Genomic DNA, 57,671 nt, shown 5'->3' on the forward strand with positions numbered 1-57,671 from the left:
AGCGCAGACGCCGGCGCTCCTGCTGCGGAAGAACATCCTCTCGCGCGTGCAGGACTGGACGGCCGCATGAGCGCTGACGCTGGGCGTCTGCTCACTCGGGACGAGATCCTGTCGCTGCTCGAGGAGGTCGCGGACCGGCTCGACGCCCGAGGCGTCGGTGTCGATGCGTACATCATTGGCGGGCTCGCCATGGCGGTGCAGCTCGACGCACGACGCGTCACGGCGGACGTCGATGGGCTGTTCCAACCATGGGAGGAAGTTCGGGCCGTCGCCGAAGACCTTGCCGCCGAGCGGGGTCTTCCAGCGGACTGGCTGAACCGACGTGCGTGGTCGTTCATGGCTTTCGACGTCGATGGCGATCACGAGGCCACTGAGGTCCAGATCGGCAAGATGCGGGTCCGAGTCGCATCTCCTCGCGTGCTCCTGGCGATGAAGATCGCCGCCGGGCGCCGTAAGGACACGGACGACATCACCGCTCTCATCCGGCACCTCGAGATCCACGACCCACAGCAGGTCGTCGACATCGCGTTCGACATCTTCGGCGACGAGTCCATGACCTTGACCGATTCCCGGGAGAGCATCTTCTGGCAGGCGTCGGAGGCGATACGGCAAGCCTGGGATGCTCCGGTGACAGCGAGACCAGAAAGCACCTCCGGGCCCGCGCGCCGTCCTCTAGACAGCCCTGCCGCCACCGGGGGACAGTTCACGAGCCGGGATCATGGCGAACCCGAGACCAGCCTGTAGGAGCGCGGCCCCGCCCGTCATCGCCTCGCCTGCTCCCCGCGCCCAAAGCGCTGAGACGAACGCATGACGACCACCCCGAACACTCCGGCCATCGAGTACCGCGTCGGCCTCACCAACGGCGCCTTGGCCCGCGCGTGGGTTCCAGAGGGCAGCTCCGAAGTCCCAGCTCGCTCGATCTTCGCAACCGCCCGGCACGCCTGTGCACGGTCGCAGCGGCGGCGGGTGACCGTCCCTATCGTCGACGTGGTGGATGCGATCCAGAGCCTGAATGGGTGGGAAGCCCGTGTCCATCGAGGGCCGCTTCCGGTGGCGATGCTGCCGGGCGGCGGAGTGTTAGTGCTCGCCAGCCTGCGGCGCGTCCTCGACAACGTCCAGCACTCCGGTGAGACCTCGACGTCGTCCTCATTCGTTTCGACGAGTGGGAGGACGTTCCCGGCCCCACGGCAACGCTTCCGCTCATCGAAGACGTCGAGCTCGAGACTGCCGCCTGAGCCGCGCGCATCGAGGGTATGAGCATCGGCGATGAGCGGCGCCCGCGCGGCCACGCCTCCCGTCCCGGCCGTTTCTCCACGAAGCCGCAATCGGACCAAGAAGGCTCCCTCGCAGAGCAGTCGCGGCCTGCCCCAGACCGGTCCTTCGTCGTCGGGGCAGGATGAGGAGGTGGAGCCCGCGGGAACGACGTTCCGGACCGAAACGACGACGTTCACCGACGGGTAAAGGGGCCTCTGGCACATCGACCCGTGTTCTCGAAGCGTGGGAGCCCGGTGACTGCGACGAAGATCGGCGACACGGTGGATGTCAGTCGATCATGAGCACGAGCGTGACGCCGCCACGTACATGACCGGCATGACCATCTTCAATCCGTCGCTGCATCCGCGCAACCACGCCTCCCACTCCGGCCGTTTCAGCGAGAAGCCGCAGTCCGCCCCTGAGACGTCCCTCACCACGTCGCCCGCGCGGCCTGTCCTGTCCGAGAGGGAGTACCGACTCGTTTGGTCCGATGGGACACCCGTTGGAGTCCCGGTCGATGCGCACGCCACCGTCGAGGAACGCCTCGAACAGCAGCGCACCCTCGACGCGTCCAGCACCGGCCGCACCCGCATGCAGCTGCGCGCCGTTTCCGTCCCCGAGGACGTCGATGTGGACGAACTCACACTCAGCCTCTCGAGTGCGGAAACCCAGACCTACCGGAACGGGAAACCGTGGCTGTGGATGTCTGCCGGGTCCGGAGACGAGCCGGTCGACATGCTCAGGAAGTTGATCGCCCGCGACTCCCGCCCGAGCGACACCATCCGCGTCCAGGTGAAACGCACCGGCACCTGGGAGGACACGACCGCGACCACCCCGGGCGAGGTGAAGAACGCATGACCGGATTCGACGAGTATCAGCACCCGCGGCCACCCGTCGAACCCGGGCGCCTTCGCAGAGTAAGGACAACACCAGCCCGGAGACGAACCTCGCCGGTCCCACCCGTGCATTCGTCAGCGCCCCCAGGCCTGCCATCGCGCTCGCCAGGCGATCCAGACGGCCACCTACCAGGCTGGGTAGGGCGGAGCGATGCCGGGCGTGCTGAACGTGCTCGTAGACCGGTACTCAGGACGATCCCGACATGCTCGACCGGCTCGCTATGATCGACGCCGCGGACGTCGAGCACTGGTACAACATCCACGTCGGCCCGGCGCTGAAACAGATCGAGGACGACATCCGATGCCGATGCCGCTGACGCTCGACGGGCGCCGCGCAGATGAGGAACCATGACCGATGCCATCCTGGCGGCGCCGCCCGCTCCCTTCGGGCGTCCGTTGCTCGTGCTCGACCTCGACGTCGTCCTGAACCTTTTCGGGCCCTACACGGCCAGCACGACCGTCATCGTCTCGACCGACGGGCGCGAACTTCGCCGCCTGCACTTCACCCCGGCTGCCGCCCCGCTCCTTGACGCTCTGACCGTGGCCGGTCACATCGACAATGTCCGCTCCCGTAAGCACTCCCGTCTTGGGCTGCGCAGCTCTGTTGCGGCGACGCCGGGGCTGAGCGCGGCAATCGCGGACGGGACCGTCGCGGCGACGACGGAGACGCTCGTGCGCACCGCCGACGGTCGGAAGTTCGTCATCACCTTCCGGGAGGACGTCGTTGACTCTCTGCACGCCCTGGTCGCATCCGGCGCCGTTGAGTTCGGTTGGTTGACCACCTGGGGCCCGAACGTTCGGGCGGTCGTCGAGCAGGCCTTCAGCGGCCGTCTCGCAGGCGGGTACGTCCTCGCGAAGAAGCCCAAGAAACTCCGCGGCTACTGCAACCCCGACTGGAAACGTGACGCGCTCGAGAACCGCGTCGCCGAACTCGGTACCCGGTGGGTGTGGGCGGACGACGAGGAGGTCCCGCGCGCCCGCACTGACGGGTACCTCGACGACGACACCCTGGCCGGATTCCCTGGCCTGGCGTTCGGGACTGAAGAAAGCGCCGGACTGACGCCGGCGGACGTCGTCCGGGCGGCAGCGTTCCTGCCCGGTTGACGCGCACCGCCGCCTACATCCGCGGTATGAGTTCCTTCTCCGAATCCGACCACCCCCGAGGCCACGCCACCAACGCCGGCCGGTTCGCTACCAAGCCGCAGTCAGACCCGGAGTCGAACCTGCTCGCCACCCTGCAGGCAGCACAGGCCGCTACCGGCAACGCTCACGAGCACGAGACGCGCGTCGCCGCCCGCGCGATCGCCGCGTCGATCCTGGCCGAGTACCCGACCGCCGACCACCTCCGGATCACCCCGTTCCTGGAATCCGACGAAGGCTACTTCCCCGAAGACGTCTTCGACGCGGACGGGAAGGAACTCGGCGCAGCGCCGGACGAGGTTGCCGACATGCTCTACTCGATCCCGCAGCGCGTTCCCACGCTCGACTACGACCCGGCGACGAAGTCTTACCCGGCGGATCCCGCGTACGGATGGCTCACCGCGGCTGCCAGGGAGTTCGACAGCGGACGCATCTCGCTCCGGCACGAGGCGATCGCACCGCCCATCACACCGGCGGAGCGCATCGCGGCTGCCAAGGAGCGCGTGAAGGCAGCGCAGCAGGCTGCATTCGCGGCGAGGGTTCAGGCAGGCCTCGCGACGCGAGAGATGGTGACGCTGATGTACCAGGCGGCATACCCAGGCGGCACGCAGGTCCTCCTCGCGCAAGCATGGGACGACGACGACGGGCCGCAGGTCCTTGCTGTCATCGGTGAGGATGGGGTCCTCGCCGACTTTACCCAGGACAAGGACCTGCCTGGCGCCGACGTCCGTTACGACATGTCCGAGTACTCGGACCGGCTCGACGACGGCGACGCCTTCCGCCAGTACTTCACCGAGTTCGGCTACGGCGAGGAGCACAACGTGTTCGTGATCCCCCTCAGGTAGGGGAGGAAGGTGATTTTTGGCGCAATCGAGATAGGAGGCGTCGCGCCCATGCCCTCTCGGGCCTGAGGTGCTCCATTCTTTCCCGACCACCGCGGAATTAGTAGGATTACCGCGTTGACTGAAAGGATTATCGGGATGTCCAGTTCCCGTGGGAAGTACTCCCCGGAGTTCCGCGCCGAGGTCGTACGCGAAGTAATTGATAAGTCGCGACCTGTCGCCGATGTTGCCCGGGATCTCAGAATCGTCCTACAGACTCTCACGAATTGGGTGATAGCACATCGCCGCGCGGATAGCGAGAGCGAAGAAGAGTTGATGGAGGCTTATGCAAAACGGAATCACGCGCTTAACGAAGGTGCCTTTGACCTGGGGTTTTGTGACGCTCAAGCGAGTTTTGCATAAGCCTCATGGTACAAGGAGGCTTATGCAGAATTCCCTCGCACGCTCAGCGAACAAGCCTCTGACCGGGGCGTTTGTGAAGTCCTAGCCGAATTTTGCATAACCCTCAAGAAGGCCTATCCAAAACGCTTGACCGATGAGATGCTGATGCGCGTGGCATAACAGCGGGAATTCCAGTTCGGGCGGCGCTTGCAGGACCTTGATGGTGCGGCGCACCCGGATGCCGTGGTTGGTGTTGACCTCGGACGGGCCGGGCAGCTGCGCCCACGGTAGGTTCTTGCACACACGGTGCAGCCAGGGCTGGTTCTTCTTTCACCGTCAACAGGTAGTCTCCGCCGGCCGTGACGATGTGTGCTGCGGCATCGCGTTGGGTGTGCATCGCGTCCGCGGTGACGACAACACCCTCCAGGGTGAAGCGGTCCAGCAACTCGCGCAGCACCGGGATCTCCTTGCTTTCCGCGGGCGTCTGAACCTGCCCGAGCACCGTCTCTGAATCGTGATCCAGCGCGGCGACCAGGTGCGGCGCGGGCGAGGTGCGGGAGCGGGCACCGCGGACCGTTTTCCCATCGACGGCGATCCCCCGTCGCCCACCGATGATGCCGGTGCGTAGCCACAAGTAGGCGCCGATCACCTGATCGAGGATGTCCGCATCAATGCGCCGGATCGCGCGACGGATCGTGGCCTCTGATGGGCGCCGTCCGGCCGTGACGCCCAAGCCAATGAGGATGTCCGTCGATGCGTCGGCCGCCCATTCGCCGATCGCCACGAACGACCGCGACCCGGCCAGAACGGCCGCGATCCCGACCGCGAGGATCGCGTCCACCCGATACCGGATCCCGCGACGCCGACGCGGATCAGGGACCGTGGAGAGCAGATCCAGCAGACGCCGGGGTGTCAAGCCGACCGGTCCTGATTCGACGGGCGTGGGAAGCGTAAGCAGAGATGGCATGGGAGGTGTGGTGTCTCTCGCGGATGGTGAGCGTCAAAGAACTTCCATCCTCACCGCGAACACCACGCCTGCCCCGCTACCCCAGCACCGGCGCGTCACACCCGAAAATCCCTGGTCACGTCACCCACCAACGACTCTGACGGGGCTCGGTTCGCTAGCCTATCGCCTGCGTGTCACACCCAGAAACCCCCGGTCAGACCATATACGGACAACTTTGACCGGCCCCTGGCTACACACCCAACTGCGAAGAGCAACTTGGAGGACCGCGCGATGATGTAGGTTTACGTATCGTAGGACTTCTGCGGGTTCGGTCTCAAACTTGTTGGCATCGAGTGCATCGGCTGGATGTGCTGCTGATGATGTGGTGAATATTCGGCGAGCCGCGGATGGTCCTCTCGGACCTTGAAGCATGATAATCCCTTGTTGGCGGTAGCAGATTTTAGAAAAAATATTCCAAAGATACGGAGGCTAGAGTTCCATGCTGATTCGTTCTTTTGAACATGCTGCGCACCACCTGCAGGTCGTAGGGATCTCGACCTCTAATCTCCGGCGTAACAACTGGCGATCGTCAACTCTCATTCAAGCCGACCTGTCCGCGCCGCGGGGGTCGAAGTAATGGGGGAGCGTAAGCGGATTATCCTTGTGGGCAGCGGAGCTGCGGAGGCATACCGACGCTACTCGCTCGAAGCTATCGCCAAAGAATTCGACATTATCCTCCTTGAGGACACGCCAGTTACATGGCAGTGGCCATTCATTCTTGCTAATATCGTCACTGATTTTGCCCTAGCGGATGCGATCATCGCTGTGGACAAGCTTCGGGTTACCATGCCAATCGATGGTGTCCTGACATGGGATGAGCGCCGGGTGGAGCTCGTTGGCCAGCTTGCGAGATATCTTGGTCTACCGGGCACGAGTCCTGAGGTTATTGCAGTGTGCCGCGATAAATGGCAGAGCCGGATGGCGTTCGCCAAGTCGGGTACGCCGTCCGCGCAGTCGCGCCTTACGTCCTCACTTGGGGAGGCCGTCGCCGCTGCCGAGGTGTTCGGGTTCCCCGTCGTTGTGAAGCCCCGTTCGCTGGCTGGCAGCATTGGCGTCCGGCGCGTTGAAACTAAAGACGAATTGGTCGAAGCGTGGGACATGGCCGACAAGGCAACAATGGCGTCCGTCCGTGAGAATACTTGTGGAGTCCTGGTGGAGGAGTTCCTCGAGGGTGAGGAATACAGCGTCGAGTGTGTCACATTTCGCGGGAATACGACACCGATCGCTGTGACGATTAAACGAGTTGGGTTCCCGCCATATTTTGAGGAACTTGGGCATATCGTTTTCGCCCGTGATCTCGACCGAGAGTGGGGCAGTCGCCTCGCCGCTGTTGCGGTTGAAGCGATCCAGGCTGTCGGCATTACCGACGGAGTCTCGCATGTCGAGTTGAAGGCGGGAGAGGGCGGTCCCAAGATCATAGAGATCAATGCCCGCTTGGGGGGCGACCTCATCCCGCACCTCGTCAAGCTGGCGACAGGTGTCGACTTGTCGCTGGCTGCGGCCAACTGTGCAGTTGGTGAAGAGCCAAAGCTTGACCCTGTGTCTTCGGGGGCTGCAGGTGTCTACTTCTTTTACCCGCCCACAGCGGGCGAATTCACCGGACACTCCGTTGAAGAATGGGTGGGGGAGGACTGGGTTGAAAGATGCGTGTGGCTCCAATCCTATGGGGCGCAGATGGCTCTTCCGCCGGAGATGTTCATGGCCAGGCTAGGTTTCGCCGTCGTGTTCGCGGACGATTCTCGAGGTGTCGCGCAGCGATTCGAAACGATTGAGGAAAAAACTGTCATCACGATAGGTGGGGTGCGGACAGCGTGACGGACAGGGCGATTTTGGTGCTTTCTACGTTGCGATCTTCATTGGAGGAGGAGCTGGTGGGCAAAGGGGCCCACGTCATAGTGCTCGTACCCCGTGCCGTCGTCACTGCTAGAATGAGACAGGGCTTTGATGCCATCCCGATTGATCGGTGGGACGATTACACAGCTCTCGCCGACCTTGTCAGTGTCCTTGAAGCGCGAGGAGTTATCGGTATCGTCACTGAGGACGAGCGCTGTATCCGAGCGGCAGCCTTCCTCCGTGCGTGTCTTGGATTGGGTGGGCTGACCTTCGAAGATGCGATTGCCTTCACGGATAAGGCGATAATGAAGGAACGTCTTCGCGCATATCGGGTTCCTGTTGCCGATTGGCGTGTCGTGACCTCGCCTGCTGCTGTCCCCGATGTGGCCGAAGAGCTCGGTTGGCCGGTCATTGTTAAGCCTCGAGTGGGATTCAGCGCAATCAACACCTTTGTCATTAAGGACTATCAACACTTCGCTCGTGTCGACGAGGAGGGTGTCTTCTCCGCGTCTCCATCGATCGGAGTTCAACATCCGGCACTGACGGCCACCGATGGTCTGGGTCCCCTCGTCGATGCGCCCCGCGGGTTCCTCGTGGAGGAGTTCGTTGATATAGCCGCCGAGTTCCACTGCGAATTGATGGTGCGGGGTGGTGAGGAGATATATTGCCTCCCCTTCGTGTATCCAACCCCGTTGCTTAAGAATGCGGGGGTGACAGTCGGATCTGCACATATTCCCTTGGCGTCGGAAGACGCCGAGCAAGTGCGCGAGATCTCGCGCGTCAGTGCGTTCGCGCTTGGGTTGAGGGACGGCTTCGCCCACGCGGAAGTATTTCGTACTAGCGACGGACGATGGCTTCTCGGCGAGATTGGCGCGCGCCCGGGAGGCGCACAGGTCCCCGCGATCATGGATCATCAATACGGAATTGGCGTCACTCGGCTCTCCGCTGATCTTGCGCTGGGAGCCGACTTAGAGGTCACGGTTGAAGAGAAGGACGGATCGGTTGCGTGGATCACGATTCCAGCGCCAACAGGTGTGATTGTCTCAATGACTGATGAGCGAGATCTCCGTGCTCTGCCGGGTGTGATCGACGTGCACATGGAGCTTTGCGTAGGCGATTCCGCATCCGGTCCATTCGGTTCTCTGGCCTATGCCGGATATGTGTTCTGCGAAGCAGAGTCGACTGCTGAGGCGATCGCGCTGGCCCGATCAGCCGCTGACCGATGTCGCATCACCGTTGTCCACGAGGCGGTGACCTGACCGGGTGTTGTCGACGCAACTATGCACAGGGTCTCTCAAGCAAAGCAGATAGCCAACGAGGAGCAATAATATTGAGCTATGCACTTGCGAACAGTCAGATTCCAGCCGATGTCGCATTGAGCGGTCAAAGAGCGAATCTAGTTCGGGTTGCCACCGTCTCCGCCTCCAACATCGAACCTCGCGAGTGGGCGAGCATCATCGGCGTGCTGATGTGCGTCCACTCTGGCAGTGACACCGCGGCCGTGGATCTCGAAACGGCTGGCGGCGAGCACCCGCTGACCGTCACACTCGATATGTCAGAGCGACCGCGGCGACAGCCCCAGGAGCCTCGTTTCGACCACTCGATCTCGTCGTCGGCGTGCGTGACGGACAACCATGCGCTGGCGGGGGATGCCCATGTACTGGTCGTGCAGCTCCACGGTGGCATGGCCGTGCTCTGGCTCGACTCCAACTCGTTCTCTCGACCGGTGCGAGAACGTCTGGCTGTCCATGTGCAGCTTTTGGCGAGCAAGGATGTCGCAGTCGCCGCAATTGAGCTCCCGGTAGTCACGTCGCCGCGGTCGAGCGCGGCTGTACCCGGTGCGAGCCACGCGCGTGCGGAGCCGGAGTGGGGGGCCTGCATCATTCGTCGGCTTCTCGATGTCGTCAGGGCTTTTCCCGATACGGTGGCGCTGGCTTCTGAGGGACTGTCTCTCACGTATCGAGAACTCGCTGCGCGGGTGGGAGGCCTAGCCGAAGAGATCCGACGCACCGCTCCTGCTGGTGCGCAGCTTGCGATCATGGCCGAACATGGAATCGAACCGGTCGTGGGGATGCTCGCATGCCTCGCCGCCGGCATGTCGTATATACCGCTTGACCCGCGCATGCCCGACGGTCGGCTACGCCGGATCCTGGATCGGTGTCAGCCGGAGGCGGTCATGTATGGTGTCGATCTCGCAGAGCGAGCGCGCGTGCTCTCTCCAACGAGGAGGCTCATGGCACTGACGTCGCGTGTGGCGGACCTAGTTCCGCCACCTTCTTCGGCGGTCGCGGAGCCCGCTGCCTACGTGCTCTTCACCTCGGGTTCGACCGGAAACCCCAAGGGCGTGGCGCAGTCAGTTCCCGCGATCATGCAACACGCACGGAATTACCGCGACAGCATCGGTCTTGTCGCAGGAGAGGTTGTGCCTCTCCTGGCAGCTTTTTCTTTTGACGCAGCCGTCATGGACCTGTATGGGGGGTTGCTCTCCGGGGCGACATTGCACGTCGTTGATCCGATGCAACCCGCCGACTCCCTACGTGAGCTGTTGGAGGAGCGTCCGCCAGACGTCCTCCACGGTACTCCGACTCTTCTTCGGCATGTGCTGGACGGAGTGAACCAGCCGTGGACCGCGTTGGCGAAGGTTCGCGCGGTCGTCTTTGGCGGCGAAAGAGTTCTGACTGCTGATGTAGAGCGGGTCCGGCTCGCGCTGCCGGCCGCATATGTCATTAACGGTCTTGGCCCAAGCGAGTGCACCGTGGGCGTCCAACATGTCATCGTTCCTGACGAGCCCCTTGATGACCGCGACATCCCGATTGGCTCCGCCGCGCCAGGGGTGACGGTCGAGCTCGTGGATTCACACGGTAGACCCGCACAAATCACAGGCGAGCTGGTGTTTACTTCGGCGGCCGTGGCGTCTGGCTATCAGAACGAGCCCGAACTCTCCGCAAGGCGGTTCACGGCTCGGAACGACCGCCGAGCCTTCCGTACCGGCGACCGGGCATGGATACGACCAGACGGCAGTTTGATCTTCCTTGGTCGGACCGACCGGCAGATCAAGGTCAGAGGGCAACAAGTCGATCCGAACGAGATCGAGTCCGTACTCATGGAGCATCGGGATGTTGACCAAGCATGGGTAGGTATCGACGCGGACAATCATTGGACGGCGTACCTGACGTCGAATTCGGCAGCGACGCCCGACGGCGAGGAGATAAGGCGGTTCGCGAGGCGGTCACTACCCGCGATAGCCGTTCCGACGAGGATTGTGGTGGTCAGCGAGCTGCCAATTGGGTACACCGGAAAGATCGATCTCAACGCGCTGGGAGACCTCACAGCGGTGGCAGAGTCTGGAGTACTGGCCGCTGTCCCCACGCCAGACGGACCGCTGGATGATCCGGTGACAGCGCCTGATCGCGCTCCAATGACCTTTGGCCAGCTTTCCGTCGTTCGATCATTGAGAGGAAAGATCCGGACCGAACCCGCGAACGTGAGTCGCGTGGTGGACCTGCCAATTTCGGCTACTCTCGATCGCGTCGAGCAGGCTGTTCGCCAGCTCGTCGTTCGCCACGCATCACTCCGGACGACGTTCGAACTCACGGAAAGCAGCGGGCTGCGCCAGATGATAGCGGCCGAGGGCACAGTGCCATTGCGAGCCGTCGAGCTTCCCGAAGACACGCCTCCCGCTCGACGGGCCGTAGCCGCAACTCTCGAAGCCGAGACCTATGACATCGAGCGGGAACCAGGATGGCGTGCCGCGGTGATCACCAGCGGGGGTGCGGCGGTGGCAGTCGCGCTGTCACTCCACCACATTCTCGCCGACGCGTGGGCACTCTCCATTCTCGAACGCGAGCTGATCGGACTCGTGAGCGAACCCGACCGGGATCTCGGAAGAACGTCGATGACCCCAGCAGACCTCGCACGACGCCAGCGCGGCGACGGATGGCAGTCCCATCGCGCGATGTTCAACGACCATTGGGAACCGATATTCGATGATCCTCGCCGGTTTCCGTCGGCGGGGTTGACCGAGGCCGGGCCACGCACCGTGATCGGGATGACGCTGGATCTTGGCCGCGCGGAACTCGCGCACATTGCGCGGAGATGGAGTGTGTTCCCGTCGACGGTTCTCACCAGTCTGGCCATGGTCTCCTGGCCCTCGATTTCCAGCCGAGCTGAACCCTCATTGCTATCCGCGACAATCATGAGCGCGGGGCGTGTCGACGAAGATCTGCAGCACCTTGTCGCATCGCAGAACCAAGTGGTTCCTATCAGCGTCGATCGCCTTGACGCCGAACCTTTTGCGAAGATGGCGTGCCGGGTGCAGGAATCGCTCTTCGGCGCGATTATGGCGGGCGTCTACGACGTCGATGCGGTGTGTGCGCGCGCTGGTGTCGAGGAGATGGGGCATCTGCTCGACCACTGGGTCAACGTTCTCGAAGAGAACGGTGCTGAGGCCGATGCTGCAGAGGCCCCGCGGCATATGCACCACCACGAGAAGTTCACGATCGTGCATGCGTCGCATAAACCCTGGCCGTACTTTTACTATCGCATCAGGATTGCGCAGCGATTGCGCGTCGAACTGGTCGTTCCCCCGTCGTCGAACTCCGTCGGGGCGCTCCGGCAGGTCCTCCACGGCTGGGACGCCGCACTGGACATCCTTCGCCGTGACGACTCGTCCACTGTTGACGAGATCATCCAATGCTTTGCGCACACCCACGAAGGAGAGCTGTGACGATCCTAAACGGAAAAGAAAAAGTGCGCGAATTAAGGGAACCTCGTTCCCCTGGGATGCTGCTCATCCTCCAGGCTGCAAAAATCGCTCCCTGGCCGACGGCTGTCCTGGCGCTGTTGATGGGCATTGCGGCTCTGCTCCCTCTTTCCCTGGCAGTATTCAGTGGAAAACTGATCGGACTACTTGCAAACTCTGAAGGAACGGCGTTAGGGATTGGTCGTGGTCTGTTTTTGACGATCCTCACCATCGGATTCTTCTTCTTCTTACAGCAGGCGTTGACTCCACTGCTGCTAGGCACGGCTGAAATTCTGGGGCGCAAGGTCGACCGCGCTCTGCGAATCCGAGTACTCGATTCGTTGGCGGCACCTGAGACTATGGCTGGGATCGAAGCCGCCGATATTCGGAACCTGCTCGGTGGCATCAACGGGGGACTGGGGTCGGCAAAAATCGTCGACGCTCTTACTGGGCTCGTGAACATCACGGTGGTTCGATGGGGTGCATTGGCGGGACTTCTGCTCTTCATTCCCTACCGGTGGTGGGTTGCGCCGCTTGCGGCAGCCGCATACGTCGTCGCAATGTCTCTCGGGTCGAGGGTATATCAAATCGGTCTCAAATCTTCTGAAGGTGATCCTTCGTCCGGCGTCCGGTCCCGCTATCTGCAGGCGTTGGTCGCCACTCCGGCCGCGGCGAAAGATGTGAGGATTTTCGGGCTGACAGACTGGCTTCGAGCCACACGTAACATCGAATGGCTGCGGGGCATCAAGGAGGATCGATCGGCGCGATCGGGAGTACGTAGCGTGAGCGTGATCAGTGGTGTTCTTGTGTTCGTGGTGCAAGCATCTCTCCTGCTGATGCTCTACTCGGACTTCAGGGCGGGGCTGCTGTCCGAGGACACCTTCACGTCACTTCTCGTGGTGGTTGTCGGGCTGGGAACCGCGCTGAGCCTGAGCTCAGAGATGGTCAGTGTCTCGACGGGAGGAGCGAAGATCTGGGCTGTGCGTCAACTCGAGGCGTCGTTGAAAACCGGTGCTCCCCGGGCAGGCAAGGCCAACGAACCCTCGCAGGCCTCAGACCGACAGCGTCCCCGAAAGACGCCTTCGATCCTTTTCGAGGATGTCTGGTTCACCTATCCTGGATCGATGTGCCCTGTGCTTCGTGGCCTGTCATTCGAGATGGGAGCCGGGGTCTCCACAGCTTTAGTCGGCGTGAACGGTGCAGGAAAGAGCACCGTAGTGAAGCTGATGGCTGGCTTCTACCGGCCGGACAGCGGTCGTATTCTCATCGACGGCGTCGACGTCGCAGACATGGACCGCTCCGAGTGGCAACGACAGTGCGCCATTCTCTCCCAGACCTGGATCCGATGGGGCTTGTCAATCAGGGAGAACGTGCTGTGGGGTGCTCCGGGCGCGGCAGCCGACGAAGCAGTCCTTTCCGCCGTGTCGCTCGCCAGCGGCCTCGCGGACATCGTGGCTCACCTGCCCCAAGGCTGGGAGACGCCGCTGAGCCGGGGGTTCGGCGGTACCGATCTGTCCGGTGGGCAGTGGCAACGGGTGGCCTTGGCTCGGGCGCTGTATGCGCAAGCGAGTGGTGCGCGCCTGCTCATCATGGACGAGCCGACGTCAGCGCTTGATGTAGGGGGAGAGGCCGAGATCAACGCCAACCTCATGAATGCGGCCTCTGACGACACACTGCTGCTTGTCTCGCACCGATTCGCCGGCGTCCGCCAGGCAAAACACATCGTGGTGCTGGAGAACGGGCAGGTGACCGAGCAGGGGAAGCACAAGACGCTGATGGAGAGAGACGGCCTATACGCGCAGATGTTTCGTACCCAGGCTGAACGATACATCGACGATGGGCAGGCTCATGATAACTAACGGCACGCGAGGACCGCTCCGCGCGGCGGTGAGACTATCCTTCGAGGCTGACCGCACGGCAACTCTGATCTCTTTGATCTCTTTCGGGCTGCGTCCAGCGGCCGCGGTCATCTCGCTCGCTCTGAGCGCCGCAGTGGTGGACGCTGCTGTTGTCGGCGATCTGGGCCGTGCCTTCACCTCTCTCATCACGCTGGCGGTGATCGCCGCTGTCGTGGCCGGGACCACTCCGCTGTCCATGGCGATGTCGCAGCGAATGGTCGAAGCATCTAGCTCAACGGCCGATGATCGCCTGATGAGCGTGGTAGGCGGGTTCACCGGGCTGGAGATGCTCGACGACCCCGCGCTCCTCGACCGCATCTCGATTCTCCAGCAGAATCGGGTCTACCTGGCGATGGGCGCCGATGCCCTATCGCTGGTGCTGGGGACTGTCATCCGGGGCGGAGCGACCGCCGTCTTGCTTGCTTTCATCAACCCGCTCCTTCTTCTGGCGCCTCTGATCGCGATACCGTCCGTCTACTTCGCCAGCTATGCACAACGAAAGCGCGCCGATGCGCAACAGGCCACCGCAGCCTCGTCAAGGCTTTCCGAACACCTTTACGCCACCGCGACAGATCCGTCTGCTCTTGAGGAGATCCGCAGCTTCGGTCTGGCGGACACGGTCCGAGACCGACAGAATGACATCCAGCAACGCGTGGACTCTGACATCACCAGCGCCGTCGCGAAGGGTGCCGCCTTGAACATCGGTTCAGGTCTGATCTTCGCCGCGGGTTTCGTCTTCGTGCTGCTTGTTGTCGTTCGAGATCATCTGGCCGGCTCGACATCTTTCGGGGACATCCTGCTCACCCTGACATTGATCACCAGCCTCAATCTGCAGATCTCCTCGACGATCCGGTTCCTCCGATTCCTGCATCAAGCGCGAGACGTGTCAGCCCGTCTACTGGAACTCTTGGAAGTCCAGCGACAAGAAAACACCCGGTGGGCCGGGACAAACGAGCCACCGAAGTTGCTTCGATCCGGAATCGACCTGGCCGGCCTAACTTTTAGCTACCCTGAGAGCGACCGACACGCGCTACACGCTGTCAATGCGCATTTTCCTGCGGGGTCGGTCGTCGCACTGATTGGCGACAATGGGGCAGGAAAATCGACCTTGATCAAACTGCTGGCAGGTCTGTACCAGCCGACAGGTGGGCACATATTGATCGATGGGCAATCATTAACGGAGCAGCGCCCTGATCTCTGGCGCTCTCGCGTCACCGCATGCTTCCAGGATTTCGGACGTTACGAGTTCGAGGTCGGGCAGGATATCGCGTTAAGCGATCTTTCCCGTTCGAACGACGTGACGGCGCTCACCGCCGCCGCGCGGGAGGGTACTGCTCTCGACTTCATTGAACGGCTACCTGCTGGTCTGAGAACACGCCTTGGCAGGTCTTTCGATGATGGCGTTGAGCTCTCCGGTGGCCAGTGGCAGCGACTGGCCCTGGCCCGGGCCAGAATGCGCCGGGAGCCGCTTCTTATGGTATTGGACGAGCCTGCAGCGGCAATCGACCCCCTGGCGGAGGATGAGCTCCTTCGCGGCTACGTTGCCGCTGCCCGCCATAGCGCGAATAGGACCGGTGCGGTCACGCTTTTCTCATCGCATCGTCTCTCGACGGCGAAAGAGGCTGACGTCATCGTTGTGCTGCACGAGGGAAGCATTGCCGAAATAGGAACTCATCGAGAGCTGCTCTCCCTAGAGGGTGGTCGGTATGGCGATATGTTCAGAGCACAAGCGCTGGGATACCAGGATCGGGGTGTAGCGGATGAGTAATCCTGCACACAACAAGTACGGCGATGAGGACACGATCGTGCCGAGCCGGGATCCTATTGCTGTCGTGGGAGTCGGGTTGCGCCTACCGGCAGGGATCTCCGATCTCGCTCAGCTCTGGGATGCGCTTGCCGGGGAATTCGATGCAGTCAGAGACCTCCCCTCCGCGCCATGGTCTGCGTTGGCGGAGCGGACTGGGCTCGGGACGACCGCGGTAGCAGTGTCCGGAGCGTTCTTGGATGAGGTCATTGGATTCGATGCCAAGTTCTTTGGAATATCTCCACGGGAAGCTAGCAATATTGATCCGCAACACCGCCTTCTTCTGCAAACAGGTTGGGAGGCGCTTGAGAACGCCAATATTGCCGCCGACTCGCTGGCAGGAACCCCTACCGGTGTCTTCGTCGGAATTGGCGGATCCGACTACGGCGAACTCTCTGCCGGACCAGCGCGTGCCGACCTCTGGGATGCCTACACCTTGACCGGCGCCAACCGTGCGATGGCAGCCGGTCGGCTGTCCTACTTTCTGCGTGTGCACGGGCCGGCGATGTGCGTCGACACCACATGCTCATCGTCGCTCGTCGCTGTCCACTTGGCGATCCAGAGCCTCAGAGCGCGAGAGTGCGATGTCGCCCTCGCTTCGGGAGTGAACCTCGTACGCGCCCCCGGGAGCATCGAAGCGCGACGTCTCTCTGGAGCGTTGTCCCCTTCTGGCCGCTGTCGGGCATTCGACGCTGAAGCGGACGGATTCGTTCTCGGCGAGGGGGCGATCACGATCGTGCTCAAGCGCTACGAGGATGCGCGTCGCGACGGGGATCCTATTGTCGGTGTCATCAAGGGCAGCGCTGTCAACCAGGATGGGCCGAGCAGCGGACAGGCAGCACCTAACGGGTCTGCGCAACGAATGGTCATTCGTTCTGCGCTCGCCAACGCAGGAGTAGGTGCGCACGAAGTGGGATATGTCGAGGCCCACGGCACGGGTACGGTCCTCGGAGACCCGATCGAGCTGGAAGCCCTGGCATCTGTCTACGGACATGTCGAGAATCGGCGGCGTCCACTGCGAGTGGGCTCTGTGAAGACGAACTTTGGACATCTTGAAGCGGCCTCAGGGATACTGTCGCTCGTCAAGGCGCTTCTCATTGCCGACCGAGGCCAGATACCGGCAACCCTTCATCAAAAGCTTCCCAATCCTCGGGTCGTGTGGGACAGGAGCACACTGCTCGTTCAAGACCGACTCACCGCCTGGGACGGCATTGGTCCGATCCGGCTCGTCGGCGTCAGCGCTTTCGGGCTTAGCGGCACCAACTGTCACATCGTGGTGTCGAACGTCGACCGAGTCGCACGCGAAGACCCCTCTCCCGACGATGGACCGACGTTGCTCCTCGTGTCAGCCAAAGACGACGAAGCACTGCGTGATCTCGCCGAGGCCTATACCGAGGAGATCCGCACTGCGTCGATCCCGCTCCAGGATTTCAGCGTGAGCGCCGGAAGCGGCCGCTCACAGTTCCGCCATCGCTTGGCGATCGTTGCCGACAACCGCGCGGACATGGAGATCCAGCTCACCGACTTCGTCAGGGAACGTCCTGACGAGCCGACCTCGTGGGAAACGACGGGATTCCATGCCGGGAATGTCCCCGTAAGAAACACGACTAGGCCGGTGATGCTCGTGCTGCCGGATGGGCCGTCACTGCTGTTCGACGAGTTCGTGGCGGAGCTGAGCGCCCACATTCCAGCATTTTCCGAAGGCGTGCACCTAGTCGATGAGGCAGTACGAATGATCGATATCGCCGTCGACTCCAAGCATGCCGTCACGATACGTCGTTTCACAATGCAATTTGCGTTCGCGCGCATGTGGAGCAGCTGGGGGCTCAACCCGAGTGTCTGTGTTCTGTCGGAACGTGACCAGCCGGTGTTGGCGGTGCTTACGGGGCGCTATCCGTTGGCAGCAGGTCTTGCCTGGGCCCTGGGCGTGGGCCCAGCGCCCCAGGGCCCGCATCCGGAACATGGCCCGGAGATGATCCTGCTTCCTCCGTCGAACGATGATGCGTCAGCCTGCGACGCTGTCCGGTCATACCAGGCAGGGGAAGAATGTCTCGTCATCCAGATCGGCGGGTGGCGTTCAGTCCTTCTGGGCGACTCTTGCCTCGCCTACTGCCATCCGCGCGATGTTGCACCATCCACGGTGCTCAATCAGCTGGCCGGACTCTACGTCCGCGGCTATCGCGTCACCTGGAACGGCGTATTGCACGGTGCCCGTACCGCACCGCTCCCCAAACACCCGATGCGGCGGACGCCGCATCTTATGACCCTCCCAGCAGCCGATGATGGCGATTCGGGAACAGCAGAGATATCGATTCGAAAGGCAACTCCATTGGATGAGGTAACTGGCTACTTGCGTCGGCAGCTCGCGGATCTGCTCGATATGGAGGCAGACGAGATCGCGTCTAAGCAGCCTATGTTCGAACTGGGCGCCGATTCCATGGTGTACGCGGGTCTGCTCGAACGCATTGCCAGACAGTATGCAGTGAGGATCGAAGTCCGCCAACTGTTCGAAGAGCTGCACACGCTCGCGGACCTGGCCGATGCTGTCATCCGTGGCGCCCAGGCCGTCCCGGAGCGACCGGCTACCCCGCAAGCCGCGGCGCCGGAGTCTGATGACGCCCCGCGGCCGCCGGCGCCGAAGAGTGGTGGACCCGCCGCCCGCACGGTTCTCGACGACCGACAGCCGACCCTGCCCCCCGTCTCGGTGCGGCGGAGCGACCTCGAATCGTACTTCGACGACGTCGTGAGGCGTTACCAGCTGAAGACCGGAGCGTCCCGCGAATACGCCGAGCGGAATCAGGCGCATCTCGTCAACAATCGACGTTTCGTCGCCCCGTCCAACCGCTATGCAGCACAGCTGCGCTACCCACTCTGCGGTGTGCGCTCCGCAGGTTCGAAGCTGTGGGATGCCGACGGGAACGAGTATGTCGATCTCTCCATGGGATTCGGGGCGCACTTGCTGGGCCACAGCCCGGCACCGGTCGTCGCTGCGCTGGACAGTCAGCTGTCGACGGGGATCCAGCTTGGTAGTGCGAGCCAGCGTGCTGGCGAAGTGGCTCAGCTCCTGTCCGGTTTCACCGGCATGGACCGCAGCCTCTTCTGCGTTTCCGGCACCGAGGCCATGATGACCGCGATCCGCATCGCGCGGGCGGCGACGGGAAAATCAAAGGTGGTCTTCTTCAACCACGCCTATCACGGGCACTTCGACGGCACGTTAGTCACGCCCGACCTGGGTGACCCCAACTTCTCCGCATTGCCTATGGCTGCCGGAGTAACCCCTTCGCAGGTCCAGGACAGCTTGGTTCTCCCGATTGGCCGACAGCGATCCTTGGACGTCATTGACGCGTTGAGAGACGAGATCGCAGCGGTCGTCATCGAACCTGTCCAGAACGCGAGTCCGGGACAGCACCCCGTCGAATTTCTGAAGCAGCTGCGCGAACTGACCTCGCAGACAGGAATCGCGCTCGTCTTCGACGAGATCTTGACGGGGTTCCGGGCCGCGCCCGGCGGCTGTCAAGAAGTCTTTGGCATCCGCGCTGACATCGTTGCCTACGGGAAGTGCCTTGCTGCCGGACTGCCGATAGCTGCCGTGAGCGGTCGTCGCCAGTACATGGACCTCGTCGACGGCGGAAACTGGATCGGCAGTCCCAGCATCTCGGACACCGAGAAGATGACCTACACGGCAGGGACCTATGCCAACCATCCGCTTGCGCTATCCGCAGCGTCAGCCGTACTGCGTCATCTGAGAGATGCGGGCCCCGCGTTGCAGGAGAACCTCAATCGCCGAGCCGATGCCATGGTCAGCCGACTCAATGCATCGTTCGAAGAACTTAAGGTGCCCATCCGGGTACCGAATTTCGGATCGTTCTTCCGTTTCGTCGAGCGCAACAACTTCAGTTTTGTGAACCAATCGGTGGAAGCCGACGTTTTTAGGGTGAACCTGTCCCTCCACGGCGTTTACGTCGCCGAGACGGGGGCATCCTTCATCTCAACGGCCCATACCGATGATGACATCGATGCCATCGTCCGCGCGGCTACCGACGTAGCGAGTGAGATGAAGCAGGCGGGGTGCTGGAACGGTCAAGCGGATCTCGGTGGCGGGCGTCGATCGACGGCGCAATCCCCTGGTGCGACGGTCACGGTGACCGAAAGAACCGGCCAAAGCAGTCCGACGGCGCATCGCTTCAGTTCAGGCATCCCGTCACTGAGCCTGTCGTACTTCGGTGACAGTGAGCATCTCCGCCCGGATGAGCACCTGGAACTCCTGATGGAGGGGGCGGAGTACGCCGATACTGCTGGATTGGAGGCGCTATGGCTGCCTGAGCGCCACTTCCACGGCTTCGGCGGATTCTCCCCCAACCCAGCGGTGCTCGCTGCGGCCGTGGCCCAGCGGACGAGCCGTCTGCAACTGAGGGCGGGCAGTGTCGCTGCGCCGCTCCACCATCCCGCGCGCATCGCTGAGGAGTGGGCGATGGTCGACGCGATGTCCGGCGGAAGGGTCGGGCTCTCGTTCGCATCCGGGTGGAACGACCGTGACTTCGTATTCGCCCCCGGCGGGTTCGAGGACCGACACCGGACCGTCACACAGCACATGGATACGGTGCGGCGGCTGTGGAGGGGCGAGGAGATGAGCTTCTCGAACGGGTCGGCGGAATTCTCCCTGCGCACATATCCACGGCCGCTCAGACAAGAGCTTCCTGTGTGGATGACCGCGCTCAGTAACCCCCAAACTTTCACCGCGGCGGGACGCTCCGGTGCAGGCGTCCTGACAAACCTCGTGCGCCAGGACATAGACCAGCTCGCTGATAACATCGCTCTCTACCGGAGTGCCAGGTGCGACGCTGGACTGGATCCTGCGGCAGGCCGCATCACGGTCTTGGTGCATACCCTGCTCGGCCAGGATTCCTCTGAGATCAGGGCCGCAGCGAGGGGACCCTTGACGGAATATCTGCGCTCGGCGCTTGATCTCACAGGCCGGATGTCAAACGAGGCGCGACGGGCCGACGTCACGAGCCTGAACGGCAGCGACCGCGACTATCTCGTAACACGTGCGGCTGACTCACTTCTGGACACCAAGGCCCTCGTCGGCACCGTTGAGACGGTCGTGCCGCTTGTTCTCCGTCTTGGCGCTGCCGGCGTCGATGAGATCGCGTGTTTCGTTGACTTCGGTGCGCCTAGGGAAGCTGTGCGCGAGGGCTACGAACGGCTCGGCGAGTTGAATGAACGGCTCCGCCGCATGTCAGAAGCCGAGCCACGAAATTACGCGGACGCTATCCCATCCCGCGGCTCAGGCATCATGGCCGGGCCGTGTGCGCCTCCGCTCGGCATGCGCCGAAGCGAAGTAGATCTCCCGACGACAGCGAATCAACGCCTTGTGTGGGCGGCGTCACAGCTCAGTGACGAGGCATCCAACGCATACAACCTCCGCCGGGTGCTTCAGCTCATCGGGCAGGTTCACGTTCCGGCGCTAAGATCGGCTGTTCGGGAACTGGCCAACCGTCACGAATCTCTGCGGGGGGCCTATAGTGACGACGGCACTAAGGTGCGCATCGCGAATCCGCGGGACATCACGCTCGTTGTGCACGACCTGACCGGTAGCTCTGACATCGACGGGGAGGTCACCCGCTTCCTGCGGGCGGAGTCGACGGAGACGTTCGATCTGGCACAGGGTCCGCTCATCAGAGCCAGCCTCCTGAAGATCGCCAGCGACACACATCTTCTGGTCATGACGACCCACCACGTGGCAGTTGACGGCACGGCCGAGAACGTGCTTCTCAGAGAACTCGGCGCGCTCTATAACTATTTCCGCGGAGGGGCGGTCGGGCGTCCTATCCTGCCTGAGCCTCGCGCCCTGGGCGACTATCTCAACGGTGCCGGAAGTCGGCCGGCATCTCACGACGACCTTGAGTACTGGCGTTCCCAGCTGTCGGACCTTCCCGAGCCCTTCCGTCTTGAGGTCCCTCGCCGGGAAGACGGGCTGGTCGACCCTGCGGGCGGGCGCCGGTATTTCGACTTCCCTTCTCATATTCTGGATGCCGTCCGGCTTCGTGGCTCAGAATCGCGAGCTACGCCATTCATGGTGCTGCTGGCAGCATTCATGGCATTCCTCGGTCGCACCAGCGGGAATGATGACGTCATCGTCGGTGTGCCTGTGTCCAGGCGATCGCATCGGGCCGCAGATCCCAGCCTTGTGGCGTACTGTGCCAACACCCTGCCTATTCGACTGCGCACCGCGCGCCACGAGGACTTCTCCGCGGTACTTGCTGATGTACGTTCGACGCTGTTGGACGGTTTCGAGCACGAGCAGGCACCCTATGGCGATATCTTGAAAGCGATTCCGCGTCAGGGACCGTGGGGGCGCCCGTCGGCGGTGACGACAGTCTTCGGCTGGGACGAGGTGGCCACGCCAGCCTTTGATCATCTTCATGTCGGACATGTCGAGAGCGATACCACTGCGGTCAGATTTGATCTCGGCTTGAACGTGACGCGTTCCAGCGACCGATACCGGCTGGCGTGGGACTACAACGAGAGCCTGTTCAGCGAGAAAGACGTGCAGCGGCTTCAGAATGAGTTCCTTGACTTCCTCGTCTCCGTAACTTACGCCGACACAGATCAGGGAACAAAAGACCGTGAGGCCATCGTCGAGAGACGGTCGACGTTTGAGGCTATTAAAGATCGCATGGCGTCGAACAGCCACGACGACTCCCTTGCGCTGGATCGGACGCGGAGTCCGCTCGGGGGCCTCCCTCCCAAGATGGTGGTCAGGCGCTCCCTCGCCCTGGCTGCTCGCCTCGGACAGTACGGCGTCTCTGCCGGCGACAGGATCGCGATAGACGTCACACCGGGTCCAGACCTCTTCACCGCGTTCCTGGCAGCCGTACGCATCGGAGCTGTCGTGCACCTCCGGCCATGGACGGGACGAGTGTCGATCGTCCTCGACGACCGACTCGGGACGAGGGGCGACTCAACGGTGACGCGCGTCCCACTCAACGAGTGGAGCGTGGAAGGCGAAGGCCCCTCGGACCCGCCGTCGGTTGCTGGGGCAGTTCTCGCCCAGCCCGAGGGCGAGACTCTGAGCGGAGAGGAACTCATCGACCGGGTCGATCATCTGCTCCATGATTCGTCTTTTCGGACGCAGAGAATAGCAGTCGTTCTGCCGACGAGCATGGAGAGCGTCGACAATTGGGTGAGCTTCGTGGCCGCCGTGATTGCAGGTTGCCCCACGCAGTGGGAGGGCCTCTCCGTTCGTTCCGATGGAGAGCGCAGCGAGACCTCTATTATCCCGTCACCCGACGGTCGAGACGATGCTGAACCTGACATCCCGACGGGCCGAGCCGGAGACGTGCAGGTTCCTGGAGGTGCCGACGGGGTGAACGACATCGGTAAGGTTCTAGCGATCTGGCGGGAAGTCTTGCGCGACAGCAGTCTCACCGCCGATTCGAACTTCTTCGAGGCGGGCGGTGATTCGATGCAGGCCATCCAAGTTCTCGCGAGGATTCGGCGGACTTTCGGGATCCGTGTATCCGCGAGCCTCATGTTCCGGGCCCAGACCCCCAGGGCGTTCTCCCTTGGCCTGCGCGCCCGGTCCGCCGTGACCATCCCGAACGCGAGCCTTGAGGCAGGAGTCTGAACCATGCAGAATCACATGCTGCAGAACGGAATGGTGCCTCCGAGCGATGCCGTCGAGGCCGTGACGAGAGCAATTCGCCAGTCGGGCGTCGTGAGCGATTGGTTCGTACACGAGCCGATCGACCAGTCTTTGCGGAGAATGACCGCGTATGTGGTGCCGGCGAAGCCGGTGACGGCGGAGCAGATCGAACGGCTCATTGAAGAAAGGGCGCCTTCCGACCATCTGGTCACCGTGGTAAGGATGAGCACGCTGCCTCGGACGCCACATGGTGACATCGATGTCGCCGTCCTGCGGGACGTGCCGGTCCTCGACAGAGCGGTGCGGCGCCGCGCGACGAACATGCTCTACGGAACAGGGCTGAGGCGCGTGCAGGTGGGTGTCGGTGACCTGCCGCTCAAGGACCCGGTCGGGATCCTCGAGGCGTCAGCGGTGAGGCCCATCGTCAAGCTCTCCCAGCCCGGCCGCGTCGGCTGCAGAGCGCAGGCCATTACGCACGGACCGCTCCGGGACCAGACTGACACGGACCTGCTTCTGTCCTTGTCGCAGGTTCTGGACCGGGCCGCCGACGGCGGCGAGCACGGCATCCGTTTCATCAGCGGCTTCGGTGACAGCCGATGGGTGGCGTACGACCAGATACGCGACCGTGCCGCCCGCATAGCGGGCGGCCTCCGCGAGGCGGGGATAAAAGCGTCGCAGCCAGTGCTGATCCAATGCGGTGACCACGAGCAGTTCTTGCTCGCCTTCTGGGGCTGCCAGATGGTCGCAGCCGTTCCCGTGCCGTGCACGGCCCCATCTACCGGATTCACGGATGCCGTCAACGAGAGGCTGGAGGGCGTATGGCGGACACTCGAGCGTGCTCCCGTCATTACTGACGACGTCGGGAGGCTCCCGGAGGGCATACGTGCCACGGGTCTGATCATGAGCATGGACGACCTGGAGCAGAGCGCCCCGATCGAAGCTGTCGCGGTCTCCGGCACAGCGACCGCTCTGATGCTCTTGACCTCCGGGAGCACCGGTACCCCGAAACTCGTCACTCAGACACATCAGGCCGTACTCCACGCCGTGATCGGTATGCAGCAGGACAACGGCCTGGCCGAGGAGGATGTCTCCCTCAACTGGTTCCCCCTGGACCATGTCGTTGGACTCCTGATGTGCAACATCCGTGATACATGGACGCGCTGCGAGCAGATCCATGTATCAACCTCGTTAGTCCTCAGCGAGCCACTCGTCTGGGTGGACCTTCTCTCACAGCATTCGGTCACGATCACATGGGCGCCGAATTTTGCGTACTCCTTGGTGGCCTCACGCGAGGCGGAGTTTTTGGGTCGCGGATGGGACCTCTCTTCGCTGCGCGTAATCATCAATGGCGGTGAGATGGTGGTCGCTGAGCAGACGACACACTTCCTGCGGGTGCTGGCTCCATTCGGACTGCGCGGAACGGCGATGCAGCCCATGTGGGGGATGTCGGAGACCTGTTCCGGCGTGACCTATTCACACACACACGTCGCTCTTCCCGGTTCCACGGCAGAACTCGATACTGGGCCTGTTAGTGTCGGGCGGCCGATCTCCGGTCTATCGCTGCGAATCGTGGATGACGCCGGGCGCGTGGTCGCCGAGAGGGAAGAAGGCCATCTCGAAGTCGCCGGAGTTGTGGTGACGCGTGGCTACTTCAACAACGCTAAGGCCAACGCAGACTCCTTTACAGAAGACGGTTGGTTCCGCACGGGTGACCGGGCCTTCTTGGACGACGGCGCGCTGACGTTAGCGGGTCGGACGAAGGATGTGATCCTGATCAACGGAGTCAACACTCCGGCCACAGAGATCGAGACGATCGCCGACCGGGTCGGCGGCGTTCGTGCGAGCTTCACGAGTGCTGTCGCATACCGCTCCGCCGGTGCGGCAACTGACGAGCTCGTGATCTTCTTCAGCCCGGATGACGGCAAAGACTCGCGGAGGATCAGCCGCCTGATCAGCCAAAAAGTGAACCAGCACTTCGGCTTCGCTGTGAAGCAGGTTATCCCGGTCGCCCCGCACGAGATACCGAAGACCGCAATCGGGAAGATCCAGCGCAGCCAGCTCGCGGAGCGGTTGAGGGCTGGCGAGTTCAGGATGAACACGAATGACCGGGGCAGATCAGATCCGCCGGGGGTCTGGCTCAGCCGTCCGACGTGGCTGCCAGCTCACGCTGCCCCCTTCGGAAGCAGAGAGCGACGCCATTTTGATGTCATCGGCATGGAGCAGCCTGATTTCCACCGGCTCTCACTCCTGCTCGACCGCGAGGGCTACACCTCGTCCGCTGTGCGCTGGGGAGACGAGGCCGCACTCGATCCTGCATCGACCGATGTGGTCCTCGTGCTGAAGTCTGCGTTCGGCTATCTACCCGCTCGCATCGACGACCTGGTCGAAGAGCAAGCACGATGTATCGAAGAGATTGGTTCCATCGCACGCGCTCTTGAGCGCAGGCGGCATTCCGACGCTAAGGGGCTACGCCTGACCATCCTCACGACAGGAACAGTTGCGCTCCAAGATGGAAAAGCGTCCGATCCTGTCCACGCCGCCGTTCGCGGCTTTCTCCCGAACCTCGCAGCCGAGCACCCATGGTTGCGGGTGCGCTCGCTGGATGTCGAGCCAGGGCGGGCGGAGGACGGATGGGCCGAACTCCTGAACGAGGTGACTGATCAGCGGGTCGCGTATCGTCGCGGTCTCCGACAAGTACTGCGCTTCCGTGGTCTTGATTCGGTGAGTCCCGACGCTGCAGAGTCGATGCTAAAATCCGACGGCGCGTACGTCGTCGTCGGCGGTATGGGGGGCATCGGCATCATGCTGTGCCGTCACCTCCTGACGCACTACGGCGCACGCCTCCTCATCGTGGGACGCCGACCGCACAGCGAGGTCAACGTCTCAATGCAGGAGCTCCGTCGCGCGGGAGAAGTCCATTATGTGCAGGCCGACTTCGGCGATGAGAGCGCCCTGGAGCAAGAATTGACCGAGTACGAGGAGCTCTGGGGCCGCCGTTTCTCCGGCGCCTTCCACCTCGCGGGCCAGTTGGACAGCGTCCCCTTGAGGGAGTTCACCCGATCAGGCCTGCGCCAGGCGCTGTCTTCGAAAGTAGGCCCGGCAGAAGTCCTCGCCGATGTCATGACTGCCCGAGGCGCATTCGTCGTCGCGTTCTCTTCTGTCAACGCTCTGTTCGGCGGTATCGGTGTGGGCGCATACGGGGCTGCAAACGGCTACCTCGACGCCTGGCTCGATGCGATGAGCCGACGGGGTATACCTCACCATTCGATCCTCTGGTCTCAATGGTCAGGCCTCGGGATGAGCGCAGAGGGAACAGACGACGAACTGCTCGGTGCCCTCGGGTATCGGCCGATCAGCGTCTCGGAGGGGATGGCGGCACTGGAGACAATCCTGAGACATCCGAGTGGATGCAGTGTCGTCGGTCTCGTCCCTACCAACCCGTTCATCGCGGGGCTCGTCGCGCGAGATGCCGTTGCGTTGGATCGGCTGACGGCCACTGCGGAGGTTGCCGAGAATGCATCCTACGAAGGCCCTCATCTGGTGACGGACGAATACGGCACAAGCGCCGAGATCCAGGTCGCTCTCTCCGAGGCGGCCATCGACGAGAGAACTGTCGATCCAGATCTCCTGACAGCGGTCAGGGGGATATGGTCGGAAATCCTCGACGGCGTCGAGGTGACGGCCGAAATCGGGTTTTTCGATGTCGGCGCCGAGTCACTGCACCTGCCACGGGCCCAGCGCGTTGTGGAAGAGCGGCTCGGAGTGCGACTGGAGATCGTCGACTTCTTCCGCTATCCGACATCGGCCGCGCTGGCCGCACGTATCGCACGGGATGTTCCCCTCTCCGATAAGGAGGTTGCGCAGCAGCCTGGCCAGGTCAGGTCCGCGGAAGCGGTACCCACAGCAGACAAGCATGGGTACGAAAGCGCGGCGGCACGGATGCGTCGGCTTCGTTCAGTGAGACAGGAACGGAGAGTATGATTGACGTCGACCGGAAGGACGCAGTGCCTGATGGGTCGGGCGAGTTCGATATCGCGATAACGGGGATGTCTTTACGCTTTCCCGGCGCGCGGAGCCCCGAACAGTTTTGGCAGAACCTGAACTCAGGCGTCAGCTCCATCCAACGCTTCGAGGAACAAGAACTCCGCGACTCGGGTGTGAGCGCGAGCGAGATAAACGATCCGCGGTATGTGCCGGTCAGCGGATATTTGGATGGAGCCGGTGAATTTGACGCCGAACTGTTCAACATCCCGCGATCAGAGGCCCGCATCATCGACCCCCAGCATCGTCTCTTCCTGGAATGTGCGTGGGATGCGCTGGAGGATTCAGGGTACAATCCGCAACATCTCGATGGACGCCGCGTAGGCTGCTACGGCGGATCCGGGATGGCAATTTACTCGGGTTCACGGGTGAACTCATACTTCAGCGAGTATCTAGAGGGAGACTCCCTCGACACTCTCGCTCCTTTACAGGCGTTTGTCGCGACCCAGAACGACCACATGTGCATGAGAGTATCGCATCGTCTTGGGCTACGAGGTCCGAGCATCTCGGTGCAGACCGCATGTTCCACGGGGTTGGTCGCGGTGCATCTGGCAGCGCAATCCCTGCTCGTGGGAGAGACGGACATGGCTCTCGCCGGAGCTTCTGGCATTCACTTCCCTGTGAAGCGCGGCTATCTCTACGAAGAAGGCGGCATCTTGTCCCCCGACGGGGTTTGCCGCCCTTTCGACGCGCAGGCGTCCGGCACTGTTGGTGGCAGCGGCGCCGCCGTCGTCGTGCTCCGACGGCTCGAGGACGCCATCTCGGACGGCGATCCGATCTGGGCGGTCGTCAAGGGCAGCGCGGTAAACAACGACGGTGCTGCGAGAGCCGGCTATCTCGCCCCCAGCGTCGAAGGCCAGCGGGAGGTCATCCTCAGAGCCCAGAGCGTCGCCGGAGTGTCCCCTCAGGACATCGGCTTCGTGGAGGCCCACGGCACAGGAACATCCTTGGGCGACAGCATCGAACTCACCGCGCTCAGCGAGGTATTCGGCGCGAGCGCCCCCCGCTCGGTCTTCCTCGGATCCGTTAAATCAGGCATCGGTCATCTCGATACAGCAGCGGGAATGGCAGGGCTCATCAAAGCGGTTCTCGCAGTGCGTCATGGAATCGTTCCAGGCACGCTCAACTTTCGAGAACCGAACGGAATCCTCGGAAGGGATGACTCTCCGTTCAACGTTTCGGCTGCCTCAGTGATGTGGCCAGCTACCCGCGCCGTGCGCCTCGCGGGAATCAGCTCCTTCGGAGGCGGCGGGACAAACGCACACGTTATTGTGGGCCCGCCTCCCTCCCCACGAAAGCTCCACGAGTCTGGACCATACGCGATGGTGCTTTCGGGGCGAACTCCGGACGGCCTGAGGGAACAGGCATCGGCGTACGCCGATGCCGTCAGATCATCGGAAGATGGCGCGCTGACCGCGATATGTCACACCACACACGTCGGACGACCCCAATTTGCGCAGAGAGCTGTCGTCGTCGCCGTCGACCGCGACCAGCTAGGTGTTCGGCTTGCCGCGTTGGCGGAGGCGGTCTCCGGTGCGCCATCGGCCTCAGCCGAGGGTTGGGTCGGCTCCTCATCCGACCCTGCGGCGCCGGTGAGACCCGTTTTCCTCTTCAGCGGCCAGGGGTCCTCGATCGGCCCCGCGGCTGCGGCCCTTCGACAGTCTCCGATCTTTGCATCTGCCTTGGAGGAATGCCGTGAGGCATCGACCGGGGATGCCGACTGGTTCGACGCGTTGCTCGTCGACGCCGGCCCCCTTAAAACTGAGGCACGGTTGGCTCAACCGGCACTGTTCGCATTCCAATACGCACTGACAAGGGTCTGGGTATCGGCGGGAGTCACGCCGTCGGCGGTCCTCGGGCACAGCCTGGGTGAATATGCTGCTGCGTGCGCGAGTGGCATAATGACAATGGAAACGGCGTTAGCACTCGTCAGCGCCAGGGGCGCGCTTATGGACAAACACTGTCCCCCGACGGGAATGCTTGCCGTCATGGCTAGTGATGTCGACGTAAGTGCACTCCTCGAAGAGCACGGGATCCAGGCCGAATTGGCGGTCATCAACGGCGACAGGGCGGTCGTGATCGGCGGTGCCGTAGAAGCCCTGGCAGAGGCGAAGGTCGCGTTCGGCCCCGACGTGATGACGATTCCGCTCCCCACCACTCATGCCTTCCATACCTCGGCGATGAATCCCATGATCTCCGCCTTTGCAACTCAGCTTGATGCGGCTACCCTCCGGCGCCCGACTGTGCCGATCCAGCCAAGCAGTCGAGGGAATCAAATCCCCATCAACGAACCCGGCTACTGGGTTGACCAAGTACGAAACCCTGTCGATTTCGCAGAAGCGTTTCGTCTCACGGCGAAAAAGAGCAGGTTTTTCCTCGAGGTAGGGCCGACCGGTGTCTTGACTAATCTGAGCAGACGCCTTGACCGCAACGCGACTATCATCGCCTCGCTCGGCGGTGATGGGCCGGTCGTGGAACAGCTGCTTCGGTCGGCCGGCGAGCTTCACGTCCATGGTGCCCGGGTCGATTTCGCTTCCATCGGAAAGGGCGCCGTGAAGCGAGGGCGAGCGCGGTTACCGCTGTCACAGCGGACGCGCGACGATCTCTGGGCGAAGCGCAGCACATCGGCGATGCGTCGCCCTTCGTGTTCCGACGGCCCGCCCGCACCTGCGGAGGCCGCATCCGACACGGTTACGACGCGCGATCGCGAGATTCTGCCGGAGAATGCCGTGGAATCAAGCGCTGTCGCCACACCGGCGGAAACGCTATTCGGTGAAGTCAGCTGGGATGACACGGTCGCATCTCTCGCGAGCCCAGACAATGCGCCGGTGCAGTACTGGATCGTCATCGTCTCAGCGGGTCACCCTTATCGCGCATCCGTACTCTCCGCACTCTACGAGCACGGGGTCGTCCATTCTGCGGGAGAGGCAAACCAGTTGTCCTCTCTCCGAGCGGCGAGCGTGGAATTCGGACGCCTCGGTATATTGTTCCTGCCGGACATCGACGCTCTCGACCCGTGGCGGGCTGTTGCGGACGCTGCGGCAATCTTGTTAGACATCGTCGAGCCGCCTCCTAGCGAGGCGGTCACCGACCGCGTGATCGTGGCGCGGTTCGGTGCAAACGAAGATGATCTTAAATTGAGCGAGGCAGGCGAAGCTGTCGATGCGCTGGTCCGTTGCGCCTCTGTGGAACACAGTCAGGGCAGCATAACGTCGGTGTCCGTCGTCGCAGAGGAGGTGCGATCGACCATCGTTCCACTGTTGCTGTCTCAGGGGCATGAAGTGCGATGCTTCGGGGGGCGTGTGTATGCCCGCCGACTTCACAGGGTCGGGTGGTCCGATCCAAATCGGCCGCGTCTCGATGAAGACTCCACCTATGTGGTGAGCGGTGGCACAGGAGGACTAGGGCGTCACGTTCTCCGCTGGCTGGTCGAACGCGGAGCCCGGCACATCGTTGTGATCAGCCGCAATGTCTCTGACCCGGCGAAAGTTCTGCTCGACACGCTCCGAGAGGATGGAATCGATATTCTGATGGCACGTGCGGATGTTTCAAATCCTGAGCACATGCGAGGCCTTTCCGCCTTTATCCATTCTTCGATGCCACCCATCCGCGGCGTTTTGCATCTCGCAGGGATACTAGAGGATGCCACGCTCATGAATCTCGACATCGCGGCAGTACAGCGAGTTTTCAGACCGAAACTCCTGGGTGCGCGAGAACTCGCGAGTATGACGTCTTTCGACGATCTTGACTTCTTCATCGCGTTCTCCTCGGTTGCGTCGACAATTGGGTCGCCGGGGCAGAGCGCTTATGCCGCGGCGAACGCCTCCATGGAGGCCGTCGTCCGCCGCGCTCGCGGTGAAGGACGGCGAGGTTTCTCTTCCGTGAGTTGGGGTCCGTGGTCCGGGGCTGGGATGTTCGCATCTACTCGGGGACAACTCAGTCAAAGTAGCAGTGTCCTTCTGGATCTAGCACCGCAGCGGGCTGAGGAACTTCTCGATCACATCGCCCTGTCAGTGGGCGGAGATTTTGTCGCGGCTCGAGTGGGGCTTCGGAGCGGATCGCGTATCACCTGGCCGATCAATGTCAGTCAGTTGGCTGGCGAAAATTGGACCGCGACGGCTGATAGAAACAACGTCAACGCCGTTACATCGCCGGATGGCAGCCTCGCTGCCGCACTCAAAAACGCGCCAGCATGGAAGAGGCTGCGGATCTTTGAGAACTACCTATGTCGAACCGTGTCCGAACTGCTCGAGCGCCCGGAAAGTGAGATCGATCCCCAAATCCCGCTGAGAGATTTTGGGGTCGATTCGCTTTACTGGGTTCGTCTTCGTAATCGCATGGTGGCTGACATGGATTCCAATGTCTCTCTTACCTTGATTTTCAACTATCCAACCATATTAACGATGTCGGCGCATCTTATCGGTGAGTAGTTGTCAGGCATAATCAATGTGACTCGTGAAACGTTATTCATAAGGTCTTATTCGGGCGTGTCGTTCAGAGGCACCGGCTTCCCGTTCGATGGAATAGAAGTTCCATGGCTCGCTATTTTCGGAACGGGAAGCCGATGCGGTACGACTGTACTACAGGCCTGGATGCGGAGCAATTGACGGAGCTTATCTCTCGGAGATGGCAGATTGTCGCGGGAAGGGTGAGCGGTCGGGACGGCCGGGGTTGTTGAACATTCGCGTGCAAGTCGTTGTTACTCTGAACTTGTTACGGCAGAACGTGAACCAAACGACGGTTGCGGATATGTTCGGTGTGTCGCAGCCCACGATTTCTCGCGTATAGCGGAGGACCGTCCCGCTGATCGAGCAGGCCGGCTGCCTGCCGGGTGTGCGTATGGAGACGGCTGTGCCGGGCCGAGTGGTTCTAGTCGACGGCACCGAGGTTCTCACCGGAAACCGTGCCGCGACGGCGAGCGCGAGCTACTCCGGGAAGCGACATCGTCGAGGGCTGAACGTGGACGTCGCCTCGGACATGACCGGTAACGTGCTCTTCGTGTCCGATCCGACCCCGGCGCTCGACACGACTGTGCATCCATCAGCCTGGGTGGGCGGGAGGCGATTCTCGATAATGCGGAGTGGAGAGCAGACCCAGCGCACGTCGGAACCAGCGCAGTCACTTCCCGGGGAAAGCCTCTTCACGGGCAACATGATGACAACACCCGCACAGCCAACCGGTACATCTCCCCTCTCCGTTCGGCCGTCGAAAGATGCATCGCTCACTGGAAGAACTGGAAGATCCTGAAAAGAGGCTACCGAGGACCCCTCGCAGAAATCCCCAATCGCATTCGCACCATCACCCGCCTCGAACTTGATCGACTCGGCTGGTAGACACTTGTGAATAACGCTCGTGGGATTCTTTCGGGGATCCTCGACGAGGAAGGGCGATCGCTGTCGCGAGTATTCCCCGTCCGACCTTCCATCTGCCGGCGAGACCGGGGATGCGACGACCTTCCACCAGGGGACCGTCCACGAGGAACGTCGCTTCGAAAGATCCATCGAGATGAAATGTCACTATGACGTCTTCGAAGCCGAGCCAGGATTCTGTGAGAGGGAACCATGTCTTGTATACTGATTCTTTAGCGCTGAATAATAGTCGATCCCAAGCGACCCCCAGATCGGGTAATTTGTTAAGTCCGATGCGATCTTCCCGGACGCTGATCACGTCGAAGACGCCTGGTGGTGTCGGCGCATTCGGTTCGGCGTCTATGCCGATAGCGGCGATGGTGTGTTCGAAAGCGACGCTTGCTGCGCTGTACCCGTCGCAGTGGGTCATGCTTCCCACTATTCCTATGGGCCACTGTGGCGCGCCACTTTCGCCCGGGACGATAGGCGTCGGTGTAGCTCGGAGTCTTGCCAGGGCTTCTCTGGCGCACGCGCGGACCGAGGCGAACTCCCTCCGACGCTTCTCAACGGAATTTGCGATCACTGCCATCTCCTCTGGAAATAAGAACACGTCCTGGCGGTAGCCGAACACCTCCGACGACTGCACTTCCTTCGGCAGAAGAGCCCTCATCACCTGTGACACCTGCCCGAGAATGCATGTGCATACTTGGCGCCGCATCCTCTGGATCTTCGTTCCTTCAGCACAATCTTCCTTTTCGCAGCTTCACATACTCAATCGGACTAGGCGGCTTCGTCCGCAAGCTTCTCGCTCTCGGTCTCTCGCGGCAGTTTCGCGGGAGATCAGTCCATCTCGGGTCGTCGCCGCGGCCATCTATACTTTAGGTGAGTTTTCGCAGAAGGGCGTACCCGTACAGGTTTGAGATTGGCACGTGGGGTCAAAGTCCTTCGATGGACAAGGTTCCTACGTCGGCCGTCCGGAAGAACTCGACGTACTCCCCGCTACTGTAGATGGTCCGGGCGTGCCCGGTGGCGCCTCTCGAGGCTGCGATTGCGGTGGGAACGGGCACAGCGATGATGCGGACCTTGGGGCGTGCCGCAGACGGTCACAAATACCGGTTGACGTGTCGCGAGTGCGTCGAGGATGTCCTCCGCGACCTCGTGAGCAGCGGAGCGGTGCTTTGCGGGTGAGCGATCCCGCCGGACGCCGCGTACGTAACTGTCATGATGACCTTCGATTCTTCCCTGCACCCTCGCGGCCACGCCTCTAACCCCGGCAGCTTCGCTGCAAAGCCGTAGTCCGACCCGGAGGCGAGCCTTCTCGACGCGCTCCACAGTTGACGCGCACGAGTAGGAGACCCAACTCGCCGCGAGTGCCATCGCCGCGACGACCCTCGCCGAGTACCCGACCGCGTACTCTTTCCGCATCAGGCCTGGACTCGAGTGGGACGAGGGGTACTTCCCCGAGGGTGTCTTCGACGGGGACGGGAACGAGCTCGGCGCCGCCCCCGATGAAGTCGGCGACATGCTGCACTCCATCCCGCAGCGGGTCCCCACCCACGATGGAGAACGGCCTGCCCGGTGAGGACATCCGGTACGACATGGTCTCGTATGCGGATCAGCTCGGCCACGGCGCCGATTACGCCGGCACCGAAGCTCGGCTACGGCAGGGGGCCCAACGTGCTCGTGATCCCGCTGCGGTAGGGGAGTGGGCCCGCTATTGCCGCGCATATAGATTGTACCCAGTGCAAAAGGATCGCATGTTTGCCACTGATCTACGGGGCGCGCGATTGGCAGCCGGGCTCAGCGTGGCTCGGCTGGCTGAACTGGCCGGCACGTGGGGTGCGGTCATCGGCGAGTACGAATCCGGGCGGAAGCGTCCCCGCGTCGACACCGCTGAACGTCTCTTCGAGGTGCTCGGGCTCACCCTCGCTCCCGTGCTGCTAGATCGTGCGCCGTCGTTCTGGTTCGCCTCAGGCGTGCTCGAACCGTTGGAGCAGTGGGTTCCAGATCGCGCTCGAGCGCTCGCTGACGCAGACCGGAACTTCGCGCTCGCTGTCGACGCGGACGCGAACGCGGAAGGTCTGTCCGTGCGGTGGGCGCAGGTGAGCACCCTCGCCGATGGGACCACTGTCGATGGGGACTCCTAGGCGGTGTGGCGGTCGACCCAGATCGTCCGGTCCGCGCGGACCGTGCTGCGCGAGGTGACCGTCGCGGACGTCCCGTTCGAGCTCCGGATTCTCGCCGGGTCGACCCTCGTCACCGCCGACGATACTGTCTCTGTCCCGCAGCGGGCTCTGGACTTCCTCGTCCGCGCGACCCGCGCCGGCGGGGACGCCACCTTCGTCCGCCATCGCACGAACGGATTCCTCGTCAGCCACGGCTACCCGTGGTTGCGCGTGCTGCATCGGCACCGGGACGAGTACACGAGAGCGCTCGTGGCCTGCCTACCCCAAGGCGACGGCAACCTGATGGCCAGCACGCTGCTGAAGAGCGTGACAAAGGGGAGCGACAATGAGTAAGACCGGCGGCGGGCGCGGGTCCAACCATTATAGCATCCGCGGGGTCGGCAAGATCGCGGCTGCGCCCGCGCCGGGGAGGGAGCCCGAAGTCGTGCTAAGCACCACAATCAGCGACGGCACGCACTGGGACAATCTCCTCGCGCAGTTCCCGAGCTACCCCGGTGACGTGCTGGCGGTACCGGAGCCGGCGTGGGACGACCTGTCGGACCTCGTCGCTCGCATCGCACCGAAAGGGCGCGATCGCGCGGTGGCCCGTTACTTGGCTTGCGAGTCCCGCGCCCTATTCAACGATGCCCGGTTGGAGGGATTCGCATACACCGAACCGGAGATCGCAACCCTCATCAACGGCGGTCACGTCGCAGGCCACACCCTCGGCGAAGAAGCTCAGGTTGCCGGCATGAAGGCCGCGAGCGACCTCATGCTCCGCAGGGTCGAGGACGGACCCCTGGAACCAACGAAGGCTCTGTCCGACGACCTTCACCTCCAGGTGGCCCTCTCGCTCGGGTTGAAATCGCTGGCCTTCCGCGGAGACCAGCGCAAACAGTACGCGGGGCCGCTCGTCACCTTGGATTACGGTGAACGATTTCGAGCGCTGGACGCGCGGGTGACCCCCGCCGTGCTGGACAGCGGCCTGCGAAGGATCAAGCAACTCGACCACCCGGTCCTGCGCGCCGTCACCTGGGCCGCTTTCGCCACATACTCGCAGTTCTACCTCGAAGGCAACAGACGCGCAGGCCGGTACGTCATGAACGCCGTCGTGATGTCGCACGGCTTCGACGCCATCCTGATCCCCGACCGACTGAAAGCGGAGTACCAGGACGCCCTCGTCGAGTCCTACCGGTCTGGAAACGTCACGAGTCACATTCGATTCCTGCTTGAGCTGTACAACGATCAGTGACGAGGCTCAGCCGGGCCTGCTCGGCCGTACGCCGAGCTGTGCCGTCCTGTCGCAACGTTTCCCGACCCCAGTGCAGCGATCACGGCCGGGACCGTCGCCGCGACGACCCAGGCCCTCATGCGCACCGTTCATGGCCAGAAGTTCGTCATCACCTTCCGCGAAGCGTTCTTTGACGCCCCGCACGACCTGGTGGCGTCCGGCGCGGTCAGGTTCGGCTGGTTGATCACGTGTGGTGCGAACGCTCGGGTGATCGTCGAGCAGGCGTTCAGCGGACGCCTCGCCGGCGGGTACGTTCGCGATCCCACTGAGATGAGGCGGGAAGGCGCTGCCGGGGGAGATTGAGGCTGGTCGGGTCGGGCGCTGACAGTCGGACTGCCTGAAGCGCCGCTGTCGTGCTCTCGCCTCCCTCGGGCGCAGCCACCGGCGCGGCACCGCGCATAGTCCTGATGTCGGCGGCTAGGCGTGCTGACCGACCCGCAGTCTCGAGTTGAGACATCGGACTGGGACACACTCGATTGGAGCCGCCTACATGGATGTCGTGAGCACGAATAGCGACGAAACAATTCCGGAAATCACGGCTGACCTCCTCAAGGCGAAGCAGGTCGCTCGACGGCTGGGGGTGACCGAGGGGAGCCTCAGCCAGATGCGCTTCCACAGCCGCGGACCTGCCTACGTGAAGCTCGGGCGAGCCATCCGCTACCGAGAGGTGGACATCGTCGAGTACATCAACCGGTCCGTGCGAGCCACCGTCGACGCGCAGAATCCGGTCGACGCCGCGCCGTACGCGCAGTCCGCCTGACGCCACGGTCGCGACAACACCCACTGAGGACTGGACATGGCGAGTATCAAGCCCTATGCGACCAAGGCCGGGCAACGATGGGAGGTTCGCTACGTCAAGCCGGACGGGCAGGGAACGCGCAAGCGCGGCTTCCTGACGAAGCGTGACGCGACGACCTGGCAGGCTCACGCGCTGGTTCGCATCCATGACGGTGAGTTCACCGCCCCCGCCGCGCGTAAGAGCCTCCTCGGCCCGCTGATCGAGAGGTACGTTCAGCGCACAGCAGGGCTCCGCGCGACGACAATTGCATCTCGGGAATCGACCGCGAAGACATGGGTGTATCCCAAGTGGTCGACGTGGCAGGTCGGGAAGGTGCTGAAGACCGACCTGCAGGACTGGGTCGAGGAACTTGCGAAGCAGAATTGCGGCGCGGCGACGATCGAGAAGGCCCACACGATGGTGTTCGCCGTGATGCAGGCCGCTGTCGACGACAAACTCATCTCCGGGAACCCCGCGATCGGCGTGAAGCTCCCGCCGGCCATCAGACGAGCACACCCGTATCTGAGCGCAGCCGAGGTCACCGAGCTTGTCTCGCACATGGATGAGCGCTACCGACTCTTGGTCTCCTTCCTCGCCTGGACAGGGGTCCGGTTCGGCGAGGCTGCCGCTCTGCGAGTCAGCGATCTCAACCTCGACGGTGCGTCGATGGTGATCAGCCGATCGGTCACAGAGGTCCGTGGGTACCTGATCGAAGGCCCGACGAAGAGCGGCGAGTCACGCGTCGTCCCCATTCAGCCCCAGCTCGTCCCTGCGCTGCGCACCCAGATTCGCGGCCTCCCCACAAACAGTCTTGTGTTCCAAGCCGCTCAAGGCGGTCAGCTGCGCGCGAACACATGGCGAAACCGATATTTGTACCCCGGTCTCGAGCGAGCGACGAAAGCGCGGGCCGAAGCGAACCGCCGCGCGTACGGCTCCGCGCAGGCCGGGAAGCCGTTCCCGCAGATCACCCCGCATGATCTCCGTCACACTGCCGCTTCGCTCGCCGTGCAGGCTCAGGCGAACGTCCTCGGTATCCAGCGGATGCTGGGCCACGAAAGCGCCTCGATGACGCTCAACGTCTACGCCGACCTCTTCGACACGCACCTGGTTGAAGTCGGCTACAGGATGGGCCAGCTCCTGGCGGGAACCAACCTGCTGTCGTTTCTGCCGACGGACGGTTCCGCACTCCCCGCCTGACCACAGCCCGCCGCGCCAGCGATTCCCCGGCGTACAGGAGCATCGACGCGCTCGCCGAGTCGGTTCGAGGCGCCCAGCGAAGCTGAGTACGGCCGACGTCGTCACGCAGCTTTGACGGCTACCGCGGCCCATTCGGCCTGGGGCGTGTTACGAGCCAGCGACCTGGCAGAGGTCGTGAGCATGGAGTTCCCGACCTCACCTGTCGCGAACGCCGAGCGCGGTGGCCTCTCGCGGCCCCGAGGCATCCTCGGACATGGTTTGGACGCCGAGATCGTCGTTCCCAACTGGTATCCAAACCCGACTAACGAGCGATGACGTCGCAGGAAAGTGGCCAAACTGTGTCCAAAATCCGAACTGACGGCTGGCACTCAGTGCCGGTGAAGCCAGAATTTCCAGGCTGACCAGGTTTTTCCTGCGGTGGGCGATACCGGACTCGAACCGATGACCTCTTCCGTGTGAAGGAAGCGCGCTACCAACTGCGCCAATCGCCCGAACGGGCCGCTTGAGGCGACCCGAGAGACGATAGTAGCGGATCCATCGGCCCCGTCTGCGTCACGACGCCACGCCGCGCCCGCACTCCGTTCGATTTGGAAACTCGGCCGCGGGTCGTATACATTCTTCTAGGTCGCGTCGGGAAGCGACAAAAGAAAACAGCATCACCGAAACAGCATCACCAGTACGACCTACATGCGGATGTGGCGCAGCGGTAGCGCATCACCTTGCCAAGGTGAGGGTCGCGAGTTCGAATCTCGTCATCCGCTCGAATACCCGTCTTATGACGGGTGTCATCGGGAAGGCACCCCAGGGTGCGTCCCACCCGGTCGGTCCTCGGGCCACCGACACCGAATCCCGTACACGGTGGAACATGCACGGTGGATTGGCCGAGAGGCGAGGCAGCGGCCTGCAAAGCCGTATACACGGGTTCGAATCCCGTATCCACCTCGATCGTTCACCGAGCGAGGCGCTCCGCAGGGAGCAACGGGCGATTGGCGCAGCGGTAGCGCGCTTCCCTGACACGGAAGAGGTCACTGGTTCGATCCCAGTATCGCCCACCACCAGAACCCCCGGCTTCGGCCGGGGGTTCTCGTCTAGGGTGAGCGGCATGACCACGCGGAGCATCGGCGGACGCGCGTTCGACTTCGAGCGGCAGGTCGCCGTGATGGCGGTCGTGAACCGCACGCCCGACTCCTTCTACGACAGGGGCTCGACCTTCGCCCTGGACAGGGCGGTGGCAGCGGCCATCCGCGCCGCTGAGCAGGGTGCCGACTGGGTCGATATCGGCGGAGTGCCCTTCGGCCGTGGGCCGGCCGTCTCGCTGCAGGAGGAACTCGACCGAGTGGTGCCGGTGGTGTCCGGCATTGCCGAGCGGAGTGACGTGGTCGTCTCCGTCGACACGACACGTTCCGACGTAGCCCTGGCGAGCATCGCGGCGGGAGCCTCCGTCATCAATGACACCAGCGGTCTGCACGACCCGAGGATGTTGGCCGTGCTCGCCGCCTCCTCCGCGTCGCTCGTGATCACCCATAGCCTCGGTGCGCCGCGCAGCGAGCCCGCCCGGCCCGAGTACGACGATGTCGTGTCGACCGTCGTCGAGTACCTGCGCGCCAAGGCGGAGCAGGCGCGGGCCGCGGGTGTGTCCGCCGAGCGGATCATCGTCGATCCGGGGCACGACCTCAACAAGAACACGCTGCACACGCTGGAGTTGACTCGGCGTCTTGCCGAGCTGACATCGCTCGGGTATCCGGTGCTCGCCGCCGTCTCAAATAAGGACTTCATTGGCGAGACTCTCGATCGGCCGCAGGGGGAACGGCTCGAGGGCTCTCTCGCCGCGGCCGTGATCTGCATCCTCCACGGTGCGCGGATTGTCCGAATGCACGATGTGCGTCAGGCAGTCGACGCGGTCCGGCTCACGGAGGCGGTACTGGGCTGGCGAGCGCCGGCGTACCTCCGCCACAACGTGGAGCCGACGGCGTGAGCGCCCGGATCGACGGGCTCGTGCCGGCCGCGCTGAACCTCTCGGACGAGTCATTGCTCGCGCTGTATGCGGACGAGTCGAAGAAGGAGTGGCTGCGGGTCAACTTCGTCTCGAGCATCGACGGAGCGGTCACCCGCGGCGAGGTGTCGGGGGACCTGGGCGGCGAGGCCGACCTGCGCGTCTTCGCCCTCCTCCGCCGACTTGCTGACGTCGTGCTGGTCGCTGCCGGGACCGTGCGGGCGGAGGGATACGGTCCGATGGTCCTCGGGGACGAGGCCGCGGTGGCGCGTCGCGTGGCGGGCCTGCCGCCGCATCCCGTATTTGCGATCGTGTCGGGCTCACTCGATCTCGATCCCGCCTCACGAGTGTTCACCGAGGCGCCGGTGCGTCCCGTGGTCGTGACCATCGGCTCGTCGCCGGCGCGCCGACGCTCGGAGCTGGCGGCGGTCGCGGACGTCCTCGTCTGCGGTGAGGACGCACTCGATGTTGGGCGGATGCGCGCGCAGCTCGCCGAGCGGGCTCTCGGTCGGATTCACTGCGAGGGCGGACCGTCGCTGCTCGGCGCGCTGCTGGCCGCGGACGCCGTCGACGAATTGTGCCTGACGATCAGCCCGACACTCGAGGCGGGGGAGTCGGGCCGGGTGGCACGCGGGCCGATTCCGCACGCGCGCGAGCAGCGCCTGGCGCACGTCCTCACGGCGGGAGACGTACTCCTGCTGCGCTATCTGCGTCGGCGCTGAGAGACGCTGCTGGCGCGCAACTACTCCCGCCAGCGGACGTTGTCGTCACGCTTCGCTTCGGAGGCCGGCCGCGCGGCGACGACGGGGTTCGCCCCGGTGAATCCGTCGCGGGCGGCAGCGATTGCCAAAATCCGCGGCTTCGCGACGTTCCAGCCGATGATGAGTGCGGGCACGCCGACGACCGCGACGATGCCGACGGTCCAGGTACCGGTCGGGAAATCGGCCGCGATCAGCAGCACCACCACGACCAGGAACGTCAACGTGATCCACGAGGTGACCGGGGCTCCGGGCATTCGGAAGCTCGGACGCGTAAGCCGCCCCTGCGCGGCCCAGCGCTGCAGCTGCATCTGGCAGAGCACGATCATCCCCCAGCCCGTGACGATGCCCAGGGCCGAGACGTTCAGCACGATCTCGAACGCCTGTTTCGGGACGAAGAGATTGAGCACGATGCCGACCAGCGTGATGCTCGCGGTGAGGAGAATGCCTCCGAACGGTACTCCCTGCGCGTTCATCTTCCCGGTGAAGCGCGGGGCGGAGCCGTTGAGCGCCATCGAGCGCAGGATGCGGCCGGTGGAGTAGAGCCCGGCGTTGATGCTCGAGAGGGCGGCGGTCAGGACCACGAAGTTCATGATCGAGCCCGCGATCTCGCCGAAGGAACCGTCGCCGAGGCTGCTGAAAAAGGTGACGAACGGGCTTTGGTCTTTCGAGTAGGCCGTGAAGGGCAGCAGGAGGGTGAGGAGCAGGACCGAGCCGACGTAGAAGACGGCGATGCGAAGGATCACCGAGTTGATCGCGCGCGGGATGACCTTCGCCGGCTCGGCCGTTTCGCCCGCCGCGGTGCCGACGAGTTCGACGCCCGAGTAGGCGAAGACGACACCCTGCACGACGAGGACGCTGGCGATGAGGCCGCCCGGGAGGATGCCTCCGTTGTCGTTCCACAGGCTGATGCCAGGCTCGACGGTCGTGCCGCCGGCGTGAAGCGGCCAGCCCGCGGCCAACACGACCACGCCGACAATGAGGAACACCACGAGCGCGGTGACCTTGATGAGTGCGAACCAGAACTCGAGTTCGCCGAAGACCTTCACCGAGACCAGGTTGAGCGAGAGCACGACGACCAGGGCGATGAGCGCGAGGAGCCACTGCGGCACCGAGGAGAACATCGCCCAGTACTTCACGTAGAGGGCGACCGCGGTGACGTCGGCGATCGCCGTCATCGCCCAGTTGAGGAAGTACATCCAGCCGGCGATGAAGGCCGCTTTCTCGCCGAGGAACTCGCGAGCGTAGGAGATGAAGGACCCGGAACTTGGCCGGTGCAGCACGAGTTCGCCGAGGGCGCGAAGGATCAGATAGGCGAAAACACCGCAGACCGCGTAGACGATCACCAGCGAGGGTCCCGCCGACGCGAGGCGACCGCCGGCACCGAGGAACAGGCCTGTGCCGATGGCGCCTCCGATTGCGATCATCTGCAACTGCCGGGGCTTGAGTCCGGGGCGGTAGCCCTCCTGTTCCCTCGAGAAGTCGGGCTGCGAGGGCCCGTCGTAGTCGGTGTCGCTCTGCTTCACGGAGGCTCCCTCGTCACCGGGTCGCGCCGGGCGGCTGCCCGGCACGACCGACAGGGTACGACTGCGAGGCAGAGAGGATGCACGTGGCGCGAATTGCAGGACGTGAATCCTCTCAGATTCGCGCTTTTTGGCCTCCTGAGCCGGCTATTGCGCCTCAAATCAGTCTTTTTGCGCCGCTTCGTCGTCCGTGCGCGGCCCTGCTCCGTCGCGGTTCTCACTCGTGAGTCGGAGCCAGCGGCCGTCACGCACATCCTTTTCGTGCGCATTCGCCTTTTTGTCGCTCGCTGCCGTGTCGCGCGGGGGCAGCTGGATGGTTTCCTCCGCCTCGATGCCCGCCTGAAGCTCCCGGCCGCGCTCGAGTTCGGCATCGAACTCCGCGCCGAAGAGCAGAGCGATGTTGGTGATCCAGATCCAGAGGAGGAAGACGATCACGGCGCCCAGGGACCCGTAGGTCTTGTTGTAGTTGGAGAAGTTGGCCACGTAGAAGGCGAAACCAGTGGAGGCGACGAGCCAGATCACCAGTGCCAGGACCGAGCCGAGGCTCATCCAGCGGAACTTCGGCTGACGGATGTTCGGCGCCCAGTAGTAGAGGATCGCGACCGTCAGGACGGCGATGATCACGAGTACCGGCCACTTGGCGATGTTCCAGACGGTCAAGGCTGCCGGGCCGAGGCCGATGACGTCGCCCACAGCGGTGGCGACCGGTCCGCTCACGACCAGGATCAGCGCGGCAATCACGATAAGCACGACGGTGACAACGGTCACTCCGAGCATCGTGGGGCGGAGTTTCCAGAACGGACGCCCCTCGTCGATCTGGTACACCCGGTTCATAGCGCGGCCGAAAGCACCGACGTAGCCCGAGGCGGACCAGAGAGCGCCGACCACACCTGTCACGAAAGCGAGGCCAGCGGCGGAGGATCCGGTGAGCGACTGGATCGGCTCTCGCAGCAGGTCGACCACCTGAGCGGACGCGAGATTGCCGACCAGGTTGAGGACGAGGTCGGTCGTGGCTTGCGCCTGCCCGAAGAGGCCGAGCACCGAGACGATCGCGAGCAGCGCAGGGAACAGGGCGAGGACCGCGTAGTAGGTCAGCGCGGCGGCAAGGTCAGTGCACTGGTCGGCGCCGAACTCGCGCGCCGTTTTCTTCAGCACGTAAAACCACGACCGCTTCGTGATGTCGGTGATGTCATCCGGCTTGCGGGCATCGTCAGGGTCGGGAGCGGTCTTCTCGCGGGTCGTGCTCTGCTCGGACATGCGGACACGCTACGGGTCAGTGGGGGGAGGCATGGCCCCCTTGACGGGAGGGGCGAGCGGCGAGTGCGCCGAAGAGGAGGAACGAGCAGGTGGCGGCGAGCACCGTCAGCAGTGGCACGTCCCAGCCACCGCTGGCGTCGTGAGCGAATCCGATCACCGTCGGTGCCGTCGCAGCGACCGCGTAGCCGATGCCCTGCACTGTGGCGGAGAGCCGTGAGGCGTGTGCATCCGAGCGCGAGAGCCGCACGACGAGCACGAAGACGACGGTGAAGCCGCCGCCCTGCGCCACGCCTCCAAGCACACACCAGAGTGCCCAGAGGTGCGGCGCCAGGAGTAGCCCTGTCGGAACCGTGCACCAGAGTAGGCCGACCAGGACGATGCTGCCACGAGGGCCGAGCCGACGCACCAGGAGGGGGATCCCCAGCGCACCGACGACCGCCGCGAGCTGAAAGACCGAGGAACTCGCTCCGGCTGTCGCGATCGAGAAGCCGTTGCGGTCGACCAGCAGGGAGGGAAGCCAGGCGGTCACCCCGTAGTACGAGAAGGCCTGACTCGAGAAGCACAGCGCGAGCGTGAGAACTGTCGCGCTGCGCCAGATCCTCGGCGCGGGCTCCGCTTGGGTGCCGCTGCGGACACGTCGCGGTGCCGGCCGCAGAGCCGCGCGAGGGCCGACGGCGAGGAGCCAGCCAGCGAGGGCCAGCACGTTCAGGCCGAGCCAGACCAGCAGGGCGCCACGCCACCCGAGTGCGAGGGCCAGGGGTGCCGTGCCGAGCGACGTGATCGTCGAGCCGAGGTTGAGTGCTGCGGTGTAGACGCCCGTGGTCAGGTCGACCCGTTCGGGAGACACATCGCGGCGGATCACGACAGGGAGCACGACGTTTCCGATCGTGATGAAGACGCCGATCACCACCGTGCCCGCCACCACGGCGACGATATCGCCGGCCGAGCGGACGATCGTGCCCAGTGCCACTCCGAGGACCGTCACCGTCACAGCCGCATCCGGACCTGCTCGGCGGATCACGAGGAGAGCGAGTGGAGTCGCGAGGGCGAAACAGAGCACGGGGATGCTCGTGAGCACTCCCGCTTGGCCGGAAGAAAGGGCGAGATCGCCGCGGACGGCGTCGATCACCGGAGCGACGGCGACGAGAGGACCGCGAAGAATCAGAGCGGCGAGGGCGACCGCGACGACGAAGAGCCAGGGTGCGCGCACCACGGTCAGCCGGAAAGCTCGGAGAAGATGTTGCTGACGAAGTTGACGACGCCCGAGACCAGGCCGAGGATCCCGATGACCAGACCGGCTGTGGCGAGTCCCCGTCCGCCTCCGACGATCGCGGCGGCCGCCCGGCCGCGCGCGGCAAAGACGATCGCCAGGATCGAGGGCACCAGCAGCGGATTGATCAGGAGGCTGATGATGCCGAGGACAAGGCTCGCGACAGCCATCGGATTGCGGCTGGCGGACGACGACGGAGCGGATGGGTAGGCGTATAGCTCCTGCTCCACAGTCGCCTCGGGAGTGCCGTCAGCAGGCATCGGAGTGGGAGAGGACGGCCGGGAGCGGTCGGTCCAGGCCGCGCCGTCCCAGTACAGCTCCGAGCCGACGTCGGCGGGGTGCGGATACCAGCCGGGCGGGGGAATGAAGACGGAGTCGTCGGGCATGCGCCGAGTCTAAAGCGGAGCGAAGGGCGGCAGAATGGGCGTGGTCGACGCCCTCGGCGCGTCCGGGAGGAGCCGCGATGACGTGGACGATCGAAGAGGTGGCTTGGACGCACGCCGACGCGGAGCGCCTTCGCGCCGCGCAACGCCGTGAGCTGGACCTGCGCTACGGCACCGACGACCACGAGCCGGGCATCGCCCCATCGGCCGAGGACGTCCCCGTCTTCCTTCTCGCCCGCGATGAACGGGGCACGGCACTGGCGTGCGGGGGCCTGCGTCCGCTCACGGAGGACGTGCTCGGCGCGGGTGCGATCGAAGTCAAGCGGATGTTCGTTGACCCGTCAGCTCGCGGCACCGGAGCGGCGACCGCCGTGCTCCGGGCCCTTGAGGAGCGGGCGGTGCGGTGGGGGACGATGCGCCTGGTGCTCGAGACCGGGACGCTCCAGCCCGACGCGATGCGCTTCTACGCCCGCGAGGGCTACACGCGGATCCCCCTGTTCGGTGCCTACACCGGCTCCGAGCACTCGGTGTGCTTCGCGAGGGAACTCGATTCCCCGATCTCAGCGCTCCTCCCGCCGACTACAGTCGAGGGGTCAACCGAGCCCGAGGAGTGTCCGCCCGTGTCGAACGAACCGTCGAATCCCGCAGAGATCGAGTCCCACTCGGTTGTCACCGAGGCGGGCACGGGATTCACGCACTTCAGCGATCGGGCGGTCGTCGCGATCCGTGTCAACGGAGAGCTGAAAGACCTGGCGGCGGACGTCGTCCCGGGCGACCGTATCGAGCCCGTGCTGATTTCCTCGCCCGACGGTCTGAACATTCTCCGCCACTCCGCGGCGCACGTGCTCGCGCAGGCCGTGCAGCAGGTGAACCCGGAGGCGAAGCTGGGCATCGGCCCGCCGGTCACCGACGGCTTCTACTACGACTTCGACGTCGAGGAGCCGTTCACGCCCGAAGCGATGAAGGCGCTCGACAAGGCAATGGATCGGATCATCCGCCAAGGCCAGCGCTTCGTGCGCCGCGTGGTCACGGAGGAGGAGGCACGCACCGAGCTCGCCGACGAGCCGTACAAGCTCGAGCTGATCGGGCTCAAGGGTGGCGGGGCCGACGACGAGAACGTCGAGGTCGGCGGCGCCGAGCTCACCCTCTACGAGAACGTCGACCCGCGCTCGGGCGAGACGGTCTGGAAGGACCTCTGCCGCGGCCCGCACCTGCCCAACACCCGCATGATCGGCAACGGCTATGCGCTGACCCGCAACGCTGCTGCCTACTGGCGCGGCTCGGAGAAGAACCCGCAGCTCCAGCGCATCTACGGCACGGCCTGGCCCACCAAGGACGAGCTGCGCGCGCACCAGGCGCGGCTTGAGGAGGCGGCGCGCCGGGACCATCGCAAGCTCGGCCACGACCTCGACCTCTTCTCGTTCCCGGACGAAATCGGGTCCGGACTGGCGGTGTTCCACCCCAAGGGAGGCATCATCCGCTACGAGATCGAGCAGTACATGCGGGAGCAGCTGCTCGCCCACGACTACGAGCTGGTCTACACGCCGCACATCACCAAGGGTGACCTGTTCATGACGAGCGGGCACCTGCAGTGGTACTCCGAGGGCATGTTTCCCCCGATGCACCTCGACGAGCTGCGGGACGAGGACGGCACGATCACTCGTCAGGGCCAGGACTATTACCTCAAGCCCATGAACTGCCCGTTCCACAACCTGATCTTCCGCTCGCGCGGCCGCAGCTACCGCGAGCTGCCTCTGCGCTTAGCCGAATTCGGCACCGTCTACCGGTACGAGAAGAGCGGCACCCTCCAGGGTCTTACTCGGGTGCGAGGGCTCACGCAGGACGACGCGCACATCTACGTGGCCCAGGAGGACGTCGCGGCCGAGTTGACGCGCAACCTCGAATTCGTTCTCCAGGTGCTCCGCGACTACGGCCTCAACGACTTCTACCTCGAGCTCTCCACCAATGAGGAGGGCAATCCCAAGTTCGTCGGTGCGCCCGAGCAGTGGGAGGAGGCGATCGAGTCGTTGCGGGCGGTCGCCGTCGCCTCCGGGCTCGAACTCGTCCCCGACCCGGGCGGAGCCGCGTTCTACGGCCCGAAGATTTCGGTGCAGGCCCGCGACGCGATCGGTCGGACGTGGCAGATGTCCACGATCCAGCTCGACTTCAACCAGCCTGAGCGCTTCGAGCTCGAGTACACGGCGTCCGACGGATCGAAGAAGCGGCCGGTGATGATCCACCGCGCGCTCTTCGGCTCCATCGAGCGCTTCTTCGCCATCCTCACTGAGCACTACGCGGGAGCGTTCCCGGTCTGGCTGTCGCCGGTGCAGGTGGTGGGCATCCCCATCGCCGACGAGTACCTGCCCTACCTGGAGGAGGTCGTGGGCGAACTCAAGCGCTCCGGCATCCGCGCCGAGATCGACTACTCCAGCGACCGGATGCAGAAAAAGATCCGCAACGCCACCCTGGCGAAGGTGCCGTTCCAGATCATCGTGGGGGAGAAGGACCGCGACGCCGGAGCTGTTAGCTTCCGGTTCCGCGACGGGACGCAGGAGAACGGCATTCCGCTCGCCGAGGCTGTCACGCGCATCCGCGAGGCCGTCGCCACGAAGGCGCAGGTCTGAGCGTGCCGGACCTCGCGCCCGCGGGAGCGGAGGGCTCGGCCCACCTCGCCGGCGTGCCGGATGAGTTCCAGCGCCTGTGGACGCCGCACCGGATGGTGTACATCCAGAAGGGGCAGCCTGGAGCCGACGACTGCCCTTTCTGTGTCGCTCCCACGCTGAGCGACGAGGAGGCGCTGATCGTCGCCCGCGGCGAGCACGCCTACGTCCTGCTGAACCTGTTCCCGTACAACTCCGGCCACCTGCTGGTGTGTCCGTACCGTCACATCCCGCTGTACGACGAGGCCACTGATGAGGAAGTGGCCGAGATTGGATCGCTGACGCAGACCGCGATGCGGGTGGTCCGCTCCGTGTCTCACAACGATGGCTTCAATCTGGGGATGAATCAGGGCGCGGTGGCGGGAGCCGGGATCGCCGCGCACCTGCACCAGCACGTGGTGCCGCGCTGGGCGACCGATGCCAACTTCTTCCCGATCATCGCGAGGACCAAGGCGCTCCCGCAGCTTCTGGGCGATGTCCGGGCGAGCCTCGCGGCGGCCTGGCCACGCGAGGAGAACTAGCCACATCTCGTAGACTCGCGAGCATGACCGACACGACCACCTCGTCCTCGTCCGCCTCGGAGCAGTTCGGCTCGAGCCGCGTCAAGCGCGGGCTCGCCGAGATGCTCAAGGGTGGCGTCATTATGGATGTCGTCACCGCCGAGCAGGCGCGTATCGCGGAGGATGCTGGCGCAGTCGCCGTCATGGCGCTCGAACGCGTTCCCGCCGACATCCGCTCGCAGGGCGGCGTCGCCCGGATGAGCGATCCCGACCTGATCGACGGCATCGTCTCGGCCGTCTCTATCCCCGTCATGGCGAAGGCGCGCATCGGTCACTTCGTCGAAGCGCAGATCTTGCAGGAACTCGGCGTCGACTACATCGACGAGTCCGAGGTGCTCTCGCCCGCCGACTACGTAAACCACATCGATAAGTGGAAGTTCACCGTCCCCTTCGTCTGCGGCGCGACCAACCTGGGCGAGGCGCTGCGCCGGATCACCGAGGGCGCTGCCATGATCCGCTCGAAGGGTGAGGCTGGCACGGGTGATGTCTCGGAGGCGACCAAGCACATCCGCACCATCTCGGCCGAGGTCAACCGCCTGAAGGCGATGACGAAGGATGAACTCTACGTCGCGGCCAAGGAGTTGCAGGCGCCCTACGATCTGGTCGTCGAGATCGCACAGACCGGCAAACTTCCCGTCGTCCTGTTCACTGCGGGCGGGGTCGCTACTCCGGCCGACGCCGCTTTGATGATGCAGCTTGGCGCGGACGGCGTCTTCGTCGGCTCCGGTGTCTTCAAGTCGGGCGAGCCCGCCAAGCGGGCCGCCGCAATCGTGAAGGCGACCACCTTCTTCGATGACCCGAAGGTCGTTGCGGAGGCATCGCGCGGCCTGGGCGAGGCGATGGTCGGTATCACTGTGGCCGACGTGCCCGCGCCCCACCGCCTCGCCGAGCGTGGCTGGTAGCGCCGACGCGCCGCTCGCCGGCGCCGGCCTGACGCGGGAGTCCCTCGAAGGGCTCCGCGTCGGCGTGCTCGCGCTACAGGGCGACTTCCGTGAGCACGCCCAGGTGCTGCGCGAACTCGGCGCCGAGGTGGTGCTCGTGCGTCGTCCGGAAGAACTCGCCTCCGTCGCCGGTCTGGTCATTCCGGGCGGAGAGTCGACCGTGATGGACAAGCTCTCTCGCCTCTTCGGCCTGGCTGAGCCGATCGTCGCGGCGATCGAGGCGGGGCTGCCCGTTTACGGCACCTGCGCCGGCCTGATCATGCTCGCCGACCGCGTGCTCGACCGGATTGACGGGCAGCGCAGCTTCGGCGGGCTCGATGTGGCGGTGCGACGCAACGCGTTCGGGAATCAGCTTGACTCCTTCGAGACCGATCTCGACGTGCCGGCCGTCGGCGACCCTCCTGTGCACGCCGTGTTCATCCGCGCGCCCGTCGTGGAGGAGCTGGGGGAGCGGGCGACTGCGCTCGCCAGTGTCGCTGACGGCAGGGTCGTTGCCGTCGAGCAGGGCAACCTGCTCGGCACGGCGTTCCACCCGGAGATCACCGGCGACTACCGCTTCCACGAACTGTTCTTGCGAAAGGTCGCAGCCACGCGTTTCGGCACGGGAGGCTGATCGGATGCCAGAGCTTCCCGAGGTGCAGGCGCTCGTCCTCGACTTGGATGCGCGTCTGGGCGGCCGAGTGCTCGCGAGGCTCGACGTCTTCGCGATCTCGGCGCTCAAGACGGTGGCGATCCCGCCGTCTGCGCTATCCGGGCAGGTGGTCCATGCGGTGACGCGGCACGGGAAATTCCTCGATCTCGCCGTGGGTGACGCGCACGTGCTCCTCCACCTCGCCCGCGCGGGCTGGGTGCGATGGCGACCCGAGCGTCCGACGGTGCCGGTGAAGCCGGGGCGCGGACCGCTCGCCGCGCGGTTGGTTCTCGACGACGGCTCGGGCTTCGACGTGACGGAGGCGGGCACCAAGAAGAGCCTTGCGCTCTCGATCGTCGCCGATCCGCTCGATGTTCCGGGTGTCGCCCGGCTCGGTCCGGATCCGCTCGATCCCGCCTTCACGAAGGAGGTCTTCGGCGCGATCCTTGCCACCGCAGGCCGGGCGAAGCTCAAGGGCGTCCTCCGCGACCAGTCTCGGATCGCGGGCATCGGCAACGCCTACTCCGACGAGATTCTGCACGTGGCCCGCATATCACCGTTCAAGCCCGCCGCGCTCACCCCCGAGGAGCTTGAGCGCCTGTACACGGCGCTCCGCTACACCCTCGAGGAGGCGCTCGCTCGGGCCGAGGGCCCGGCGAAGCGTGCCCCGTCTGTGGTGACACGATTCGCCAGGTGATCTTTGCCGACTCCAGCCTCCAGTACTGCCCCACCTGCCAGACGGGCGGGAAGCTCCTGGCCGATCGTGTCCTCTCGCGCTTGCTGAAGTGAATCGAGCGGGGCTTGTATCTGCGCCGGTCCCAAAGCCGTATGACGGCGCGTCGCAGCTGTGTCGGGGTCATTGAGGCTGCGGCTTCGACGGCCTGCTGATCGAACAGGGCCCGGGAGTCGACGGGCAGGGTGCGCGCGACGGCGCAGATCACCTGACCGGCCTCCCAGCGGATGCGCGCCGCCGCCAGGGCCGCCCGCAGGCAAGGCAAGTCCTCGACAAGCCCCTGCGCCTGCTCCAGCTCCAGCGACGCGACCCGCTCCGACACTCCGAGCGCTACTGCGAACTCGGCCCGGATCGACCGCTCCACGAGATCGCCCGCCTCGGTGACGGTGCGCGATCCCACCGCCGCGCTGGTATCAGGCCCTGCCCTCGGGCGCGGCTCCGACCACCCCGGCAGTGCCCGATTACACTGGTCGAGCCATCAGCGGCGTCCTGCGGGAGTCGCACGAAACGAACTTTCCGAGGGAGCACCGTGTCCGGGCATTCCAAGTGGGCCACGACCAAGCACCAGAAGGCGATCAAGGACTCGCGCCGCGCAAAGTCCTTTGCCAAGCTGATTAAGAATATCGAGGTGGCCGCCAAGATCGGCGGTGCCGACCTCTCCGGCAACCCGACGCTTGTCGATGCCGTGCAGAAGGCGAAGAAGACCTCGGTCCCGAACGACAACATCGACCGCGCGATCAAGCGCGGCGCGGGCCTCACCGGCGAGGTCATCGATTACACGACCATCATGTACGAGGCCTATGGACCGAACGGCATCGCCCTTCTGGTCGAGTGCCTGACCGACAACAAGAACCGCGCCGCAGCCGACGTCCGCACCGCGATGACTCGCAATGGCGGCACCATGGCCGACCCGGGCAGCGTCGCCTACAACTTTGCGCGCAAGGGCGTCATCTCGGTGCCGCACGGAGACAGCGTGACCGAGGATGACGTGCTCGGCGCCGTCCTCGACTTCGGCGTCGATGACGTGATCGACCACGGCGAGAGCTTCGAGGTCCGCACCGAGCCGAGCGAGCTTGTGCCTGCCCGCTCGGCCCTCCAGGACGCAGGGATCGACTACGACTCCGCGGACGTCGAGTTCGTCGCCTCGCTCCAGGTCGAGGCCGACGCCGAGACTGCCCGCAAGGTGTTCCGCCTGATCGACGCACTCGAGGACTCCGACGACGTGCAAAACGTGTATACCAACCTCGACATCACCGCCGAGGTCCGCACCGAACTCGAGAACGAGGAGTGACCCGGTGAGCCCGGCCCATTCTTCGCGGATGCCCTGATGCGCGTCCTGGGGATCGACCCCGGGCTCACCCGATGCGGCGTGGGCATCGTCGATGTCGCCCGCGACCGCCGCGCGACCCTCGTGCATGTGAGCGTCCTTCGCACTCCGGTCGGCGACCTCCTCGAGCGCCGCCTCCTGGCCCTCGGTGACGGGATCGAGGCGTTGCTCGATGAGTACAGGCCGGACGCGGTCGCCCTCGAGCGCGTCTTTGCGCAGAATAACGTCCGCACCGTCATGGGCATCGCGCAGATCAGTGGAGTGGCGCTCGTCGCCGCCGCTCGCCGCGGTCTTCCTGTCGGCATGCACACTCCGAGCGAAGTGAAGGCCGCGGTCACCGGCTACGGAGCGGCCGATAAGCGCCAGGTGACCGCGATGGTCCAGCGGGTCCTGCGCCTCGACGCTCCGCCGACTCCTGCCGATGCTGCGGACGCTCTGGCGCTCGCCGTCTGCCACGCCTGGCGCGCGCCCCTCGTGGCCGCGCCCGGAGCGAGCGGTGACGAGACCGCGGCGCAGCGGGCCTGGCGCGCCGCGGAGGCCGCGACTCGAACGCCTGTTCGAGCATCTAGACTGGCGCGGTGATCTCCTCCCTTCGCGGCACCGTCCTCTCCGCTCGGGGGAGTCTCGTCGTGCTCGATGTCCACGGCGTCGGATACGCGGTCAACGTGACTCCTCAGCACGCGCTCGAGATGCGCGTCGGCGACGAGACGACCGTCAGCACCGTGCTTCTCGTGCGCGAGGATTCACTGACCCTCTATGGCTTCCCGGACGAGGAGCAGCTCGAAATCTTCGAGCTGCTGATTGGAGTCACGGGCGTGGGCCCAAAGTCGGCGCTCGGCGTCCTCGGCGCAGTTGAGCCGGACCGCATCGCGCAGGCGGTCGCCGACGAGGACGACGCGGTATTCCGCAAGGTCAGCGGCATCGGCCCGAAGACGGCGAAGCTCATCGTCCTGTCGCTGGCGGGCAAGCTCTCCGTCCGCCCGCGAGCCGCGCGGGGCTCTGGCACGACGGCGACCGCTGCGCAGAGCGTCCTCTCGGCCCTCGTCGGACTGGGTTGGCCCGAGCGCACGGCCGCCGACGTCGTGGACGAGATCCTGCTCGACGCGCAGGCCTCGGACGCCGCGAATGTGCAGGCCCTGCTCCGCCTCGCCCTCGCCCGCCTCGGCCCTGCGGCGCGCTCGTGAGCGAGGACGACGTGCTCGGTCCCGAGGTCGCCTCCGAGGCCGAGATTGCGTTCGAGGGCGCGCTGCGCCCCAAGAGTCTCAGCGAATTCGTCGGCCAGCGGAAGGTGCGCGGCCAGCTCGAGCTGCTGCTCAAGGCGGCGGCGATGCAGGGGCGCACGCCCGACCACATCCTGCTCGCCGGCCCGCCCGGTCTTGGCAAGACCACGCTCGCGATGATCGTCGCGGAGGAGAGTTCGTCGCCGCTGCGCCTGTCCAGCGGACCTGCGATCCAGCACGCGGGCGATCTCGCCGCCGTGCTCTCGTCGCTCCTGCCGGGCGAGATCCTCTTCATTGACGAGATCCACCGCATGGCGCGATCAGCGGAGGAGATGCTGTACCTCGCGATGGAAGACTTCCGGATCGACATCATGGTGGGCAAGGGAGCGGGAGCCACGTCCGTCCCGCTCGATCTCGCTCCGTTCACCCTCGTCGGGGCGACGACCCGCTCAGGTCTGCTGCCCAATCCGCTCCGCGACCGTTTCGGCTTCACCGCACATCTCGAGTTCTATGCGGAGGACGAGCTGCGGCAGGTGCTCGCACGCGCGGCGCGACTGCTCGAACTCGACATCGACGCGGACGCGGTGGCCGAGATCGCCGGTCGCTGCCGGGGCACCCCCCGCATCGCGAACCGCTTGCTGCGGCGGGTGCGCGACTTCGCGCTCGTGCACGGGGGACGAGCCGACGTCACCGCCGTCCGCGCCGCCCTCGATCTCTACGACGTGGACGCGCTCGGCCTCGACCGGCTCGACCGCGCCGTGATGGAGATCGTGCTGACCCGCTTCGATGGCGGTCCCGTCGGGTTGAACACCCTGGCAGTTTCGGTGGGGGAGGAGGCCGAGACCGTCGAGGCGGTCGTCGAGCCATTCCTGGTTCGGATCGGTCTGCTCACCCGCACGCCCCGAGGGCGCGTGGCGACGTCGGCCGCCTACCGGCACTTCGGGATCGATCCGCGCGGGGCAGTGTCTCCGCAGTCGTTGTTCGAGGATGACCTATAATTTCGTAGGCCCGACGGGCCACTCGATCTGCTCTTCCTCGACCCGAGGTCGTGCGGCAGATCGCCACTCCACTCCGGAAGGCCCACCCATGGATCCGACGATCATCCTGCTCGTCCTGCTGCTCGTCGTGATGGTCATCTTCATGTTCCGCAACAACAAGAAGCGCCAGCGCGACGCGGAGAGCATGAAAAACAACCTCGTTCCCGGTGTGGAGCTGATGACCGGTTCCGGGCTGTTCGGCACTGTCGTGTCGATCGACGACGAAGCGAACAAGATCGTCATCGAGTCGACGCCCGGAACGCTGCTCACGATCCACCGTCAGGCCATCGCGCGCCTGATCGATCCAAGCGAGAACGACGTCGTCACCGAGGCCGACGACGAGGTCGAGCCGCTGACTGCGACCGGTTCGCCCGAATTCGGCGAGCGCGACTCCGCGCACCGCGACCCGCTGGTCGACCCGGTCGAGCGCGACCGCCGACCGGACGCGCAGTAGTGTCCTGGGCGGGCAGGGCGCTTCGGTGCCCCGCCCGCCCTTCTCCGTGTCCGGGCGATTCCGGGCCGATGACCGACGACCGAAGAGAAAGCTGAGCCCTGGGTGGCCGCATCAACCCCCGTCCGGAAGGCCCGCCGCTCGTTGAGCTGGCTCGGTGTCCTGATCCTCGCTCTCGTCGGACTCAATACTGCCGCTGTCCTTTGGGGTGGAGGGTCGTGGACGCCCAAACTCGCGCTCGATCTCGAGGGCGGAACGCAGATCGTCCTCCAGCCTCAGCTCAACGACGGCGACACTGTCTCCTCGGAGCAACTCACCCAGGCCGTCTCGATCATCCGCCAGCGGATCGACGCGTCCGGCGTCTCCGAGGCCGAGATCACCACTCAGGGCTCCAGCAACATCGTCGTCTCGATTCCCGGCACCCCCGATGACGAGACGCTTCAGCGCATCGAGGCCTCGGCGAAGCTCGACTTCCGGCCCGTGCTCGTCGCGAGCCAGGCCACGAACGCCGCGGTCGGGGGTGATGCCACGTCCTCGCCCACACCGACTCCGGTCGATCCGTCACTGGCCACCGAGCCGACGTCCTCGCCGACCAGCGCGAGCGACCTTGCCTACCTGACGCCGGCGCTCCAGGCTCAGTACACCTCGTTCGACTGCGCCTTCCTGAACAACCAGGACCCGAACCTCGCGCCGGCCGATCGGCCGCTGATCACCTGCGATCCGAGCGGCGCCGTCAAGTACGTGCTTGGTCCGGTCGAGATCACCGGCGAAGACATCTCCGATGCCTCCAATGGCCTGATGACCACGTCGTCGGGAGCGAGCACCGGCACGTGGGCGGTCAACCTGTCGTTCAGCGATCAGGGCACCCGGGCCTTCGGCGACGTCACCTCGCGCCTCGTCGCACTGCAGGGGGCGCAAAACCAGTTCGCGATCGTCCTCGACGGCCGCGTCATTTCGGCGCCCTCGACGAATGCCGCAATCACGGACGGTAATGCGCAGATCTCGGGATCGTTCACGCAGGAGTCGTCGAAGACTCTCGCGGACCAGCTGAAATACGGCGCGCTGCCGATCGGCTTCCAGGTCCAAAGTTCCGACAGCATCTCGGCCACGCTCGGCTCGGCACAGCTAGCCAGCGGCCTTCTTGCGGGAGTGATCGGTCTCCTCCTGGTCATCCTCTATTCGATTGCGCAATACCGTGTGCTGGGTGCCGTGACCATTGCGTCGCTAGTGGTCGCCGCGGTCGTCACCTATCTGGTGGTGACTCTGCTCTCATGGCGGGAGGGACTGCGCCTCTCACTCGCGGGAGTCGCGGGCTTGATCGTCGCGATCGGCATCACGGCCGACTCCTTCATCGTGTACTTCGAGCGGATCCGCGACGAGCTGCGCGACGGCCGCGGCCTGGAGTCGGCGGTGGAGGCGGGCTGGCGACGTGCGCTGCGCACGATCTTCGCCTCGGACATGGTGAACCTGCTTGCCGCCGTCGTCCTGTTCGTGCTCGCTGTCGGCAGTGTGCGCGGCTTTGCGCTCACACTGGGCATCACGACGCTGATCGACCTGGTCGTGGTCGCACTGTTCACGCACCCAATCCTGCAGCTGATGGCGACGAGACCGTTCTTCGCCGAGGGACACCGGGCGTCCGGGCTTGATCCCCGTGCGCTCGGAGCGGTCTACCGTGGTCGGGCGGCGTTCCGTCCGCAGGACCAGGTGGTCGCAGGCAAGCGCGCGTCGGCTGCCCGAGAGGCGGCCAGGCGCCACACCATCGCCGAGCGCAAGGCCGCCGAGGCGGCCCGCACGCGCACCAGCACCGAATCGACCGGGAAGGACGCGTGATGGCCAGCTTCTCGCAGTTCGGGAACGACCTCTACACCGGTGCGCGCTCGATCGACTTCGTCGGACGGCGCCGCACCTGGTACCTGATCTCACTCGTGCTCATCCTGATGACCGTGCTCGGCACGGTCGCGCGCGGCGGGTTCAACTTCGGCATCGAGTTCACCGGTGGTTCGCAGTTCACGGTCTCCTCGCCGTCGAGCCTTGACCAGGCCACGGCGACGGAGGCGGTGACCTCGGTGGCTCCTGAGACCGTGCCGCGCGTCTCCATCGTTGGCGACAACTCGATCCGCGTGCAGACCGGTCAGCTCTCGACCGATGAGTCGACCTCGGTGCGCAACGCGCTCTCGGAGGCATACAGCGTCCCGCCGGAGCAGGTGGCTTCCTCCTTCATCGGCGCGGCGTGGGGGAACGACATCACTCAACAGGCGATCCGCGGCCTCGTGATTTTCGTGGTCCTGGCGGCTCTGGCGATGTGGGCGTACTTCCGCACCTGGAAGATGTCGCTCGCCGCCATCGTTGCGCTGCTGCACGACCTCGTGATCGTCGCTGGCGTGTATGGCATCACCGGCACCGAGGTTTCGCCCGCGGCGGTGATCGGTTTGTTGACAATCCTGGGCTACTCGCTCTATGACACCGTGGTGGTCTTCGACAAGATCCGGGAGAACACGGCGGAGGCAATGGGCAGCACGACGCGCACGTTCTCCGAGACGGTGAATCTGGCCGAGAATCAGACCCTCGTGCGCTCGATCAACACGTCGATTGTCGCCGCGCTTCCGGTCGCCGCGATCCTCGTGATCGGTGCCTTCGTCCTCGGTGCCGGCACGCTGCGCGATA

General features: G+C 64.4%; 41 protein-coding genes, 4 tRNA genes and 2 pseudogenes (1 of these 47 running past the window's edge). 39 read left to right on the plus strand and 8 right to left on the minus strand.

Going from position 1 to position 57,671, the window contains the following annotated elements:
• The 5 genes from B0H03_RS13470 to B0H03_RS17520 all read left to right on the plus strand — a co-directional run.
• Positions 1–744 (plus strand): DUF6036 family nucleotidyltransferase (locus B0H03_RS13470; RefSeq protein WP_109714901.1); only part of this gene is annotated, 744 nt, incomplete at its 5' end.
• A gap of 795 nt (positions 745–1,539) precedes the next feature.
• The gene (locus B0H03_RS13480; RefSeq protein ID WP_104354227.1) at positions 1,540–2,112 is read left to right on the plus strand and encodes a hypothetical protein; all 573 of its coding nucleotides are present in this window, start codon (positions 1,540–1,542) and stop codon (positions 2,110–2,112) included.
• Positions 2,113–2,498: 386 nt separating this feature from the next.
• On the plus strand, positions 2,499–3,254 hold the full coding sequence (locus B0H03_RS13485) for a hypothetical protein (protein WP_104354228.1): 756 nt from the start codon (positions 2,499–2,501) through the stop codon (positions 3,252–3,254).
• Positions 3,251–4,135 (plus strand): hypothetical protein, encoded by an 885-nt coding sequence (locus B0H03_RS13490; protein WP_104354229.1) that lies wholly within the window; start codon positions 3,251–3,253, stop codon positions 4,133–4,135. The genes B0H03_RS13485 and B0H03_RS13490 overlap by 4 nt, the downstream gene beginning before the upstream one ends.
• 135 nt (positions 4,136–4,270) lie before the next feature.
• Entirely contained in the window at positions 4,271–4,534 is a 264-nt protein-coding gene (locus tag B0H03_RS17520) for a transposase (protein ID WP_104354230.1), read from the plus strand.
• A 103-nt stretch (positions 4,535–4,637) separates the two neighbouring features.
• Here the strand turns inward: B0H03_RS17520 and B0H03_RS13500 are convergent, their stop codons facing one another.
• Positions 4,638–5,480 carry an ISAs1 family transposase gene (locus B0H03_RS13500; RefSeq protein ID WP_104354231.1) on the minus strand — a complete coding sequence of 281 codons (843 nt, stop codon included), beginning with the start codon at positions 5,478–5,480 and terminating at the stop codon, positions 4,638–4,640.
• A 615-nt stretch (positions 5,481–6,095) separates the two neighbouring features.
• Between B0H03_RS13500 and B0H03_RS13505 the strand changes: the two genes are divergently transcribed.
• The 6 genes from B0H03_RS13505 (at position 6,096) to B0H03_RS13530 (ending at position 23,425) form a co-directional block, all read left to right on the plus strand.
• Positions 6,096–7,334 carry an ATP-grasp domain-containing protein gene (locus tag B0H03_RS13505; RefSeq protein ID WP_104354232.1) on the plus strand — a complete coding sequence of 413 codons (1,239 nt, stop codon included), beginning with the start codon at positions 6,096–6,098 and terminating at the stop codon, positions 7,332–7,334.
• A 41-nt stretch (positions 7,335–7,375) separates the two neighbouring features.
• Positions 7,376–8,611: an ATP-grasp domain-containing protein gene (locus B0H03_RS13510; protein WP_127843893.1), complete on the plus strand. Its 1,236-nt coding sequence runs from the start codon at positions 7,376–7,378 to the stop codon at positions 8,609–8,611.
• 71 nt (positions 8,612–8,682) lie between these two features.
• Complete coding sequence (locus tag B0H03_RS13515) at positions 8,683–12,078, plus strand: AMP-binding protein (RefSeq protein ID WP_160487374.1); 3,396 nt, start codon at positions 8,683–8,685, stop codon at positions 12,076–12,078.
• Positions 12,075–13,952, plus strand: coding sequence for an ABC transporter ATP-binding protein (locus B0H03_RS13520; protein WP_160487373.1), 1,878 nt, complete (start codon positions 12,075–12,077; stop codon positions 13,950–13,952). Before B0H03_RS13515 ends, B0H03_RS13520 begins: the two co-directional genes overlap by 4 nt.
• Before the next feature lie 28 nt (positions 13,953–13,980).
• Entirely contained in the window at positions 13,981–15,759 is a 1,779-nt protein-coding gene (locus tag B0H03_RS13525) for an ATP-binding cassette domain-containing protein (RefSeq protein WP_164860180.1), read from the plus strand.
• Positions 15,752–23,425 (plus strand): MupA/Atu3671 family FMN-dependent luciferase-like monooxygenase, encoded by a 7,674-nt coding sequence (locus tag B0H03_RS13530; RefSeq protein WP_104354236.1) that lies wholly within the window; start codon positions 15,752–15,754, stop codon positions 23,423–23,425. The genes B0H03_RS13525 and B0H03_RS13530 overlap by 8 nt, the downstream gene beginning before the upstream one ends.
• A gap of 11 nt (positions 23,426–23,436) precedes the next feature.
• On the opposite strand, the gene B0H03_RS16685 is transcribed toward B0H03_RS13530, so the two are convergent.
• Positions 23,437–23,622 (minus strand): hypothetical protein, encoded by a 186-nt coding sequence (locus B0H03_RS16685; protein WP_160487372.1) that lies wholly within the window; start codon positions 23,620–23,622, stop codon positions 23,437–23,439.
• Between the two features lie 43 nt (positions 23,623–23,665).
• On the opposite strand from B0H03_RS16685, the gene B0H03_RS13535 reads away from it, so the two are divergent.
• The 3 genes from B0H03_RS13535 (at position 23,666) to B0H03_RS17525 (ending at position 32,817) form a co-directional block, all read left to right on the plus strand.
• Entirely contained in the window at positions 23,666–27,424 is a 3,759-nt protein-coding gene (locus B0H03_RS13535; RefSeq protein ID WP_160487371.1) for an SDR family NAD(P)-dependent oxidoreductase, read from the plus strand.
• Entirely contained in the window at positions 27,421–31,914 is a 4,494-nt protein-coding gene (locus tag B0H03_RS13540) for a type I polyketide synthase (protein ID WP_104354238.1), read from the plus strand. The genes B0H03_RS13535 and B0H03_RS13540 overlap by 4 nt, the downstream gene beginning before the upstream one ends.
• A gap of 633 nt (positions 31,915–32,547) precedes the next feature.
• Positions 32,548–32,817: a transposase family protein gene (locus B0H03_RS17525; RefSeq protein WP_420849475.1), complete on the plus strand. Its 270-nt coding sequence runs from the start codon at positions 32,548–32,550 to the stop codon at positions 32,815–32,817.
• Here the strand turns inward: B0H03_RS17525 and B0H03_RS13550 are convergent.
• On the minus strand, positions 32,783–33,514 hold the full coding sequence (locus tag B0H03_RS13550; RefSeq protein ID WP_202130182.1) for a 4'-phosphopantetheinyl transferase family protein: 732 nt from the start codon (positions 33,512–33,514) through the stop codon (positions 32,783–32,785). The two genes, B0H03_RS17525 and B0H03_RS13550, sit on opposite strands and share 35 nt — an antisense overlap.
• Positions 33,515–34,589: 1,075 nt before the next feature.
• Here B0H03_RS13550 and B0H03_RS16690 point away from each other — a divergent pair.
• The 7 genes from B0H03_RS16690 to B0H03_RS17285 all read left to right on the plus strand — a co-directional run bounded on the left by B0H03_RS16690 (position 34,590) and on the right by B0H03_RS17285 (position 38,578).
• Positions 34,590–34,979: a helix-turn-helix domain-containing protein gene (locus B0H03_RS16690; protein ID WP_160487370.1), complete on the plus strand. Its 390-nt coding sequence runs from the start codon at positions 34,590–34,592 to the stop codon at positions 34,977–34,979.
• Between the two features lie 54 nt (positions 34,980–35,033).
• Positions 35,034–35,351 carry a hypothetical protein gene (locus B0H03_RS13565; RefSeq protein WP_127843894.1) on the plus strand — a complete coding sequence of 106 codons (318 nt, stop codon included), beginning with the start codon at positions 35,034–35,036 and terminating at the stop codon, positions 35,349–35,351.
• Positions 35,344–36,249 carry a Fic family protein gene (locus tag B0H03_RS13570; protein ID WP_127843895.1) on the plus strand — a complete coding sequence of 302 codons (906 nt, stop codon included), beginning with the start codon at positions 35,344–35,346 and terminating at the stop codon, positions 36,247–36,249. Before B0H03_RS13565 ends, B0H03_RS13570 begins: the two co-directional genes overlap by 8 nt.
• A 117-nt stretch (positions 36,250–36,366) precedes the next feature.
• Positions 36,367–36,591 carry a hypothetical protein gene (locus B0H03_RS13575; protein ID WP_104354243.1) on the plus strand — a complete coding sequence of 75 codons (225 nt, stop codon included), beginning with the start codon at positions 36,367–36,369 and terminating at the stop codon, positions 36,589–36,591.
• A gap of 196 nt (positions 36,592–36,787) precedes the next feature.
• Complete coding sequence (locus tag B0H03_RS13580) at positions 36,788–37,048, plus strand: helix-turn-helix transcriptional regulator (protein ID WP_160487369.1); 261 nt, start codon at positions 36,788–36,790, stop codon at positions 37,046–37,048.
• A gap of 36 nt (positions 37,049–37,084) precedes the next feature.
• Positions 37,085–38,263, plus strand: a complete 1,179-nt coding sequence (locus B0H03_RS13585) for a site-specific integrase (RefSeq protein WP_104354245.1) — start codon at positions 37,085–37,087, stop codon at positions 38,261–38,263.
• 180 nt (positions 38,264–38,443) lie between these two features.
• On the plus strand, positions 38,444–38,578 hold the full coding sequence (locus B0H03_RS17285; RefSeq protein ID WP_272914914.1) for a hypothetical protein: 135 nt from the start codon (positions 38,444–38,446) through the stop codon (positions 38,576–38,578).
• A gap of 103 nt (positions 38,579–38,681) precedes the next feature.
• Here B0H03_RS17285 and B0H03_RS13590 read toward each other — a convergent pair.
• Positions 38,682–38,754: transfer RNA gene (locus tag B0H03_RS13590), tRNA-Val, on the minus strand.
• Between the two features lie 198 nt (positions 38,755–38,952).
• Between B0H03_RS13590 and B0H03_RS13595 the strand changes: the two genes are divergently transcribed.
• From B0H03_RS13595 to B0H03_RS13615, 5 genes are all read left to right on the plus strand, one after another.
• A tRNA-Gly gene (locus B0H03_RS13595) sits at positions 38,953–39,024 on the plus strand.
• A gap of 110 nt (positions 39,025–39,134) precedes the next feature.
• Positions 39,135–39,205, plus strand: a tRNA-Cys gene (locus tag B0H03_RS13600).
• A 38-nt stretch (positions 39,206–39,243) separates the two neighbouring features.
• Positions 39,244–39,318 (plus strand) — tRNA-Val (locus tag B0H03_RS13605).
• A gap of 47 nt (positions 39,319–39,365) precedes the next feature.
• Entirely contained in the window at positions 39,366–40,238 is an 873-nt protein-coding gene (folP, locus tag B0H03_RS13610) for a dihydropteroate synthase (RefSeq protein WP_104264131.1), read from the plus strand.
• Complete coding sequence (locus B0H03_RS13615) at positions 40,235–40,978, plus strand: pyrimidine reductase family protein (protein ID WP_104264132.1); 744 nt, start codon at positions 40,235–40,237, stop codon at positions 40,976–40,978. Before folP ends, B0H03_RS13615 begins: the two co-directional genes overlap by 4 nt.
• A gap of 20 nt (positions 40,979–40,998) precedes the next feature.
• On the opposite strand, the gene B0H03_RS13620 is transcribed toward B0H03_RS13615, so the two are convergent.
• The 4 genes from B0H03_RS13620 to B0H03_RS13635 form a co-directional block, all read right to left on the minus strand.
• The gene (locus tag B0H03_RS13620) at positions 40,999–42,540 is read right to left on the minus strand and encodes an amino acid permease (protein ID WP_241560380.1); all 1,542 of its coding nucleotides are present in this window, start codon (positions 42,538–42,540) and stop codon (positions 40,999–41,001) included.
• Between the two features lie 159 nt (positions 42,541–42,699).
• Positions 42,700–43,794 (minus strand): YihY/virulence factor BrkB family protein, encoded by a 1,095-nt coding sequence (locus tag B0H03_RS13625; protein ID WP_104264133.1) that lies wholly within the window; start codon positions 43,792–43,794, stop codon positions 42,700–42,702.
• Between the two features lie 16 nt (positions 43,795–43,810).
• Positions 43,811–45,004, minus strand: a complete 1,194-nt coding sequence (locus B0H03_RS13630; protein ID WP_241560381.1) for an MFS transporter — start codon at positions 45,002–45,004, stop codon at positions 43,811–43,813.
• 5 nt (positions 45,005–45,009) lie between these two features.
• Positions 45,010–45,450: a DUF2510 domain-containing protein gene (locus B0H03_RS13635; protein ID WP_104264135.1), complete on the minus strand. Its 441-nt coding sequence runs from the start codon at positions 45,448–45,450 to the stop codon at positions 45,010–45,012.
• A 77-nt stretch (positions 45,451–45,527) separates the two neighbouring features.
• Between B0H03_RS13635 and B0H03_RS17530 the strand changes: the two are divergent.
• The 13 genes and pseudogenes from B0H03_RS17530 to secF form a co-directional block, all read left to right on the plus strand.
• A pseudogene (locus tag B0H03_RS17530) lies at positions 45,528–45,920 on the plus strand (GNAT family N-acetyltransferase); the annotation flags it as partial.
• Positions 45,921–46,097: 177 nt separating this feature from the next.
• Positions 46,098–48,071: a threonine--tRNA ligase gene (gene thrS / locus B0H03_RS13640; protein ID WP_419956916.1), complete on the plus strand. Its 1,974-nt coding sequence runs from the start codon at positions 46,098–46,100 to the stop codon at positions 48,069–48,071.
• A 2-nt stretch (positions 48,072–48,073) separates the two neighbouring features.
• A complete protein-coding gene (locus B0H03_RS13645) occupies positions 48,074–48,628 on the plus strand; it encodes an HIT family protein (protein WP_104264137.1) in 555 nt (184 codons plus the stop codon).
• Positions 48,629–48,651: 23 nt separating this feature from the next.
• Positions 48,652–49,569, plus strand: a complete 918-nt coding sequence (gene pdxS, locus B0H03_RS13650; RefSeq protein WP_104264138.1) for a pyridoxal 5'-phosphate synthase lyase subunit PdxS — start codon at positions 48,652–48,654, stop codon at positions 49,567–49,569.
• Positions 49,559–50,221: a pyridoxal 5'-phosphate synthase glutaminase subunit PdxT gene (gene pdxT / locus B0H03_RS13655; protein WP_241560382.1), complete on the plus strand. Its 663-nt coding sequence runs from the start codon at positions 49,559–49,561 to the stop codon at positions 50,219–50,221. Before pdxS ends, pdxT begins: the two co-directional genes overlap by 11 nt.
• Positions 50,222–50,225: 4 nt before the next feature.
• Positions 50,226–51,028: pseudogene (locus tag B0H03_RS13660) on the plus strand (DNA-formamidopyrimidine glycosylase family protein).
• A 473-nt stretch (positions 51,029–51,501) separates the two neighbouring features.
• Positions 51,502–52,263 (plus strand): YebC/PmpR family DNA-binding transcriptional regulator, encoded by a 762-nt coding sequence (locus tag B0H03_RS13670; protein ID WP_104264140.1) that lies wholly within the window; start codon positions 51,502–51,504, stop codon positions 52,261–52,263.
• Positions 52,264–52,299: 36 nt separating this feature from the next.
• Positions 52,300–52,881 carry a crossover junction endodeoxyribonuclease RuvC gene (ruvC, locus tag B0H03_RS13675; RefSeq protein ID WP_104264141.1) on the plus strand — a complete coding sequence of 194 codons (582 nt, stop codon included), beginning with the start codon at positions 52,300–52,302 and terminating at the stop codon, positions 52,879–52,881.
• Complete coding sequence (ruvA, locus tag B0H03_RS13680) at positions 52,878–53,483, plus strand: Holliday junction branch migration protein RuvA (protein ID WP_104264142.1); 606 nt, start codon at positions 52,878–52,880, stop codon at positions 53,481–53,483. Before ruvC ends, ruvA begins: the two co-directional genes overlap by 4 nt.
• Positions 53,480–54,517 (plus strand): Holliday junction branch migration DNA helicase RuvB, encoded by a 1,038-nt coding sequence (ruvB, locus tag B0H03_RS13685; RefSeq protein ID WP_104264143.1) that lies wholly within the window; start codon positions 53,480–53,482, stop codon positions 54,515–54,517. The genes ruvA and ruvB overlap by 4 nt, the downstream gene beginning before the upstream one ends.
• Positions 54,518–54,605: 88 nt before the next feature.
• On the plus strand, positions 54,606–55,010 hold the full coding sequence (gene yajC, locus B0H03_RS13690) for a preprotein translocase subunit YajC (RefSeq protein WP_160487368.1): 405 nt from the start codon (positions 54,606–54,608) through the stop codon (positions 55,008–55,010).
• A 102-nt stretch (positions 55,011–55,112) separates the two neighbouring features.
• Positions 55,113–56,837 carry a protein translocase subunit SecD gene (gene secD / locus B0H03_RS13695; RefSeq protein WP_104264145.1) on the plus strand — a complete coding sequence of 575 codons (1,725 nt, stop codon included), beginning with the start codon at positions 55,113–55,115 and terminating at the stop codon, positions 56,835–56,837.
• Positions 56,837–57,671, plus strand: partial view of a protein translocase subunit SecF gene (gene secF, locus B0H03_RS13700; RefSeq protein WP_104264146.1) — the 5' portion only. The gene runs 176 nt beyond the window's last position; 835 of the gene's 1,011 nt are visible here — the first part of the coding sequence; its start codon is at positions 56,837–56,839; its stop codon lies off the right edge, out of view. Before secD ends, secF begins: the two co-directional genes overlap by 1 nt.

The sequence above is a fragment of the Rathayibacter iranicus NCPPB 2253 = VKM Ac-1602 genome, from assembly GCF_003149025.1.
Classification (GTDB): domain Bacteria; phylum Actinomycetota; class Actinomycetes; order Actinomycetales; family Microbacteriaceae; genus Rathayibacter; species Rathayibacter iranicus.

What these genes read in the sequence shown, in the direction of transcription:
- B0H03_RS13480 (WP_104354227.1), top strand. Translation starts at nt 1,540, where the DNA reads ATGTCAGTCGATCATGAGCACGAGCGTGACGCCGCCACGTACATGACC.
- B0H03_RS13485 (WP_104354228.1), top strand. Translation starts at nt 2,499, where the DNA reads ATGACCGATGCCATCCTGGCGGCGCCGCCCGCTCCCTTCGGGCGTCCG.
- B0H03_RS17520 (WP_104354230.1), top strand. Translation starts at nt 4,271, where the DNA reads ATGTCCAGTTCCCGTGGGAAGTACTCCCCGGAGTTCCGCGCCGAGGTC.
- B0H03_RS13500 (WP_104354231.1), bottom strand. Translation starts at nt 5,480, where the DNA reads ATGCCATCTCTGCTTACGCTTCCCACGCCCGTCGAATCAGGACCGGTC.
- B0H03_RS13505 (WP_104354232.1), top strand. Translation starts at nt 6,096, where the DNA reads ATGGGGGAGCGTAAGCGGATTATCCTTGTGGGCAGCGGAGCTGCGGAG.
- B0H03_RS13530 (WP_104354236.1), top strand. Translation starts at nt 15,752, where the DNA reads ATGAGTAATCCTGCACACAACAAGTACGGCGATGAGGACACGATCGTG.
- B0H03_RS16685 (WP_160487372.1), bottom strand. Translation starts at nt 23,622, where the DNA reads ATGAGCCGTTCGATCTGCTCCGCCGTCACCGGCTTCGCCGGCACCACA.
- B0H03_RS13535 (WP_160487371.1), top strand. Translation starts at nt 23,666, where the DNA reads ATGAGCACGCTGCCTCGGACGCCACATGGTGACATCGATGTCGCCGTC.
- B0H03_RS13540 (WP_104354238.1), top strand. Translation starts at nt 27,421, where the DNA reads ATGATTGACGTCGACCGGAAGGACGCAGTGCCTGATGGGTCGGGCGAG.
- B0H03_RS16690 (WP_160487370.1), top strand. Translation starts at nt 34,590, where the DNA reads ATGTTTGCCACTGATCTACGGGGCGCGCGATTGGCAGCCGGGCTCAGC.
- B0H03_RS13570 (WP_127843895.1), top strand. Translation starts at nt 35,344, where the DNA reads ATGAGTAAGACCGGCGGCGGGCGCGGGTCCAACCATTATAGCATCCGC.
- B0H03_RS13575 (WP_104354243.1), top strand. Translation starts at nt 36,367, where the DNA reads ATGCGCACCGTTCATGGCCAGAAGTTCGTCATCACCTTCCGCGAAGCG.
- B0H03_RS13585 (WP_104354245.1), top strand. Translation starts at nt 37,085, where the DNA reads ATGGCGAGTATCAAGCCCTATGCGACCAAGGCCGGGCAACGATGGGAG.
- B0H03_RS17285 (WP_272914914.1), top strand. Translation starts at nt 38,444, where the DNA reads ATGGAGTTCCCGACCTCACCTGTCGCGAACGCCGAGCGCGGTGGCCTC.
- folP (WP_104264131.1), top strand. Translation starts at nt 39,366, where the DNA reads ATGACCACGCGGAGCATCGGCGGACGCGCGTTCGACTTCGAGCGGCAG.
- B0H03_RS13625 (WP_104264133.1), bottom strand. Translation starts at nt 43,794, where the DNA reads ATGTCCGAGCAGAGCACGACCCGCGAGAAGACCGCTCCCGACCCTGAC.
- B0H03_RS13635 (WP_104264135.1), bottom strand. Translation starts at nt 45,450, where the DNA reads ATGCCCGACGACTCCGTCTTCATTCCCCCGCCCGGCTGGTATCCGCAC.
- pdxS (WP_104264138.1), top strand. Translation starts at nt 48,652, where the DNA reads ATGACCGACACGACCACCTCGTCCTCGTCCGCCTCGGAGCAGTTCGGC.
- ruvC (WP_104264141.1), top strand. Translation starts at nt 52,300, where the DNA reads ATGCGCGTCCTGGGGATCGACCCCGGGCTCACCCGATGCGGCGTGGGC.
- yajC (WP_160487368.1), top strand. Translation starts at nt 54,606, where the DNA reads ATGGATCCGACGATCATCCTGCTCGTCCTGCTGCTCGTCGTGATGGTC.